The organism is Campylobacter sp. FOBRC14 (assembly GCF_000287855.1).
Taxonomy (GTDB): domain Bacteria; phylum Campylobacterota; class Campylobacteria; order Campylobacterales; family Campylobacteraceae; genus Campylobacter_A; species Campylobacter_A curvus.
In genome coordinates this window covers 1-46568 of the sequence record NZ_ALJJ01000013.1, presented here as the reverse complement: position 1 = coordinate 46568, position 46568 = coordinate 1, and the positions used below count along the sequence as shown (strand labels likewise).

Here is a 46568-nt window from a genome sequence, read left to right as displayed (position 1 = left end):
TGTCTTTTGCCTTATAAATCATAATCCCTCTTTAATTCCATCGTAAAAGTCTGAGTGAAAAATAGTCCATCTGCTGTGAATACTGCTTGTTTTTCGCTGATTTTTGTGATGACAAACCGTCCGAAATACTTGCCCGCACCGTTCGTGAGCGGATAGCTGCTGGCTAAATTTGCCAGCTCATAAAGCCTTTTTAGGGCAGTTTGTTTGTCGCCTCTATATGGCAGAGTTTGTCCTTCGATATTGATAGTTTGATTGCCTAAATTTGCCCTAAATATAGCCTCATAATTTGCTATGCGCTCATTTGAGCTGATGCCAAACTCGGTTTCTATCCCGACACTGCCCACTTGTTTCCAGTTAAATTTAAAGCCACCTAGATTTAAGACCATCTCTACTCCCTGATCTCGGTATTTGCTTGATTGAATTGATCTCTTTGTATAGCACGTTTGACGCTTTGAGTCAAAGCTCTTTCAAACTCGCTTAGATCAAATCTACCTTCGCTTGTAGCGATATTAAAGCCGCCGTTTAAATTTATGGTTATGTTGCCGCTCGTGGTAGCTAATGCTTTTGCGGTTTGTTTTATTTGTGGTGTGTCTTTTTCGCCAAACATCGAGCTAAAAAAGCCCTCATTGCTTTGTTTGCTCTCTTGTTTTGATTCTTCTTCATCACCAAAGCCAAAAAATTCTTTTGTGCCTTTCCATGCACTGCCCAAAGCATCGCCTACCGTTCCTATCGTATCGCTTATCCATGCGAATTTTTCACTTATCCAGTCAAAGAAACCGCCAAATATATTCTTGAACCACTCTACGACCGGATCGAATATCTTGCTAAGCCAACCACTAAAAGAACTAAACCACACTTTTACTTTGTCCCAGTTTTCAATGAGCCATGCAGCCGCCATACCAATGCCAACTACCAAAGCACCGATACCGGTCGATATGAGAGCAAGGCGTAGGATCTTCATCGCCGTCGCACCAGCTAAAATAGAAGTGCGCAAAAACGCCATAGTTGCTCCAAGAGCCTTACTGACAGTTGAATATGCAGCCGTAAAAATGATGGCTGCTTTTAGTCTTGTGCCAACTAGCCACATACTAGCCGCGTGAGCCTTAGCAGCTATATTTGCCGCCAAGAGACTAGCTACATGTCCTGCCCAGCGCACCTTTGCGATCAAATTTAGCGGGTTTAGCCAGCCTATAGCTTTTACAACACTCAAGAAGCCGTCCGCTAGGCTTAAAAGTGCGATTTTACCAATGAGTAAAAGCGGTTTAAATAACAAAAAGCCACCGATCGCATAGCTAATTGCTGTGCTAAGCCTTGGAAATTCACTGCTTAGCTTGCTGACCCAGCCAGCAAATTTACCTAACCCGTCAGCCAATAAATTTATAAACGGCAAAAACGCCTCGCCCATCACCGAGCCTAGATTTCTCCAGCTTTGTGTAAGTCGTTCGATGGCTGACTTTGTAGTATTTAGTTTTGTTTGTAGTTCTGCTTGCATACTGCCTTTGGCTTCACCCGAATTTGCCATCGCTATATTTTTCTTTAACTCATCGATATTAGTTACAAGTCCTGCTATCTCATCACTAAAATTTCCACCAACTAGATCATAAAGTAGCCCGGCTTGCTTTGATTTGTCCGCTTTTGAGATTTGTTCTAAAAATAGTGTGATCGCACCTGCTGCGTCCTTTTGCAGAGCAGTTTTTAAATATCCAGCATCCAGTCCGATACTCTGCAAAGCCTCCTGAAATGCCTTGCCTTTTTTATCTGCCATTGATAGCCCTGAGTAAAGCGCGTTTAAACTAGTGCCGACAACTGAGGCTTCTTTGCCTGTGCTTAGCATGGTCGCACTTATTGCACTTGCATCTTTTTCGTTTAGACCGATTAGATTAGCATTTGCGGCAGTGCGTGCTGTGGCTTCAAATATCTCATTTGCGTTTGCATTTGTTACTTTGTTGTCAAGCAAGTTCACCGCATCAAAAAACTCGGACATTTTATCCACGTCATTTATCTTAAAGCCTACTTTCATGTTGTTGCTTGCAGCACTTAGTGCCTCAGCACTCATCTCAAAGGCAACCGAGCCGGTAGCAAGAAGCTGGGTATATTTAACAAGCTCTTCACCTTTTAAATTTATCTTGCCACCGCCTGCTGCGATATTTGCTATATTTGTAAAGCTCTCACCAAGACGCGCGCTTACCTCTCTCATCTGTCCTTTTAGACGAGTTAAATTTTCTTCACTATCATCAACATATTTACGCACATTTGCAAAGGCCGCCTCATCGTCTATGGCAAGTTTGATTGATCCGCCTAGCAGAGCGGAGTTTGCAAGAGAGCTCCAGCTTCCGCTTAACTCGCTAATAAGCTTACTTTTGGTCTCTCTTATGCTTGCTTGTAGATTACTTAGCTTTGTTTTATCTAGCGTGGCTATTGCTTTTTTAGCCTCACTTGCGCCACTTTTTAGCCCAGCAAATCCGCGCTTTAAGCTGTCAATCTGTGATAATCCTTTAACCGCTAGACCGATACTGATACCTATTGCTTCATCTCTCATTTTTTACCTTTGCGCTTGATAAATTTTTATATCTTTGTGATATAATCACTCTCATGAAAATATTTTTAATACTCTTAAGCCTTGGCGTCATTTGCTACTTTTTGCCTAGCGGGTTTTGGGATGGCTTAGTAGCCACCATTTTAGGACTTGGCTTTTTGGGCTTGGCTATCGGCACGATAGGCTGGACGCTCAACACTCTTTCTCGTGCAACTAATGCACTAAAAAGAGAATTTTTAGGCGATACTAAAAAGTCTTAGCCTTTGCGATACGTTCGCTAATGTTTGCAAACTCACTAAAATCAACCATATCAAGCTCTAAGATTTCAATATATCCAAATCCTAAAATATGAGCGATTAGCGCGATACTTTCATTACTCGGCGCGCTCACTTTTCCTGCAAAAAATCCGCCACCGCCTTATCTATCACCTTAAAATCAAGCACATCGAGGTTTTCTATCTCATCATTACTCATATTTGTGCACGACATACACAGTTTGATATTTTTTTCATCATCGGTTTTTTCTTGTGAAGCTATCCTCATCACACGCACAGTCGGTGCGTAAATTTCTATCTCATCGCCTCTAATTGGTAGTTTTATCGTTACTTTTCTCATCTTTTATCCTTTCCTTATTCACTTAAATTTGACCTGACTTTGGCAAGATAATCTACTCCGCCGATAAGGCAGATCATGTTTTCCACATCAAAGACTATCATCGGGATCTTATCGATATTTAGATCTAAAAAATGCACCGCAAGCTTCACATTTACTTCCATCTCCTTGCCGCTTTCAAAGCTGCCCGGATCTATCTCTATGATGTCTCCTGTGACCGCCATTGAAAATGGCATCGGCTCACGACCGGCTTGGAATATGGACGCCTTGAATAAAAACGGAATTCTGTTTTTCCAAGTGTTGAGCCCATAGCCTAAGAACATATTTTTATCTAGGATGTTTAGCTTAAACTCCATCTCGACAGCCTTTATTGAGCCACTTGCGAAATTCCCGCTGAGCGCTCCTTTCATCTCGACCATCTCTTGCTCGATCTTTGGTATCGTTAAAGACTTGACGACGCCTAGATAGCCTTGCCCGTTGATATAGACGTTTGCTTCTTGCACCACTTGAGGTATTTGTCTTTTGACCATATTTCACTCCTTATTTATTTAGATCATTTAGTAAATTTTCGCCGTATTTATCGACGTAAATGAAATCAAGCGTAAGCTGTTTGACGATAGGATTGTTTTGCATACGGACGTCAAGATAAAATTTGCCGGCTGTGATGTTTGCCAATGTATTTTTCTCGCTCCAGCTGATCTCATATCCGATGAGTACCTTTGCTCCGACAAGTGAGCGAAGCAACTCATCTACGCTTCTTTTGGCATGATAAAGCTGATCGGCTCTGCGATCGATAGCAAATAAAACGCCTTTTTGGCAAGCTTCGCTGATACGATCAAATATCCTAACGCGGGCAAGATCTTGCCAGATGGTATCTTGATCGCTTGTCTCACCGCCCCATGCACGAAAGCCGCTTTCTCTGATGATCGTTGAGATGTGAGCTCCGCGTAGCTCATCAGCCGTGCATGTTTCACCCAACTCGAAATCTACGTCTATCTGCGTGCCTGATACTCCTATCATCACGCGATTTGAATAGCTGTCGGCGTATCCAAACTCACTGCTACCATCAGTGTGAGCTATCATGCCCGCTAGCCTTGCGCTTTGGCCCTCGAATACATAAGCATTCGTCTCGTCATCCCAAACTTTGACATTTGGATATGAGGCGATGAGCCTGCGCGATCCAAAGTCCGCCATTTTTGTGATAGCACCTGCCGCATCATCTGCTTTTAGATCGATTATACCGGTTGCTTTTAGTCTCTCGCTCATCTTTTCGATCGCTCCTTTTATGGCGTCCTCGTGAGAATACTCGGGAGCAATGATGATGTTTGGACGATAGCCAAATTTTGATTTTGCATTTTTGAGTGCTTCGATAGCCGCTTTGCATTCTGTGATCTCGTCGCTCGTATCCGCGTCATCGTCTTTTGTAAAGACCGAGAGAATGATTTGCGTTTGCACCGCTTGATCGCTGATGGCTTTCAGAGCTTTATAGACGCTGCCTTTTTTGAATGTTTGATTCGCCTTTTTCTTTGCCTCGTATTTTTGCTCTATCGCATCGATCGCTTTGTCCGTAGTCATGAAAAAGTGCATACCGTTTTCAAGTAGCTCTTCATACCCAGCTATCGCGATCGGAGTCGTAGTCTCGACCTGTATAGGTCTTGCTGCTTCTGCTGAAATCGTTATGTTTACGCCGTATTTTGCTGCCATGTTTTCTCCTTTTAAATTTTAATGTTTGACTCTTTTGAGCGGATTGATCGCCCACACTGATTTTAAGACAGGTTTATCGCCCACTTCGAGATACTTTCCTACGTTCATCTCGTTCATACCTGCCACATCCATCAGCTTCCAACCTAGATATATCCGACAATAGAAATTTTTGAGAATTCCGCCGTATCTGATAGTTCGGTAGTATCCGAAACGCTCTTTGCCGTTTTTGAGCTTGCAGATCACTAGACACCAGTCGGAGACTATGCCGCCGTTTGAAGTGACTTTCGGATTGCCTTGCGTTACGACACTTGACGCGTCTATGTCTCTCACTCTCACGCCTAGAAATTTGACAGAAAAGACACCGATACGATTTCTAAGTAGCCAGCGTAAGCGGGCGTAGTATGTCCTTTCTTTTTCCGGAAAGTGTTCGTTTTTCCAGCCCTTATCGCCGTTGATGCCGTAATCAGGATCATCAAACCAGCTCGCCCAACGTGGCAAGTGTTCGTCCTCCTTTTTGCAAGATAGCAAAGCGATCGGAACTACTAGAAATGCCAAAATTTCAAACGGAAGCTCGATAATTATGTTTTTTATGACTTGGCAAATTTGTTTAGCTGTTAATTTTCTCATTTTTTACCTTTCTTGTTCTCACTTTCAGCTTCTTTTGGCTGTTCTAGTTCTTTTGCCTCAGTTTCATACTTTGGACTTTTAGGGCAACCGCTCCACGGGCAAAGTCCGTCTTTGTCTAGTTTTGAGCTACAAATATTGCAGCGTTTGATTTGTTTTCTCATTGTTCGTCTCCTTTTGTCAGATTTTCTTTTTGCGCTAAAAGCCCTTTGTATTCCTCCCGAAGTTCAGGCAATACACTATCGTTTCCAATCAGTATAGCGTGTCTGATATAGCCCTCGGTCTCTTTAATTTGCTCCTCTAGTTCGGCTAGCTCTTTTTGCTTGAGTTGTTCCTCGCTTGGTGCAGGATTGAGAAGCCTATCTACTTCATCTTTTGAAATTTCGATCCACTCAGGCTTTTTGAAGTCTGCTACATCTTTGTCGTCTAGTGCATAGATTTGATTGTTTTTGTCTTTGAAGTATTTCATTTGTTGTTCCTTTATCTAAGTTCAAACCATTTAGTTGCCGACATTACTACATTTACTGCCTTATATGTGGAATTTGGAGGTATAATTGCAAAAAGATGTAGAATAGAATAGGCGTTTTGCCCGTGTCCAGGACAAATATTTTTTTCGTCAACATAAAAGTCATAATTTCTGCCATTTGCACTAGCGGAAGCATCCCGCACGAGGACAAAAATAGACCTACCTGTTGTATTTGTGTAGATTATATTTGGTTGTCTTTGGCTTGTCATATCTTGCCATGTTTGATTGATACCGATACTTGCTATACCTGCGACCGCTTTCTCACTCACTGCTACATCTTCTTGGATTCCAGTGATTTCATTTTTGACCTTGATGAGACCAGCTTTGCTTTCAGTGGCGTATGGTGTTTTGTCTATTTCTGATTGCTTTGCTTCTCTGACGTTTTTGGCTTTGATGATGAAAACTACCGCGCTGTTTTGAGGTCTTGTTTCTACTCCGCCTGTAGTGCCTATCAGTCCTGTGTTTGAGTATGGAGATGGCAAGGTATCAAATCCCGCAAACCCTGATATTGGCTGGATTTTATTTGCGCCGCGTCCTATGTCATTGTCTCCGCCTATATCGTGCGTGTGTGCTTTGATTTCATCGTTTTGTAGCACCCCTAAAGCTGCAGCGTTTCCGCCTATGCCGCGCATGAAACGACCATCGTTGAATTTCGGTATATTGAAATCATCACCACTTCCGCCGTATGTGTAGCCTATCACGGCAAAAAGCTCATTGTATTCGCTCTTTTTTAGGCTTCGTCCGTCACAGAGTAGATAGCCAGCTGGGATTTTCTCCTGTGAGCTCCAAGCTAGGTATGCACCTATTGGGGTGCCGTCGCTTGCTTCGTCTTTTTTGAGGTAGATTTCGTCGTGATTGTGGTTTGCCCTTGCATATTCGCTCGGAGTTTTGCCGCCTAGCTTTTTACTGTCTGCAGCCGCATCGCTTTTGTCCAATTTTGCATTTACTTCGCTTTTTGTAGCAAAGTCTGCCTTTTCGGCGTTGTAGGTACTGGTTAACACCCTATTGTTTGCGTTATCAGCGGCCGCCTCAACTTGCTCTTTTAAAAATTTCGTCCTGTTTGCCAGCTGTTTTGCTTGCTTGTTGCTGATGCCATCTATCCCGCCTACCACCGGATCGGTTACTTCAAGCTGATAGATGCCTTCTTCCCACTTGTTTTCTTCTTTTAGATTAGCCATTATACGCTCCATAGTTGAATTGATCGTTATATTTGATTTGCCCGTCGTAGATCACACTGCTTGCTCTATGATCTATACTAACAAGCACACACCTTGCAGGAGCTGCACTCTTGGCAGCCTCGCTTATTTGTTTTGCTTTCTGCTTTGAAAGGGGGATGCTAGCGATGATGCTATACTGCGCCCAGTGAGTATTGCTACCATAAAACCTGCTTTTGTTATACTCGATGGATCTATCATATTTTTGACTTAGATTGCCCTCGATGATCACAGCACCACTATCTACGCTTTGCACCGCCTTTTTTACCGCGTAAAACGAACCACTGTAAAAATGGATTTTAAATGCGTTTTTTATCAGCCACCTAGCGTTTGTTTCATTTAGCCCATCTATATCTACATCAAAGCTGGCTGCCAGGATCGGTAAAAGTGACACTGGACAAGAATCGGCGAGCGTATCTATAGCGCTGATGTCAAGACCATCTAATCTAAGCCCAAATAGCTCATCTAGCAGCTTGTCAAGTTTGCTTTTATGATTTGGTAGTAGGCTCATAGCTCGGCCTTTTTATAGCTAAGGTTAAAATTTAGCCTTATGAAACTATCCTCGCTCACTTTTGTATCAGCAGCGGGGGCTTTTAAATTTACCCGATATACTCCGTTTTTATGAAGCACAGAGTAGATATAGCTTAAATTTAGATCCTCGCCTAAGCTTAGGCTGCTCCTGCTTGATTTGATAGCCTTATCGATCTCATCAGCTAAAAACATATCGGTTAGCTCGAGCTGTGCACTGATTGTTATATCTTTGATAGTTGCATTTTTGACATTCACTGTATCAGTGAGTGGTCTGACCTTTTCGCCGCTTAGATGATCCTCTACGCTTTGACGCGTAGCTTCGCTCATATCGGAGGTTTTTAAATAGACATTCACGATGCCAGCTCCGCCGTTTAGCACGCTAACTTCTTCGACCTTTGCATTTGCAGATAGTGCTTGATAGATATAGGCTTTCGCACTTCCTGCGGTTGAAAATCTTTCCAGCGAAAGTACTGCTCGCTCGCGCAATCTCTCGTCACTTTCTTTATCCGCTCCACCGGTGAAATTTGATGTTTGCTTTGCTTTAAGGACAAAAGGTAGCGGAGTTTGAATGTGCTCGCATTTGACCGCACTTTCTTTGATAAACTCATCGAGTATGATTTTACCGGTAGCTTTTAGCTCGCCTTGTTTGATGATCACGCCATCTTTGAGAGTGGCTGTATCGCCTTTTTCACTCCTAAATACACTTTTTGCGGGCACGATGGTATCGCTATCTTTTAGGGTAGACAGGCAAAACTCGATGCCCGCTGTCGGTTTTTCTCCTTGAAGCCTTTCGATACCATAGATCGCTACCACGTTATCAAGATCAGTTCCGCTGGCATAAGGCAAAAGCATACTTTTCACGCTTTGATTTATCCTTGCTCGTAAAAGCAACTCACGATATGCAAGCGTTTCAAGAAGCGCGGAGAAACGATCGCTTTCAAGTAGCGTGATTTCTTCGTCATTCAAATAGCTTTTAAAAAGCTCTTTGATACCCTTTAAAAGCTCGTTAAAACTGAGCTCTTCGATAACGTTTGGATATGGTAGGTTTTGTAAATTCATAGCTCAACCCCTATCTCATTACCACTCGTTAAAACGATCTTAAAATTTAGCTTGTGATCTTTTAGGCTTATGAGCTTCACTTCATCTATCTTTACGCGAGTTTCCCATTTTTCGACTGCCTCTATTACGTAGCATGCAAGATCGGCGCGAAATTCATCATCAACCTTTCTATCTATTAGCTCAAAAATGCGGCTACCGTAATCAGGCAGCATGACGCGAGATCCTAGCGGAGTGAGGAGTATGTCTTTGATGCTTTCTTCGATGCTTGCTAGATATTTCATATTTAATCTCTCCCCAGTCCGTTATTTGTATGATTTGTGAGATCGCCTCTGCTATCGCTCACACTTCCGCCAAATTTAGCGTCGCCGCCTGCGCTGATCGAGCCCGTTATTTTCACATTCCCGTTTATCTCGAAGCTTCCGCTGCCCCCACCGGCACCTGCCGTGTTTATGCTACCTTGTATCAAAGTATTACCAAGAAGCTTTATGCTAGGACTTTTTATCTGTGTATCAGTTGCCTCTACCTTTACGTTTTTAGCTTTTACGTTCGCATTCTCGCAAGTTATATTTATTTGCTTCGGGCTTGAAATCTCAAGTGTAGAGTTACTTACATCGTAGCTTATCTTTACGCCATCCTCGAAGACGCAAATTTGCTTATTTTTATCGGTGCTTGGTGCCAAGTGAGCGTTTTGATAAATGCCTCGAAGCACTATGCCGGCATTTAGGCTGCCACGAATAGGAAGCACTAAGCATTGCTCGCCGACTCTGATCGGACTCCAGCTTCTAGCAAAAGAGTTAGCTAGCTGCATGACGGGCAAAAAATCAGTCACCATGGAGCCGATAGTTACGCGCGCTCTGTCGCCGGATATTTCGCTAATAATCCCGATCTCTATCATCGTATCCTCTACTTTTTCTCTTAAAGCTTGTCAAAATTTCGATCGCTACATCTTTTGCGAGCAGCAATCCCTCCGAGCCCATCCACGCCCCGATACCACAAATCCCCAGTGAATAACGCAGATCGTGAAAGTAAAAAAACGCTATCTCATAGACTACGTAAGCAGTGAATACTCCGTCAAGTACTCTTTTGCCAAGTGCTTTAAGCCCGACCGCCTCGCTTTTTGCAAAGCCAACGATACTGCCTACTATCCCTACCACCAAGACATAAAGTAAATAGCTCTCCACCATGGCTAAACCTTGAAAAAGGTCAAAAATTTAGCCGGACTAAGCAGAGCATTAAATACCCCAAGCGATACCGCCCAAGCGGTCATCACTATGTCTTTGTTATGAAATATGCACTCATAAACCGAGTATGAGAGTATGCTAAAAAGCGCCACTATCACGCCGCCAAAGAGCAGCACCAAAGCGCGCTTTAAATTTAGCTTCACTATTTTCATTTATTTTCCCCGATGCATTGCTTTATTAGATCCTCACACTGCAGGTAATAGATCATCAAAGCTTTATGGCTTTCGAAATTTCCTTTATTCAGCGGCTTATTTGGCATATTGGCGTCACATCTGACAGGCACGAGCACATCTTTATATATGATATGCGGCTCGACTACCTGACTCGCACAGCCGCTGAATAAAAGTAACGTTAGGTACATAAGTAGTAAAATTTTCATTTAAATAGCTCCTTGTAAGCCTTCAACTCCGCCTCACAGCTTTTGTTTTCGATATAAATTTTCTTTACCTTCGCAACTGCTGGCGGCTCTTTAGCTTTGGTCTTGATTTGCGCCGCTTGAATGGCTTCGTTTTGCAAAGCGATGTGAGCATTGCAAGCGTTTAGGTTGTTTGAGCTTGTCGCGTAGTCTTTTGTAAGTTGCTCTTGCCTCTCGTTGCAAGCTTTAAGCTCGCTACTTAAAAGAGAATTCACACTTTCAAGCTTTGAATTTTCCAAAAATAGATTTAGGCAGATAATGCCTATAAATGCAGCCAGCCCAAAGCCAAGAAAAGATGTGAATTTACTCGTTAAAAAGTCCATTTAAAACCCTTTTTGCACGATTAGGAGTTTGTTTAGCCCAAAGAGAATTTAGCCCGCTTTGATAAGCTTGGCGATATTCGCCGACTCTGATGTGATGAAGCGTAGTGACGAATTTTTTTACACCCGGCACTCCTATTTGATAACACATTTCTATTACCACGTCTTGTACGTTTTTTGGTTTGTCGGCAAGCCAAGAAAAGGTGTCAAATGCTTCACTTTTTAGCTTTTCAAGCTTCAAAATCAAAATTCTATCGGCTATCTCACGGCTCATCGGCTCGATCTTGCCGCCGTTTAGCGCCAGCTCATCACGTGTGAGCGAAGAGACCTTAAAGCCATATCCGACGGTCGGATAGCCTCTTGTGTCTTCATATACGTGGCTATCAAAGCCTTCGTTTTCTTTGATGCTTGAAAGTAGGCTCATTTTTCATTACTCCGTATCTTCATCTTTGTCTTGTGATGATTCGTTCTCATTTAAATTTTCAAACTCATCTTCTAACTCTTCTATCATTTTGCTTTGGATGTAGATCTGCGACTCATTCTCTTGTAGCTCTAAGACCGCCCCCTCTAAAAAGAGGTGGCCTTGTATGGATGAATTTTTCAAGGCCCTAAATTTCATTACGCTTTCTCCATCAAAGTTACCCATTTTTTGATGACAACTTGATAGTCGATAGAGACATCAAACACATACTTCAAAGCGCGCTCCTCTGCGTCATACCAGCGGTTGCGCCTGATGTCAAGCACCATACCAAGCACTAGGTTTTTTAGCGGGGTCGCCATATATACGCCCCTTGGCATCAGTGGCGTGACTTCTAGCGGGATACCTAAAATTTTCTTAGCTCCGCCCTCGATGAGATGTGAAACAGAGTTGAGTGCGGCTAGCTCTTTGTTGTATTCTTGTGCGTCAGCAGTGTTTATGAGGATCACGGCCTCGCTTGAAATGTCTGCATGGATAGCTTGCGCTAGCGTAGAAAGCCTGTCGCTGATTTTCTCAGTGCTAGCGTATGTCACCTTTGTTGTTTCGCTAGCATCTTTTGCTACTTGTATCCAGCCTTTGTGAAGTGTCTCGAAAGTATTGTTGTAGGTGTCGCTATTTCCCTTGAAGCCTAAAAGCGCCATATCGTTGCCAAATGCCGTAGCGAATTTTGAGAAAGTCTCGCTCTCGAAATTTGGGTTTGAGGCATTGTCGTCCAGTGCATCTTGGAGGATCCTCGCAAAGAGCTGAACGTCTTTTGCCTCAAGCTTTGCGCCCACTACGCCAAGTGCTGCACGTTGTGCCTCTGTAGGTTTTGAGCCGCTTGGTACGCGAACTAAAATGCCCTGAGCGATGTCCCATGCGTCAAGCTCTTTGCTTAGTTTGCCCATTTTTTCGACATGAATTTTGCTTAAAAAGCCGTTTTTCTCTTTGATGACATCAATGAAGTTATGCGCCTGCTCCGGCGTTAGCGATCCGCTTAGTGTTACGCCGGTAGCACTCATGCTAGCTTTTAAAATTTCATTTAGTCCGTTCATTATAGTATCCCTCCGCTTGCGCTGTTTTCAGATTTTTTTAACTCTTCGCTTTGTTTTGATTTGCTTAGCTCTTTATTTACGTCCTCTAACTTTGCGCTCAGTTCGTTTATTTGCTTGCTAAGCTCCTCGATTTTGGCGTTATTCGCCGCTTCGTTTTCGTTTAGCTGCGCTTTTACGAGCTCAGCGACTTCTTCTTTATTCATATTCTCTCCTTTGGATAAAATTTCGTCTTTATTCATATCTTTTGGCAAAAGCCCCTTTACTACCTCTTTGATAGTTTCAATAAGTCCTTTCGGCTCTATCTCTTCACTTTTGATAATGCCACTTCCATACATCGAAAGCCCCGAGAGCTGACCGCTTTTTATGAGGTTTCTTAAATTTTCATCTTCTATTTTTATGCCTACAGCCCAAGCTCCGACCTCGTCAAAAAATTCATCCTTGCTTTTGACGATCCAGCTTTCGCAGATATAAGCGTTTGCGATGTCGAAGTTATGATTTACATCTACGCAATAGCTAAGATCCGCGCGTTTCATGAAGTTATACGCAGCCTTTTTGATCTCTTCGCTGTTTGCGTAGTCTCCTTGGCTATCGACTTCGTCTGGTGCATAGACGATGCCATAAACCACACCTTGCTCTTCGTCGCTTTTTTCAAAATCTACGCGCAAGAGCTCGTCAAATTTCTCATCTTTGTAGATGATCTTTTTGTTATTTGCACCTGCTGCTACGAGTGAGATCAGCTTCACTTGCATATTGGTTATTTCTCTGGCCACTGGTTGCGACCTCCTTGCTTTTTGGTGGCATTTTGACAAAAAAACGAGTTTTAAAAAACCTAAATAGCACATATATGTCGTATTTAGCTGGAAATTGAAAAATTTTTTACGTAAAATTGAGCCAAACAAAAATAAAGGTAAAAAATGGACTTGATTTTTAAGGCGGCAAATGGCGGAAGCGATAGCTTTCAACTACGAGAAGAGAGCAAAGACGGTAATGGACTGATCGCGCCGTTTTTTGATTTTGACGCGCTACTTAATCTATTTTATGCAAACACCTTTCATCGACGCTGCATCCAGCTTAAAGCCTCGCTTCTTTCAAATATAGAAGACGGCTCTAGGCTTGAGGGGCAAAGCATGACGCCAAAAGAATTTTTATACGCCTTCATCTTAAATCTTGAAATTTTCGGCAACGCTTTTGTAGAAATCGCCGGCAAAAATCTTTATATATTGCCGTCTTTAGAGGGGCGGGTCGATGAAGTGCACGAAGTCTTTCAAGTCAAGAATGCTCGCAAGATCGCACTTACCGGAAAACATCTATATTATTACTCGCCAAGGAGTAGATTTTACGGCGAGCCTGATTATTTAGGCGCGCTCTTAAGCATTCTCACAAATCAAAAAGCCGATAGCTTCAATAACGCCTTTTTTGAAAACTCGGCACGTGCTGATACGGCTATCATATTTGAAAACTCTGAACCCGACGAGCAGCAGCTAAACACATTTAGAGAGTTTTTCGGCTCAAATTTCAAAGGCTATGATAAGGCGCATAAGACGATCGTAATGACGGCAGCTGGAGAAAACGCAAAGATCAGGATCGAAAATCTAAGCAAAACGGAAGACATCAGTTTCGAAAAGCTTAAAAATTTAAACCGCGACGAGATCATAGCCGCTCACGGTGTGCCACCAAGAATGCTAGGCATCATGAGTGCAGGGCAACTTGGAGGAAGTAGCGAAGTTGCTCAGCAGCTTCATAGCTTCAATGAACTCACCATCATACCAAAGCAAGAGCAGATTGAGTGGTTTTTCGACTCTATCGGCTATCCTATAAAGCTTAAATCCATCGATGTCAGTAGCTTCAAAGACGATAGCGAGCTGGTTACCGGGCTCGTTGCAAATGGAATTTTAAGCTTGAGTGAAGCAAGAGGAATTTTAGGATATGAAAAATAAAGCGATTTAAGACGTTTCAAGGCGTAAGGCGATAAAAGATACCAATAAAATCTTTTCGTTGAAATTGAAGCCGTTTTGAAGCTTTTTGAAGCGGGTTATAATAAAGGAGTAAAAGCGTTGCAAGAAATCATAAAAGAAATTCGCAGATATAACGCATTAAAAATGATAAGCGATGACGAGATTGTGCCGTATATTGAGATGGCTGAATTTGAGATGAGTAAATATAGCGTGGATAGCCTAAACGAGCTAAAGGCTGCGGCCTTTCTCACGCTCGCACTGCTAGGTCAAAAGCTGTGGCTAAAGGTTCAGCAGCGAGCTAACGAATATGACGAGAGCTTAGATACGTTTAAGGACGTGAGGCAGTGGGAGGAGTATTGGATGGATAAATTTTATAAGCTTACGACCAAGAAAAATACGAGCGGCTATCTTTATGCCGCTATTTAGGAGATATAATGAATAGGGATATAAACGAAAGGGAGCTTTTGGCGATATGCGAGGAGCTTATCAAAAAGCACGAGGATGATTATAAAATTTTCATATCCGAGCGAAGCTTTTTAAATCACGCTCAATATAAAGCGGTCTTAACCGTCATCGTCCCGATAAGCTCTGGCGAAACGACGCTAAAATCTCTAATGAGCCTAACGCCGCTTTTGGTATTTAAAAACTCGAGCGTAGATGCGACCGATGAGCGCGGTGTGGATATACTAAATTTTGATTTCACGCTCGATTACTTCGTATCGTCGAACATGGAGGAGTGATGGCGTATCAAAAACAGACCAAAGAGCTGATCGTAAATTTACTGGACTGCGGCTACTCTTTAAGCGAGTTAAGCAAGGAATACGGCATAAACATCACTACTCTTTCACGCTGGAAAAATCAAAACAAAAGCAAAGACGATGAGATCACGGCTGCAAATCTAAAAGCTCAAATAAAGCAGCTAAGTCATGGCAAAAGCACGGATAGCAAAGCCAAGCAAATCGCGATGCTAAGTGCCTCTCTTGCTCGTCTTGAAGGTGAAGCTCGTAAAAAAGAGAAGGTGAAAAATAAGAAAAAACCGCTTACGGTCATGAATGCCGACTATGAAAATTTAAAAGCAAAGGCGCTTGATGAGGGTGGGTTATTTAACTATCAAAAAGAGTTTTTAAACGACGCTTCACAGTTTCGCATCGTACTGAAATCTCGTCAGATAGGTTTTTCATATGTTAGTGGACTTGATGCCTTGCTTGGGGCTGTGGCTGGACGCAATCAGCTATTTATCAGTGCTAGCGAAGAGCAGGCTAAAATTTTACTTAGCTATCTTGATATGTGGAGCAATAAGCTTAATATTACATTTAATAAAGATAGCGAATACGAAAAAACGCTTGAAAATGGCGCTTATATCAAGGTTTTGGCGCATAACTTCCGCTCAGCTCAAGGCTTTACGGGCGATGTTTGGATGGATGAGTTTGCTTGGTATGCAAATCAAAAACGTATCTGGCATGCAATGGTGCCAAGTATCGGAGCGGTCGCGGGCAGGCTCACTATCCTCTCTACTCCGTTTGAAGAAAACAGCCTGTTTCACGAGCTTTTTAGCGATGAAGTAAAATATTATATGTTCTCACGCCACCGCGTGGATATTTACCGCGCGATAGACGACGGACTGAATTTCGATCTTGAAACTATGAGAGCACTCTTTGACGCCGATACGTGGGCGAGTGCTTATGAGTGCGTATTCATAGACGATGAAAATGCCCTGCTTAGTGTCGAGCTCATCAAAAGCTGCATCAAGGATTACCGCGTAACCTTGCCACCTAAAAACGTGCCACAATATGCAGGCTTTGACGTGGGACGCACAAAGGATCGTAGCGTGCATATCAGTGTTTTTGATGATAACGGCATCAAAAGTCTTTGTGTATATGATGTGCTTGCTAAGGCAAGCTTTGAGGCACAAGAGCAGCTACTCATAGATTTTTTGCGTCTTAACCCACTAGCTATGCAAAAGATAGACAAGACTGGTATCGGTATGCCGGTAGCCGAGCGGCTTAAAAGGCACTTCCCATCGCGCGTACAAGGTGTGTATTTTACAGCTAGTAGTAAAGAAGCGATGGCGTTAAATTTAAAAAAGCACTTTGAGGATAAAACGATCGTTATTCCAAATGATCCTGCCTTGATAGCCGATCTACACGCTATCAAGCGCAAAGCCGGAGCCAAAAGCTTTACTTATGACAGCGACCGCAACGAGCACGGACACGCCGATCGCTTTTGGGCTTTGGCGCTTGCACTTAGTTATTTTGAGAAAGTTAGGGACAGAAGGGGTAAGGCGTATATTATTTGATTCGATATTATTACAGATTTTGTTCTAAAACGCTAAACATATATGCTGCGCCTAAAGGCATTTTAAGCCACTCTAATTTATTTTTATAGACATCAAAAAATATTTTTTCAAACTCATTATCATTTAGCTCTAAAAATGATTTTGCTATCTTTATCCATCCTGTCATTGTGATAAAGCCACTTTGAGGCCTAAAATACTCAATATGTTCTTTGCCTTCATCGTCCCAATAATGCCAATTGTCGGCATCATTTAAGTTTAGCATGAAGATCTCAAAGGCTATTTCAAGCGCTTGTTCGTATCTTTTTTCACAGCAAAAGAAATCATGCAGAGCAGATTTTACATAAAAAATTTCACTAAAATCCATTTTATCATAAGCTCTTATAAGTGCTATATTTAACGCTCTAAAAATAATATCGTTCCTGGGAATATCGTTGCCAAATTCATCTTTTAATTGCTTCTTTGCAGCTACGATCTCTTTTTTAAACATTGACTCTATCTCGTCTATGTTTCTTTCTCCAAACGGAGTAATGCTTAAAATATAGTCAAACTGCTCTTTTTGCTCTTGTGTCATAGGTGTTTTTATGCCATCTTTAGTTCTTATAAAGACGAAATTTCCACACATTTTGCATTTAGTCTTTCTTAAAATATCTTTACCGAAGTCATTGTTGCAGTATGGACACAGCATAAACCTTCCTTTTTGATTGTAATTTTATCAAAAATCTATTTTTTATGCTTACTGTATTTATTTAAACTCTATTTTTACCTCTTGAATGATCTTTTGTCCAACATCTTGCGCAAAATCTTTTAACGCGCGATCTAGTCCGCCGGTTTGATAAATTTTTAAAGCATTGAGTAGATACGGATTTGCTTTTGTTCCCGGATGATTTACTTTTTTACCAAAAAATAGCCCGGCTTTCGTATTTGCCAGCGCCTTTTTATTCTTTGGTCTTATTATGTGTGCCTTGGTACCGCCATGGACATATTTAGCATACGGTACGGCCCTTGTTTGCGTTATCGTTACGCCACTGGCAGTAGCATTTCTTGCTTTTATGTCTCTCTTTAGTCGTCCGGTTACGATCGGTGCAGTTTTTTCTTTTGCTATATTTGCGATCTCGCTTCCAAGTCTGAAACTTAAATTTTTAAGTTCTTTGTCAAAATTTCTCATTTTTTACCTTTGAATATCTCTTTTATCTTGATGAGCGCATCATAAAAAGAGCCCTCAAATTTTGTCTCTTTCACCGGCTCAAAGGCATCGTTTTCAAAGACGAACTCACAGATCTCACTCATTATCACATCCTCTTTTGCCGTCTTTAGATCCTCATCTCTTACGTCTATATCAAATATATACGCTATTTTGCCCTCGGGCGTTATTTTATAGATACCAAATCCGTAATCAGGAGTACTTTTTGTATAGGCTGGTACTTGATCGTAGTCCTCGAGCCCTTTTAGCCTTATCTCCCAGTCAATGTCTTCGTAAATATATATGTGAAATTGTCTCTTTGCCATTTGATGATCTCTTTTTTGCCGACCTCGGCGTTATTGTTGAAATAGTTTTTTAAGTTGTCCTTGTTTTGTTTGTCTCGCGGCCTATACGCACTTACGATATTTTCGCCATCAAGCACCATGAAAAGCCCGTTTTGAGTCTTTGCAATAAGCTTGTTTTTCTCACCTCTTTTAGGTGAAATTTCAACGATAGAATTTAGCCCCTTTATTATATCGCTTTTGCTTACATCTTTGTGCTTTTTGAATATATGAGCGTTGCTAGCCTTTAGCACCCTCTCGACCCCGATCTTATCGATATGCCTTATCGTCTCGTCATTTGAAATAGGCGATGTGTTTCTCATCTTTACACCACCGACTTCTTCTTCATCTATCCACACAGGCACGACCTCGGTGCGACATCTGAAATGATACGGAGGCAAACCAAAATCAGATGACATTTTATCGCTTTTACCAAGATACGGTTGTGTTCTCCACACGGCTGCCGCCTTTTTATCGGCTAGATTAGCAGCGTTTAAGATATTGCTTGCTTGTGCTTCAAGATGAGCTGCTTCTATGATACGCCCGTGCATCGAGCGGCAAATCTGAGTAGTGCGCGCATCCATCACGGCGAGGACTTTATAATACTTCACGCCATGCTTTGCTCCCTGCGTTATGGTCGCGACATTGCCAGCTTGCAAGCTTATATGATCGCTCACCCCTTGAAAATACCGCTCATCAGCGTTTATTATAGAGCCAAATTCATCTTTCAAGCGAGGAGCTATCTCGTCAAAGGCTATTTCGCCTGTAAAGACCTTTTCGATGCTATCCTTTAGCCTATCTTGCAAGCTTTTATTATATTCTTTACCCATCCAGTAAAAGCCTTTTCGCATCGCGTCTATCGCCTGGGCATCCACTGCGTCAAATGCAAAATCTATCTTTTTGCCTAAATTTGCAGCTACTTTTTTGACCGCCTCTTTGGCGAGCAAAGTATAGATCGCTTCAAGATCTTTTGGTAAAACGTTTAAATTTGCGCTCTTACATTTGTCCATGAGTAGCTTTTTAAGCACTTCAATATCCACCATCTCCGAGCAAAGCGCTAAAATTTCATCCGTGATCTGCTCTAAGGCTTCTACTTGCTGCGTCGTATAGTTTGCTAAAAGCGTTTTTAGATCGCCACGTGATTTTAAAATTTTATATCTTGCGAGGGTTTTTATAAGATTTATTCTCATTTTTCACCCTCGATCTTATCGATATATTCTACGTATTCGACTAAGTCTTTGTCTTTTATCGGCTTTTCTTCGGTGAGCCAGCCATAGCCGCACCTACTACACTTTCTCATGCGTATATTTTTTAGCCCTTTTATCGTTTTTATTACGGTCGTTTTATCGCTTGCACATTTTGGACAAAGCATTATTTCTCCATCTTCTTTAAAGCTATTAATACCTTTGATGCCTCGGTTTTCTTCAAATATTCGATTTTTAGGTATAAATTTTTAGTTACTCTCTTTATAAAAAATAGCAAAGCCCGCATGCTTTCGTCTTTTGCTACCTTTTGCCACAAAACCTCGATAGCATAAATTTGGCTTGCGGTGGCAAATTCGCTAAGTTTAGCCTTTGGCTCCTCCTTGCCATTCATCACTGCAAGCACATTTACAAGCTCTTTTATGCTTAGCTTGGCCGAGCTTTTAACGCCCCAGTTTGCTAAAAAGTCCTGCCACGCATCGTTAGCTTTGGCGTGGCGATAAAATTCATGCGTGTGTATGATCGCCAATAATTGCTTTCTATAATTAATTTGTTTTTTAGTCATAGCCCCAGCCTCCACAATTCACGCTCCACGAATCCGCGGCTAAGCCCTGCACAACGTGCAAGTTTTGAAACATTGAGCTTGCCGTTTTTAAATTTATAAAAGCCCATATCGTAGCTAAGAGCATTTTGTAGTCTTGCCATCGCTTCGGCTTTTCTTTTGGTTGCTAGGTTATCAAGGTGGATGCGTTGCTTGGTTGTCATTTGAATGCCTTAGCCTATAAACTCGACATTCATAGTGATTTCTAGTCCGCAGATAAGTCCTGGTCTATCCAAATTCTCATAGCCATATGTTTTATTATCTATGCGATACCAGCAGCTTCTTTTGAGTTTATATTTCTTAGAAATATGGCTAAGCAGGATTTTTACATTATTGCTCGCATAATATTTTTCATTAAATTTATATGTAGCACCACCAGTTTTAAAGTAGTCCATATAAAAATTCCAAATTTTCATTTCTTATCCTTAAATTTTTAAACTCTTTAACAAGCTTTTAAATTTGCTTTAAAGGCTTGTTAAAGGGCTTTTGCCCTTTAATTTTGTACTTGCAAGCTCTCAAGCTTTGGCTGAATTCTAAAATTATCTTTCACCACGCGTTTTAGCCCAAGCCTTGCAAGATCAGCATCGTCAAGCTCGGCAAGCGCTTCTTTATTTGGTTTTTCTTCGTAGCTTATGCACTCTTTGCCTAGTCCAAAGGCTTTTATAGCGTTTAGCAGGCTTTCAAGCTTTGCAGCCACGCGCGGGATAGATACGCTTTTGCTTATGCGATAGCCTATCGTGCCAAATGTAAATTCTTTGCTGCGTTTCTCGGCGAATTCGGCTTTATTATCTTCACAAAAAAGCGTGATCTGCTGCTCGATGAAATTCTTCTCGTTTTCCAGCCTCTCGACCTCACTTTTGCGTGATTCTTTTATGCGGTTACACTCGAGTGTTACTTCGCCGTTGATTTTCTCTATGCCTACGCTTAGCTCGCAGACTCTTTTTAAGGCGTTATCAATATCACCAAAACTATTTATTTGCATGTTTTACTCCTCGTTTAAATTTTTATTGTTTGGAATCCTAAAACCCAGCATATAAAGCGGGACTATCCTTTTTATCATGGACTCCGGATGAGCCCTGCCTCTTAAAAAGTCTATGAAGTCTTGTTTGGTCTCTCTCATGGTCGTGTGGCACCAAACACCGCTTATGCCTATATACTCCCAGTACCAAAGTAGCTCGTCTTCCAGGAAATAATCTTCATTGAGATCATTACCCGGTTGATAAAAGCTTTTGCCTTTTTCGTAGTTATATATCATCTCTTCAGTTATCAGCGTGCCGCCTTTTTTGGCTATGCTTTTACCCTCGAAACTTCGTTTGAATACCATATCGCCTGTTTTGAATCTGCACGTTTTTGGCTTAAAATCCGGCTTTATTCGGTATTCGAAAAAATCAAAATTCCATCCGTCATCAGTATGATCACTCCAATCATCGCGAGTGTCGCCTTTTTCTCTAAACTGCACATCCTTACCGTCGATAAAAGCTTGCATGATCTTGATTTGTTGCTTTACGCTTTCTTCCAATGTCATCTCTTCTCCTCTCTAAAATTTTAAATTTCTGTGCGAATCTCGCTTTACAAACGTATCCATAAAGAGTAGCGACAGCTAAATTTTGCTTTGCTCTCTTTACGATCCGCACCCTCATTTTTCACTCAAACAGACTAAATTTAAGCTCCGTGATGCCAAGCTCACGGGCGTAGTCTCTCTCCTCTTGCATACCACGACTTTTGTCGCTAAATTTGCACGGATGAAAGTAATAATAGCTACACACCGAAAGTAGCTCTAAGCAAGCTTTCATCACATCTTCGCGTTCAAGCTCGCTGTACACATCCATGAAAGCAAGCACCGGGCTGATCGGCTCATAACCGTTTTGCCTGACGATGCTGCAAGCCTCGAGCGCAAACTGGCGCGCATAGTAATTCCTGTCTCTGTCCTTGCACTCAATGCTCGCGTAAGGCGTTGAGACGAACACAAGTCTCGCACTTCTCATTGATTTTTTCCTTTCTTAAAATTTGACTTTATAGGAAGCTTCGTAAAGCTCCCGAAAAATCAAATATTTATCTGGCCACCATATCAACGACAAGGCCATTATCAAGGCGGATTATGAACTCGCCCACCGCCTTGAAATAAGCGTTTGAATAATTAGCCCTGACGCCTCTTATCAGGCTCGCTCTTTTGACACCAAACGGCGCACCGCTTTGAGAAAAGGCTATCTCAAATCCTTTTCTTGTCATACTGCTTACGAAATCCACGATCTCGTTTAGTTTTTTTGCTTGTGTTTGTTCTATTGCTCTTATCATCTCTTACCCCTTGAAGTGATATAAACTAGATTTGCCGACACCTTTTCGTTATAGCCAAGCATTAAATTTAAGGCTGTTTTTTCATAAAGCCTTGCATTGTCGCACTCTGCAAGATATTCACTCACGTCTTCACTTATCCCGTTTAGTTTGCCGATGTTTAAAAGCTCGTCATGGCTTAATGTCATTTGCGGTGAGTAGGTGAAGCGGCTTTGCAAATACCCGCCAAGCCCATCGATGCGTGTTCTTAGCGTATCAAGTCCTGCGGCTATGACCGTGATACCCAAATCTTTACGTCTGCTAAACTCATATATTTCACGTAAAAGCTCAAATTTGCGCTCAAATGTGAGGTCATTGTCTCGCACAAATAGATCCGCCTCATCGATGATGATTAAACGCACCCCGCTTTTAGCGATCGTTTCGCAAAAAAGTTCAAATTTATCATCAGTATTGCCGCGCGGCCTTTCGCCTACTGCACGCAAAAGCTGGCTCATGAATGCACTCGCACTCAGGCTCTTTCTTGCCTTTACATATAGCCCACCAAGCTCTTTTACAACCATTTCGAGCAAAAATGTCTTACCCATCCCGCTTTCGCCGGTTATTAGCTCTAAAAAGCTGAATTTACTCTCCTTCATGCGTCTTATGCGCTCTTTTATCTTTTCCTGCGAAAGACTAAGCCAAATGTCGTTATCGCTGCTTTGTTTTGGCTGGTGCGCGGCTATTTGCTCGTCTAAAAAGGCATTAAGTTTGGCTTCATATAGCTCTTTTTTGCCGGAGTTATACTTGCCGTTAAGTAGCCCGCTAATAGTGCTCTCTCCTTTGTTTATCTGGCGTGCCAGCGTCTCTTGCGTTATGCCGTATTCACGGCAAACCTCAAATTTCTCTTTTAAAGTCATATATTCTCCTTTTACATAGCTTCAAGCAGGTCTTTATTACTCAAAGCTATTTTCTTGTTTAGTCTTTTATTTTTCTCATTTTTTACTTTGGTTTGATGAGCTACGCTACTGTGCGCGTTTATGGCATTTGGCTTAGCATAAAGCCCGTCGTAGTATTTGAAGGCCTCTCTTACAGCTTTTACTACCGCTTCGTTTCTGGCGATGCTTGCTCTTAGCGCCTCTTCGTCTCTTGGATCTATCCTGTTTATCAGTGTCGCCTCGCAAATGAGTAGATTTTTATCAATATCCACGATATTTACGCTATTTATCTCGTCTTGTTTGATCCTCACCTCGACCTTTTCGCCCGTAAATTTACTTAGCTTTGGATGTGAGTAGGTGCGTCTTTCGTCTTTTACCCTAAGTTTTACACACGAGTTTTTGACCTTTATTATGCGTCGCTCGCTGAAAATGTATTCAAGCGTCGTTTCGTCAAATATCGCTCTTGGCTTAGCGGCTAGTTTTTGCAAGAAACTATCCATCGGCACGATCTTTCTATCTTCATTGATATGCTCGTTCCACCATTTCACGGCTTTTTGGACGTAGGCTATGAACTTATCAAAATTTAAAGGATTAGCCTTTGCATATTCTTTGATGATCTCTTTTGTGCGGTTATCTTTGTGGTAGCTCGCCCCGCCGTTTTCAAACACGATCATCTCGCCCATACGTCTTTGTATGTGATTAAACATATTTTCGATCGGCTTTGCACGTGAGTTTCGCGGTTTTGCCTTTTTGTGCAGCATGGTTATTGGCAGATCATCAAAGTCTTTAAATTTTATGCCGCTAAGATCACTTCTTACCTGCGTTATGTATTTGCTAAGCTCTGGTTTGCCGTTATCTGTATATATGGCATCTGGCACGCCAAATTTCACTGCCATTTTTAGGCTATTACCTATGCAAAATTTATTATATTTGCCAAATGTGATGTCTATGCCTATTATCGCACCGCTTCCCATATCTATCCACACATATGCGTTTGGATTTACCACCTCGCCTGCCGGGCATATCGCATCAAAATCAAATACTATCTGATCGCCGCAAACTAGCTCTAAGCTCTCATAGCAGTTTAGATCTCTTAGCACAAATGGCGCGATCTCGTTTCTAACACCTCGGTCGCCATTTACTGCTTTTAGCACGAGAGCTTTTATCTCGGGCGTGTCCGTTAGCCTCGCAAAGCTCTTATACGAGCCGATTTTAAGGGCGTTTTTCTCTGCATGGTCGGTAAGTTTTTCATAAATGAAGGTCTTTGAGGCAAGAGGATTATTTATCATCGCGGCCACCGCCCATTCTAGGGCACTCATGTCAAAGCTAGAACTTTTAAATTTAGCCTTGAAATCAATGCCAAGCTCGTCATCTACGACTTGGGCTTCATCTGTTTTTAAGATTTTCGCCCATTCATAAAGTGTTTTTAGACTCACGGCGTATTTGCCGGCTATACTTTTGCCCCAGATCGTCTTACTCATACCCTTTGGGCAGCTTTTTAGCTCACTCACTGCTTTTACTTTGTTCATACTTTCAAGATCCTTGATTTTTATTTTTGGGGCTAAAATTTGGCTCGCGGAGGCGAGAGCTGTGTCGCTACACGCCATGTCGCTTGGCTTGGTATCGTTATTTTGACGAGTTGTGGCGCTCATACCCTCTTGTATAAATTTGCTATCACAGATACTAGGTAGATGATCGTCGTTGCAGCTAGCATAAATGCGCTCGCTACTATCCAAGCAAGATCCAGTATCGCATCCAAGATCGCTACTATCATCAGACAAGGCATCACAAGAGCTATCACCACAAGCCACGCTATGGCGTCTTCTATTATTTTCATCATTTGCCTTTAAATTTTGATTTGCCCTTTGGCTAGTCTGACACTCTTTTACTATTTCATCATCTAGCCAGATTTGAAGGGTTTTACCGCCCGCTCCACCACGGTTACCGTCAATATTCATAAACAGACAATTTTGTCTGTTTAAAGAGCAAAATTTTTTGCCTTGTTTGTTTGCACGCTGAACGGCTTTTTTAATGGCTTCATACTTTATGCCCAAAATTTCAGCCGCGTTTTTGCTATCTACCCACACTTAGGCTACCTTTATGCCGTCTTTCTTGAATATCTTTTGAGCTTTTTTACTGACAAAACCCTTATAAAGGCTCGTTAGGCTTAACCCATTTATTTCGCAATAGCTTTTTAGGTCATATTTTGTTGCTTTTTTGACCGCTTTGGCTATGGTTTGCTTTTCCATTTTTACTCTCCTGATCCTCATATTGAGGGGAAATTTCCATATTAAGGAAATTTCTAAGTTTTTTAGCTATTATTTCTAAAATTGTTTTGAAATTATACGACAATCTTGTCTGATTGTCAAGGGGTAAAACATGAATTTAGGACAGAAAATTCGTTTATTGCGAGAAGAACAAGGATTGACACAGCAAGAATTGGCAATTAAAGCAGGTATTTCAGATAAAACAATTCAAAGATACGAAAAAGCAGATGATGAAAACCTAACAACAAATATAATAAAAAAGATAGCGCTTGGGCTAGGTATTTCTACTGATTTTTTGACACAAGGAAATATATCAACTAAAAATGTCCCCCAATATGTCCCGCAATCTAAAATTTTGTCCCCCAATATGTCCCGCAATCAAGACGGCTTTAAAGGTCATGAGCTGGAACAGCTTCAGCGTGATCAGATATTCATAAGACAACTTAGCTCCAATGTAGGCGCAGGCGAAAGCGTCGATATAGACGGCGTAGAAGTATATGACACGGAGGTTTTGATACCGTTTTCAAAGATGCTTTTTAGACTAAAGCCTGATGTGGAAAAGTTGCGTTGCATGCGTGTGAGCGGCTATTCTATGATACCTATGCTTTACCCTGATAGCTGGGTCATCGCCGATATAAATAAAGAATTTAAAGGCGATGGGCTATATATTATAAACTACTCGGGCAATTTTATGGTAAAACTACTGCAAAAGGCGCCGGATGGCACACTTGAGATCATCAGTATCAATAAGGAATATAAAAGCTACGAGATAGGGCCTGATGACGATACACAAGCTTATATCATCGGTAAGGTTTTAAGGTGTGTGATATGATTGAAGCCGATTTTATCGAGTTTTGAAATAAAATTGAAGTTTTTTGAAGCTCCTTAAAGCAAAAAGTTCAAAATGTATAAAAAATGCAAAAAAATTGCAAAATTTGCATTTTCGTTTCTCATTTTTCACCTTGATAAAACATCATAATAAACTACGACCATATCGCCATTTGCTCTGTCTTTTTTCATATTCTCACTTTTTTACATTTTACATAAGATTTATCAATTTTCATAAATTTTAGAGATTATCTCATGGGTTTGATCGATGATAGATGTAAATGGAAGCACGTATATCAGGCGTTCTTTTTTAAATTTAAGTGCGAAATTTAAAGCAGTCAAGGTCTTACCGTAACCAGTCGGAGCAGTGAGCGTAAAAAGGCGATGATTTTTATCAAAATTACTCAGTACAAAATGCCTAAAATCGTCTCTTTTTTGATTAAAAGATAGCTTGCTAATGTAAGTATCAAGCTCATTTGTTTCAACGGGCTTTAAGTCCTCTTTTTTCTCGCTAAATATCGCTTCAAATTTATCTGCATATATGAGCGATGAATATAACTTTTTAAACTCTATAAAATCAGTGTAATCAAACTTGTTCTTTTTCATAAGTATAGCGATATAAAGGTCTTTTATGGTCCTTGAAAGCTCATTTTTATCAGTTTTCAAATTTGCATAAATCTCTAAATTTAAGGCGTTATTTACGACCTCATCCCAAAAGTCAAACTCATGCGAAAGCTCAAAATACTTACCAAAATTTTTATTATTAGCGATGAGCTCGCTAAAATTTTCAACATCGCCGTGATGTGAAACGATAGATAAAAAGCCAAATGCACTAGAAAGCTCGTCAAAAGTGGAATTTAATAAAAAAATATATGCCGAAAGCAAAGAGTGATTTTTATCTGTTATTTTATCGTTCAGATTGTTTATATATTTTTGAAAATTTTGTTTTAGTTTTGCAATATCGTGAAAAAGTTTTATCTGTCTTGTGATCTCGTCATCGCCATCATTTATCATATTTAAGATATGAAATTTAAGAGCTTTATTTGGATGCGATAAAAATTCACTACACAAAATACACCTTATCTTCATCTATTTGATAGATATTTTTGCGATTCTTTGATCTTATTTTATTTGGACCGCTGACTTTGATTATAAAGTCGTTAAAATCCTTAAATATCCTTGCTTCTTCGCACTCACAAGCCATCCTAGCGGTCGTTAGCTTTATATCGCAAGACGCAGTATCAAATATAAAATCATCAAGCAACGTAAAAGTATCTATCTCGCTTTCGTTTTCTTCTATCAAAAAGCAATTTTTTACATCTATCCATTCAAAGTCGGCTATGCAAAAATTTATCCCCAAATACGGTGTAAAGGCACTTTTATGCTCTTTTAAATTTTTGATTATCGTTTTTCGGTATCCATCTTTTAAATTCTCTAAATTTAAGAAAATTATATAAGAAGGATTTTTTATGAGCTCTCTATAAAACTGCTTTTTCTCGCTTGCATCCTGATAGCCTTCTTTTAAATGCATACTTGAAGAAAGGGCAAATTTGATACCGTTAAAAACGAAGCTTTTTTTAGAAATTTGCCCGTCTATTTTGATACTATATTTTATATCGCTTAGTTTATGATACTGCTCCTCGCCTATCACTGCCCCCAAAAAGCCCATGATAGCCGTTTTTGGGGGTACAGGATACGTAAGACTGGAATAAATTGTTGCAGGATGCGAAAAATGAGCGTAATCACCGGTGAGCCTAAAAGCTACGATATCCATCTAAAATCCTATTTTTCGCCAACTACCGTCAAACTGGGATTTATTATTTTGCTCGAAGTCAAAATCACTTACATATTCGATTTTTTCGATATGCTCGCTATATCTATTTAGCTTTGCTTTTAAATTTGAAAAATCGATAGTGTAGTCATTTACGCTTCTTATCGCTTCGTCTTCTTTGTCGCTGATTAGTTTTATTGTATTGTTTAAATCGCCCGCAAAAGTATCGTCTTTGTAAGTGATTATAAGCATAAATCTAGGCGTTTGTCCCATTTTCGAGCGAGTTATTAAATTTTTAGTACCATTCCATAGTGCGCTTAGTATCACGTTTGCATCATCTTCGCTAAAATTTGTTTTTTTGGCGTTATTGTTATCAAATACGCCATAAGTTGCAAATATCGCATAGCTCAAAAAGTCCTCTTCTCTAAAAGTTTTTGCACCCTTATCGCTCCCACTGGCAAACGCACCTGTGCCTTTTATGTGCTGGATCTGAACTCTATGTAAAGATTTGCTCATTCTAAATTGCACCGGACCAGTAAATTGCACTCCGGCAGTTTTTATCTCTTTATCCGCTTTCATCTCGTCTTTATCGGAGATCGGCAAAACCCCGCCAAACGCGCGAATATCGATAAATTTAGATAAAATTTCTCTTTCTATCGCGGCTTTTTCTTGTCTTATGTTTATGACTTCTCTTATCGCTGTTTTGCAGTCAAGGACGTTTTCGTCTTTGTTGTATTCTTTTACGAAGATCGCGCCCTCATCCTTTTTCATGATCTCATCGCGGATAGTCCTTTTTATGCGCACATCCGTAGCTTCGGCGATATTTGTTTCATCGTCGATTCTTGGTGCGTTTTCTCTTAGCATATCGCCGTTTGGGTTAAAATTTTCGCCATCCCAAAGAAATAAAATCTCTTTCTTTTTCATTTGTTATCCTTTTTATCTTCTTTTTCTTTTATGTGTTTATCAAAGTCGCTTCCGCCCATAGCAAAAGCAAGTGTGACATACGATGTTTTTACGATCTTTTCAGATAAAAATGAATGCTGCAAGGCCTCTTCCAAACATTCTTTTATCTGATTTATGCTCTTATGTTGATGCCTTGACATATTTTCAAATATACCCTTTACTTTGTAGCACTTTGTCCAAATTCTTTCTAGCGAATCTTTATCTATCGCACCGACACCATTTAGCCATTTTGCAAACGAATCACTCTCGCTTATCGCATATTGCCATTTTATAAGTGCAGATGACATCATTCCAAGCAGATACGCTCCTTGTAAAACGCTATTATCTTTTAAAAATTCGCTATTTTTTATCAGCTCTTTTATTATTTCTTTTTTATTTTCTTTATTTTCCAAAATGCACTCCTTTTGCAGTGTAAGCTTGTCATTTAAAACATCTATTTCATTAAATAAATTTTGATATGCCACTATTGCCGCTATGCTTCTTTGCGGATAGTAGTTATTAAAATATTTCGCCCAATCAAGCTGGAAACGATACTTCGTATTCACGCTTCCGTAGTATATAAGATCGCAATATTTTTCTATCATGATATCAATATCTATCTTATTTTGAGATAGTAAAAAATTCATAATTTCAAGGCTATTATCAAAAAGATTTTGAAGATATATAACATCTTCATTTTTACTATCTTTGCGTTTAAAGGCTTTTATTTTATTTTTCGCCATACTATTTGAAATTTTAGAGATAAAGGATGGTAAAACATCGTCTATTTGAAGTAAAACATCGACAGCAGAATTATTTTTAGCATAAAAAAGTATAGTGTTTAGAACCGGGATGTCTTTTTCTTTTTTAGCAACACACTCCAAATATAAATTTATTGTTTCTTCTGCTTGTGCAACTTGTTCTATATCTGTTTTAGCCTCTTTTAAAAATTCTAAAACCTTTTCAAAAATAGTTTCATCTTTTGATAAAATAGTCGGTAAAATCGCCATTTTAACGCCGTAAAAGTTATGCGATAAATCTTTATCAATAGCCAAAAATCCCGTCCTTATTTTATCCGCACTATCAGAATTTAATGGTAAAAGCTTTGACTTTATAAATTTTAAGCTATCTGGAAGCTCATTGACCGAGCAAAAAGCCAAATTTGCATCACCTCCGACGCCTTGCTCGTTTGTCAAAATATCATATCCATAAATTTTACTTTTTTCTTTTTGGCTTATATGTTTTCTAAAAATTTCATTGTAATGTGCAGAAATGGGCTTATCATCATAAGCCAAGCAAAAAAATGTAGCTACTTTTTTACCTTTTATCTTATGTTCTTCAAGCTTTTTTATATCATCTATTAGCCCTTCAAAAAAGCTGCTATCAATACTTAAAATTTGCTTTAATTTTTCATTATTTTCAATCTCTTCATCAGTAAAATAGGATAAAAAATTCTCGATAGATTTTAAAATACCTTTTATAAATTTAGCTTCATTTTTATTTATATCTTTTGATACGAGCTGAGAATTTGGAAAAAGATTACCGGAATTTGCTCCTATACCAAATCTTGTAATGATAAGCTCGTTCTTATTTTCTTGATAGAGATGCGGTAATATATTTTTAGTTTTTATATCGCAAAGATAGGCTTTTATCTCGTCATATTCGTAGGCTCGATTTTTTATTCGCTCTTCATCTTTTTGATATATCTCGCCGATTTCGGCGAAAATTTTTATTATATCACCCACCACTATTCCCTAATTTTAAGATAAAATATATAACAAGATATTTTGAGGAATTATACGCTTTTTTCAATCTTATGTCAAGTTATGTTACTTAAAATATTTAATTTGCACAAAACAATTTGGTCTATTTAAATAAATCCATTATAATTCAGAAAGAGCAAGGCTACCCCTTTGGGATTTGAAACTGTTACTTAAACTATTTAAAAACCTTGTTCTACCCCTCTATCACCACCTCCAAAAACCCAACCCCGTAGTTCATACATCCGCTTCCTACGCCTGCATCTAGGATTAAATTTATTAGCTCCGGTTCAGCCTGTACGCGCCATTTTGCTTGCCACGCAATTACGGGCGTTTGGTTATTGCCGTAGTAAAAATAAAAAGGTTTTTGTAAATTTTGCCACTTTAAATTTAGCTCGAATTTACCGCCATATTCGCGCTCCGTTAGCGTCTCGAAGCGTTGCAAGGCGTTGGCCTTCATCATTTCAAGATGCCTGCTATCCTGCGCCTGCAAATAAATTTTATGCCCCAAAAGCCCCTGCACCGCGCACGCCACGCAGCCTTGTAGCACCACATCGTCGCTACTTGTCCTATGTTCGCTCACCGCCACCGTCGTATCCACGAAGCACAGCTCGCCCAAATTTAGCCCGTCTTTTAGCACTCCAAGCGCGACTGCCTTTTCAAACTTAGGCTCGTAAGAGGTAAATCTAACGCGCAAATCCGCCCCGCTCAAATAAAAATCAAAATTCATCCGCTTAAAAATTTTACCCGTTTTTTCGTGTCTGTATCCCGCGTGCTCCTCGGCTGGCAAATAGCGGTAAATAAAGCCTTGTATGAGCTGGGGCAACGCCTTTGAGACGCGTAAATTTCGCGTTGGCAGCTTTGCGTTTATCGTTAGCATTTTTATCCTTTTTAAAAATATATTGTGGTTATTATAGCTATAAATTTAGGAGAATTTAATACCTATTTATAGCAATATAAAGCTAAAATAATTTTACTTTTCTCCGATATTGTAAAAAGCGGAATCATTTTTGCTTAGTTAAAAATAATCAAAATTTAGGAATTTAAAATGAGAATAACAAATCAGCTTCGATTTAGTCAGACTTTACACGACTATCAAAACAGTATGGCAGGCGTAAACAAAAGCTACCGTCAGATGTCAAGCGGCCTAAAAATACAAAATCCTTACGAAAATGCAAGTGTTTATAATGATGCGATGAGACTTGATTACGAGGCGGAGACGCTTTCTCAAGTTGTCGAGGCTACGAGCAAATCCGTAAATTTCTCAAAAAATACCGACAAATCTTTGCAAGAATTTGAAAAGCAGCTCGAAAATTTTAAAACCAAAGTAGTGCAAGCCGCTAGCGACGTGCATAGCAAGACCTCGCTTGAAGCCTTGGCAAATGAGCTACAAGGCATAAAAAACCACCTCGTAAATATCGCCAACACCTCTATAAACGGGCAGTTTTTGTTTTCCGGTAGCGCGGTAGACACAAAGCCGATAGATGGTAATGGTAAATATCAAGGCAACCGCGACTATATGAAGACATCCGCAGGCGCTCAAATAGAGCTACCTTATAATATCCCGGGACATGATCTATTTTTGGGCAAAGATAATGACTACAGTAAAATTTTGACCACAAACGTAAGCCTCACGGATAACACAAAAACCGATGTCAGCGAAAATCCAAAATATCTGACAGCTCAAAGCAAGATCAAAAACATGATAGGGTTAAACTATGCCAACGACTCAAAAAATGTCGATAATCAAGGCAAGTACGCCGGCAGTATAAATCCGGACTATGACTTTCTTGATAGCTCAAATATCAACTTTCCTGATACATACTTTTATATGCAGGGCAAAAAGCCAGACGGCACTAGCTTTACTAGTAAATTTAAGATGACGGCGGGTGCTAGTGTAGAAAGTCTGATGGAAAAGATCGGGCAAGAATTTGGCAATACCGCGACCACAAAGGTCGTAGATGTCAGCATAAACAACGACGGGCAATTTAACATAAAAGACCTCACAAAAGGTAATCAGGTCATCGACTTTCATATGGTAGCAGCTACTTCTACCGCGACTAATAAAAACGCTATCGCTCCAAACAACGCTTTAGACGGCGTAAATACACTAGCAGATCTCGAGACGATGGCCTCTACCAATCCAAAAACCGTACATATAACGGAATTTACAAAGAGTAAATTTAAGGATAAGGACGGTAATACTGTAAATTCCTTTGATTTTGACAGAGTGAGGTTTGACAAAAAAGACAATAAAATAATAGGTACTATCTCTCAAGTCGTAAGAAAAAGCGGCGAATACGCGACCGACTCGACTAGGCTAAGCGAAGTGGCAGGCATAGATAAGCTATATCCAAAAGAGCAAGATAAATACAATATTGACGATCGCAAGCTAACTATGGAGATCGTTTCAAGAAACGGGACGAAATACAAAGTAGATATCGATCTGGGTCACGAGGAAGCTCCAGCACAGACGGCTAAATTTACTATTAGCGGTACTACCAGCGCGGGAACGCCGATAGCTGCGCAGACATTTGATATCTGGCATGCGACCGAATACGGTCAGTTTAAAACACCGACTAAAGACGTGACCTTTAGACAGATAAACGACATCATCAGTATGGCTGCAAGCGACAACATCCCGACGGCAAACACTTATGACAACTACAACTCGGCTATCAGCCTTAGCAAGGGCGCTGTCGAAGTAAATATGAACGAAAAAGGTAAAATAGAGCTCACCGACAAGACAAACGCCGTCTCTACGATACAAGTGGCCGCTTACGACAGCACTACAAATTCCGATAAATTTTACGGAGATAGCACGGGAACTACCGCAGCTACGTCTCAAGGAAAGGGCTCCGTGTTTTCATTTTCGGAAAACAACGCGATAACTATCGACGAGCCAAGCGTGAATATATTTGACGATCTTGATAAGATGATAGAAGCGGTCAGACAGGGGTATTACAGGTCAAACGCAGAAAACGGCGATCCTAGAAATACCGGCATGCAAGGAGCGCTCGAGAGACTAGATCACTTGATAGATCATGCGAACAAAGAGCTCACCAAAGTCGGCTCTCAAACCAAGCTCATCACATCTACTAACGAGCGAGCCTCGCTGATGAAGGTAAATGTCCTGACCGTCAAAAACGAAGTGATAGATGCCGACTATGCGGAGGCCTATCTAAATTTCACTCAAAAAACGCTATCTTATCAAGCGATGCTTCAAGCAAGCGCAAAAATCAATCAACTAAGCTTATTAAACTATTTATAATCATCTTTAGTGAGCGATTTTGCTCGCTAATTTTTTAAATTTTAAACCGCTTGTGCTATAATGAGCCTTTTTAGAACAAAGGATTTAAAATTTTACGACAATCATTATTAACTATCGCTATTTGTTTTTTGGTCTATTTTGGCATCGCGACTGCTGCGCCGACTGCTGATTTCGTAGGCACTTTTGGACGCACTATCGGCCTCGCAAATCTGAAATTTTTTGGTTACGCAGCCTATGTTTATCCTTTTGCGCTCATCATTTTTACTTATTATGTTTATAGGGATTTTAAGGATTTTGACCTGGAATTTTCTCAGGTTTTGCTGGGAATTTTGCTATTTTTTCTAGCGTTTTTGATGTTTCAAGCCATGACTATGTCGCCCGCAAATAGCGGAATAGTCGGTAAATTCATAAACGACGCCCTAAAGGACGTCATCGGTATGATAGGCACTTGCGTCGTGATACTCATGATATTTACGATCTCTTTGGGACTTATTTTTAGAGAAAATTTGATAGTCGTGCTTAAAAGGGCGTTCGTGATACCCATATCGACTCAAAATTCTACAAAAATTCAGCCAATCCAGCCAAGACAAAGACAAATAGCCAAGATCGAACGCCAAAAAGATAAAAATAGTGCGGCTGATGAGGAGACGATCGACACTCAGATCCTTGCCTGCGATGATGAAAATTTAGAGCAAAATGGCGGGCAAGAGGCTAAAATTTCGATGGTAAACGGTGTAGAAATTTTAAACGAAGTAGCCGAAAACAAAAAACTGCTTGATGAGATCGAAAAGGGCAAGGTAGAAAAGCCAAAAGATTTCGTGCTACCACCACTTAAATTTCTAAACGATCCGCCAAAACGCTCGCACAGCGTCAATGAAGCTGAGATCGATCAAAAGATCTCCGATCTGCTCGATAAACTGCGTAAATTTAAGATAGACGGCGATGTGGTGCGCACTTACACGGGGCCGATCGTAACGACGTTCGAGTTTCGTCCGGCACCACACATCAAGGTGAGTAAAATTTTGACCTTACAAGATGACCTAGCCATGGCACTGCGCGCACAGACCATACGCATACAAGCCCCGATCCCAGGCAAAGACGTCGTTGGTATCGAAGTGCCAAATCAAAATTTAGAGACCATTTATCTAAAAGAAATTTTAGAGAGCGAAATTTATAAAAACGCTTCCAGTCCGCTTACCATGGCACTTGGCAAGGATATCGTGGGCGCACCATTTATCACGGATCTAAAAAAGCTGCCGCACCTGCTGATCGCGGGCACGACTGGTAGCGGCAAGAGCGTGGGTATCAACGCGATGCTACTTAGCCTGCTTTACCGCAACAGCCCGCAGACTCTGCGTCTCATGATGATTGATCCAAAGATGCTGGAATTTAGCATTTATAACGACATCCCGCACCTGCTCACACCCGTCATCACGCAGGCAAAGCAGGCGATCATCGCACTATCAAATATGGTCGCTGAGATGGAGCGACGCTACACGATAATGAGCCACACGCGTACGAAAAACATCGAAAGCTATAACGAAAAGATGAAGGCTGAGGGCGGCGAGCAGTTCCCTTATATCGTTGTTATTATCGACGAACTGGCTGATCTGATGATGACTAGCGGCAAGGACGTGGAGCTATACATCGGGCGACTGGCACAGATGGCGCGCGCCTCTGGCATACATCTCATCGTCGCTACCCAGCGCCCAAGCGTCGATGTCGTAACGGGACTTATAAAGGCAAACCTGCCAAGCCGTATCAGCTACCGCGTCGGTCAGCGTATCGACAGTAAGGTCATCCTCGATCAAATGGGCGCAGAAAGCCTACTAGGACGGGGCGATATGCTATTTACGCCTCCGGGAAGCCCCGGTATCATTCGCCTGCACGCGCCGTTTGCGAGCGAAAAAGAGATCGAAAACATCGTAAATTTCTTAAAAGAGCAACAAGAGGTCGTCTATGACGAGAGATTTTTAGCCGAGGATGGTAGTAATGCCGGCACTACAGGCGCTACCATAAATGCCGGTGAGCTTGACGAGCTATATGAAGAGGCTAAAGAGATAGTATTAAGTGAGCAAAAGACATCTATCAGCTATCTGCAAAGACGACTAAAAATCGGCTACAATAAGGCTGCAAACATCATCGAACAAATGGAAAAAATGGGCGTTTTAAGTCCGGTCAATGCAAAAGGACAAAGGGAAATTTTGTAAAAATAAAATGTGAAATTTCTCAAAAAACCTTGACAAAGCACATGAAAATCTATATAATTACAACTCTTTTGCATTGGGGTATCGCCAAGCGGTAAGGCAACTGGTTTTGGTCCAGTCATTCAGAGGTTCGAATCCTCTTACCCCATCCACGAAAATCCCTAAACTCTTATCGCGGAGTAGAGCAGTGGTAGCTCGTCGGGCTCATAACCCGAAGGTCGGCGGTTCAAATCCGTCCTCCGCAACCAAATCCCAATTTTATCGATGTTTTGAACTACTTTATAAAATGCTTAATTTATTCTGAAATTGAATTTATCAAATTTTCGATAGTTTCTTTTGATTTTTTAACGTTTGCTGTGATATATTTTTGCGTTGTAATAATATTTGTGTGTCCAAGCGTAAAAGATACCTGCTCGATAGGGATTTTAAGATAATTAATCGAATACGTGCCGATTAGATGCCTGATGTCGTGTAGCCTTATTTTTGGTAGATCATTGCGCTGCAGCAATGAATTCCAACTTTTCCTAAGATCTTGAAATTTAGTATTTGTCTTTGGATTGATGAATACATAGTCATTTAGTCTATTTTGCTTCTTTGCTTCGATGAAACGTCGATAAATACGGCTATAAAGCTCATCGCTCATTTTATAGATCATATCGCGCTTTGCTTTATTAATCTTAAACGGGATAGTATAAGTCCTGGTCTTAAAATTTATATCACTAAATTTCAAACTCAATACCTCATTTTTACGCCTACCGTGAAGCAAGAAAAAGAATATATCGCAGTTTGACTCTTTGTTTTCAACAATAACTTTTATAAATTTCTTTTGGATCGCAATGCTATAATCAAAATATCTTTTATTGTCAAATTTTGGAAGCTCCACAAAATCACACGGATTTTTAGATATGATCTCAAGCTTTATAGCAAGCTTAAAAATAACTTTAAGCTTAGCAACAATATTTTTAACTGTCTTAATATGATACTCCTTCTTAATCAGCTCGTTACAAAACCGCTGAATATCAATAAAATTTATCGTTTTTACTTCTCGCAAACCAAGACCGGCTTTAAAATGCTTATTATAAGTCGCAATATCACTCCTAAGTGTAGATTTGCTTAATGAAAGCTCATAAAAATCGATATAATCGTTAAATAAATCATTTAAAAGCAAAATTCACACTCCCTTAAGCCACGATTTGCAAAATCTTCCAATAATGGCTTATTTAAATCATGCTTCTTATAAAAATGTGTAAAATTATCAAGACCACGTTCAAGCATTAAATTTTCGACGTAAGCTAAATGCTGAATATTGCAATTTTCTTTATCAAGCTCCTGGTAATAATTATATAACTCCCAATTTTTCATCTTTGTAACAGGTTTTTTAAGCTCACCAAAGAATATCGCCATGTCTCGTCTGAATGCTGCAGCCTCTTTAGCAAGTTTATTGATCGTGACGTCAATAGACTCAGGACATTTACCATCTATCCGGTAAGAATTTTCTAAATTTTTGCTTGGCCGCATCCTATCGTAGCTATTTATGAGCTTGCCGGCGATATAGTGCTCGAGTTTTCCATCAAGATAAACCAGCTCTTCACGCCTGAAAGGTAAATTTAGATAGATATAATCTTCCGATTTATTCCACTCGATCACATTCTCACTATCGTTTAGAGCGTCATTTAAGTGATAAAAGTCTTGAAATGAACTGATAAAATTTATCTTTCTATATACCCAAAGAGGCACTTTAGTGCGCGAGCTTAAAAAACGTCTCACTTTATGCTTAATATACCAGGCTGCAAGCTCATCAAGTTCGTCAGTCTCTTTTAGATTGATAAAAGTCTTTTGAATATACTTCATCACGTAGCCGGTAGGATTATTTATAGATGTTTGAAAGCCGTTAAATTCGCCATTTCTAGCTTGTTCAGGAGTTATCGCGTCAGTTTTTAAATTTTGAGGAGCATAGAAAACATCTTTATAGATATTTTGCATAATCTTAACACAATTTGCCGGGACATAAAAAAGCGCGTGAATATGTGGCACTCCGTCTTTTTTATGCGGCTCAAAACATCGTATGTAAGAGCAATCTATTTTTCCAACGCGTGCGTTAAAGCGCCTGAAAAAGGTGCGCCACTGATGATTTAGCACGGCAACAAGATTAGAAATCGTAAGAGCAACGCAATTTTTGATTTTATACTTGATTTCAGCGGGTAAAAATTTCATATCGATAGCCTTAAATTTGGAATAATCACCCTGAAGCGCACCACGAAAGCAGCCGTTAAGCGTGATAGTAAGAAACACCGGGCACTGATCATAAAGGATAGAAAAAGACGCAAGCGTATTGACGCGGTTTGAAACTTCAGCGTAATACTTAGAGCTTAAATTTGCACTAAACGAGCAATCAAGCAAGCTTTTACACTCTCCAAGCTCATTTACGAAAGTGTGAGAGAGCATATAAGCCTTCTGTTGCTCTATCTTATCGCGACAAATTTGTAAATCTGTTTCAGTTATTCCAAACACTCTTATACCCTGACAACTGCCGAAAACTTAAAACTGGCATTTTTTTATTAAATTGACAAGGGCGGCCATTTCTTCGCGGTGCGCTCCGCGCCCCGCTCAGTCATGACCGCCTATTCAAGCTGTCTAAAACAGCAAACTTTATGTATCTGGCGCAGTCAAAAATCAGACTATGCCAAACGTTCAAACAAAGGGGCTTTTAGGCGAAAGCGTTTTAAAACGGGTGTTTGATCAGTGCGCGGCTCATTCGCACTTTATTTCCGCTTACAAACTAATTTATTCGCCTTGTCTACTATTAGGGGAATAAATTCCCCTAATGACCCCGACAATTAAAAATTAAAATTAAGCAAATTTTAACGTCAAAGATCTTATACGTTAAAGTTTTCTTAAATGACCTGAATCGTTAATGTAAGTATGGTGTTGATGTCTTGATCTTGCTCGATAGAGAACAGATACTTTAAGATGAAAATGTCTTTTAAAATAGGTATGCCGTTACGCTGCCGTTGAGTTGTAGTCTTGTTTATGCCAGAAAGCACTAATACGTCACCACGTTTTAAAGAATATGAGCTTTTAAGCTCCTTTTTTGATGTTGTAGGCGTTAATGTATTCGTGCTTGATAAAAGATCTTCTAATATGAGGTGTAAATCAAAGTCTATATGATCTTTAAGAATGACAGGTTTTAAATTTATCTTTAAACCGACGTCTTTATATTCGTAAGAGTCTGATTTTTGAGAATTTACGCTTGTGATTTCTGTTTTTGATACCAGGTAAGGAATATTCTGAACCGCGCTGAAATAAACTTCCGTATGGTTTTTAGCTGTTAAAAATGGTGATGAGATGATTTTAGTAATGCCGTTGGTTTCAAGAAAGTTTAAAACACCAAAAAAGCCGCTATCATCACCACGAATAACGTTTGAATTTGTCGTATATGGTGAAGTAATGAGATTTATATAATATGCTAAATCACCGTGATTTAATGGCTTCAATAGCGATGTAAGCTTTGTGCCTTTGTCTTTGATATCTTTTAAATTTGTCTCTGTGATAGTAAGTTTGAATTGAACTTGCTCAAATGGCTTATCGATTTGATTGATTGCTTTTTGGATCTGATCATAAGTAAGATCATCGGCACGGAAAAATATTAAATTTGACGTAGTTGAATATGTAGCATTCAGATCGAAATTTGACATGATATTTTGAACGTCAGAGAGGACATAATTATCAAGCTTGATAGAACGTAGATCAGAATCAGGCAATTTTTTATCTGTGATGTAATAAAAATTGTCTTTTTTATATAGATATAAATTCTTAGCCTCAAGCATTTTTCTAAACATAGGAATAGTGATAGGCGTTTCTTGCTCGTAGATAAAATAATAATAGCTTTCGTTTATACTATCATCAGTAACTATTGCGATGTTATTAAATTTGCTAGTAAGTTGAGCGAAATTCAAAAGATCAGTATAGATCGTTTCGGCTTTTAAAAAGCTACTTAAAAAGAGTAGGGCTAGTATCAGTTGTCTTAAAGCTTTCATTTGAGACATCCTTTTTATTAAATTTATTAGATGTTTGAACTAGATCATCAAGAGCCGGAGTATCAAACACCAAAAAATACTCCGTAAAATGAGAATTTTTAGTAACAGGATAGAAATAAAGAGGCTTGCTAGAGGAAATGATAAATGAAATATATGAAAATGGAAATGTATATCTTTGATTGATGAAATGACAAATTTCGTTGATACAAATAAGGTTATAAATATAGGATTGAGAAGTAGAGTCTGATTTAGGCTGTTTTTGTTGGGATGATGGTTGATAAGATCTAGGCTGCTGTAATGATTGATGAGGCTCGGGGGGTTGGACGGGATCAGGATCATTTTTAAAGCTAGAAATAAAAAAGTAAAAGTAAATAGATAATACAATAAATAAGAATAATGAAAAATAAAGAAATCTGCGAACGAACGAATTTTGAGAAGTGATCTGCCCGGAATGATACAGATTAAAAACCTCTTTCAAATAAGGAATATTAAATTTTTGCATAATATCTTTTTGATACATTTTATAAGAGCCGTAGAGCATATAACGAAATTTATTTTTAAACAGTCTTTTTGAGCTATCTACAGCTTTTATAAAATACTCGGCAATACGTTTATATTCATTATTAACAAGCGTCAAATCTTGCGTTATAAGCATGATGTCCTGGTATAAATGGCGATGATATGTAAGCCACCATACAAGCACAGGATTTTCTTTGTCTTTCAAAAAGTTATGGCACTCATCGAGAACAACAAAGACGTTATAAAGCTTAAGCTCTTTAGCTTTCTCGTTGATCTCCTCATCAGTTACATTATCTAAATAAAGAGCGTGCAGCATTTCCATATCAGAGTAAAATTTATCAAAGTCGAATTTAATAAATCTATCACTCTTCTCAAATTTAAATTCATTGATATTCGTATAGCAGTAATCATAAGTTTTTTGTTTTTCAGGTTTGATAAATTTAGATAAAAATATATTTTTCGGCTCATATAAGAATAATTGATAAATTTTAAATACGGCATAATAAGTTTTTCCGCTACCTGGATTACCAACAATGTAAGAAATCATTTAATAAAACCTACAAAATTTACGATACTACTTCTTAATTTTTCAAACAACTTAATACCAACCTTTAAACCAATCAATAAAAATAACGAAATAAATATAGGCATGCATAAATTTAAAACATCAACTAAAGCCTTTGAAACACCAAGAGCGGAAAAAAGAGAAACAGCTAAATAAGAAACCTCATTTGAGCCACCATTACTAATCAAATTTTTTAAATTACTCAAAAGATCAAACAAAAAACCAAAAAGAAAATTTGCAACATAAATAAGAGTTCCAAAATAAGTAATCATAAGAGCAAACATAGCAATTTCAATGGCAACAATCTTAGTAAAAGCTACTTTTCTAAGAATAAATCCAGCTAACTCACCAAGAGAAAGCTTTTTAAAAAGCCAAGCTAAAGCAGCATATATAGCAGGCAAAATTTATCCTTTCAAATCAAAATCACAAGAATTCTAAAAATCAAATAAAACATAGCGACAGCGAAAAAGAAATAAAAAATATAATATGAAATTTCAGAAACAGAGGAAAGATCTTTACAATAATCTATAACAACAGCTTTAGAAGTGCCATTAGGCAAAGGTATATCTTTTTTTATAGGACAAGTTTTTTTAACTTCAATCTGAATTTTATCAAAACCTTTACCCTGGACATTTTTAATAAACTGATCTATTCCGTCTCTTACCCCGTCAAATTTAGAGACACTTTCATTAATGTGGCTTTTAATACTATCATATAAACCATTGCGCTCTTTTTCCAAACCACCATCATCAAAATCCCTGGAACTAAAATTAATACCATCATTATCGCCTTTTCCTCCACCACCAGGAGCAGTGTTATTATTATCTTTAGGCTTATCAGAATTACCAGGATTTGTTTTATTGTTATCTTTATGATTTGGATTAGGTTTAGTTTCTTCTCCAGTAGAACCACCGCCATTACCACCACCTCCAGGATTACCTGGATCGGTTTTATTGTTATCCTTTGGATTATCAGGATTTTTTGGATCAGTTTTATTATTGTCTTTGATATCAGGAGTTTTAGGGTCTTTAAAATTAAAAGCTAAACCATTTTTACAAAGACCAGTCCAAATAGAATTATCCCTTGAAATAGCAGCACCTAAATCAGCAGTAGAGCCAATACCCTCACAATAACATCTTTGAACATCATCACTAGTAGCTTTCGAACTGCAATCTATACAAGAGCCATCAGTAAAGCCCCACTTATTCTTATTTACGTCTGTGCAATCAACGAAACATTTATTACCAGCCTGATCCCACTTCTGCCCAGTAGGACAAGGAGCAACACATTTACCGGTAGAAGTATTGAAATTTTCACCAGGTTGGCAAGTTATCCTTTCATCGATACTGAACCTTTTAACAGCACTGTAAGATATGGCATTGCAGCCACTCACACTAGAATCGCAGCCGCAAGCCCATCCATTTATACCTCCCAAACTTTTCATGATATGAGAACAATACTCAATAGATGCCTTTTTATCAAAATAATAATATTCTCCGTATCTTATTCCAAAACCTGAAACAGGAGCAGGCAAGATATAACCAACATCACTTTCTGCAATACGATACCTATAAACGATATCGCCTATCTTAAAATATGATTCGTTTAAAAATTCACCGTCAAGCTGTTTAAATTCATTGGCGGGATAATATGCAGGATCATAAAAATAATCAGTACCAAAAACATTAAGGGATATCAAGAAAAAGAGGGAGAATTTTAAAATTTGAGACATTTTAAAGCCTTTTTATAAATACTTCTTTGTTAAAAGTATCAAGCCCGCACACATAGGAAAACACAACAGAACAAACCAAATCATTATCGAAAAGAAATAATCAAACGATAAAACACCAGTTACAGTAAAAATTCCTATTGACATCTTATTTCCTTTCTTACTTTAAAACTTACTAAGAACCAAAAATAAAAACATACTAAGCAAAAAACCGCAAAGAATACCACATAAACTCATTAAAAGGTTATATTGCTCAAGCGTTAAATTCAGCTCATACATTAATTTACTCCGAACTTTTTAAAAGATCTAAAGCCAAAGTTATTTTTTTAATAGCGAAGAAAAACAAAATTATTGCACTTATAAAGCTATTCAAAAAGATACCAAGCTTTGTGAGGTCAATAAAGTCGTACATATTTAATCTTTAAATTTAGAACTTTTAAAAATTCGGCCTCTTAAACTTTTAAATTTAAGAAGCCGATAGATTTAACCTTTAATAAGGCGCAAACCTTGTTTAACAGCCCACATAGCACCAAGCGCAACAACTACAACCCCAGCCATACCCATAAAGGTTTTAAGTTCAAGGTCGCCAGTAACTGCACCATCTGCACCAATAGCCACACCAGCGGCCATAGCATTTATGGCATTTAGGCAAACAAAACCAACGGTAATCAACTTACCCTTAAAAGTAGAGAGAAATTTAGGCATAATAGCCTCCTTTGAAATGAATTTTTTTCAGTAGCTACCTGAATAAATGCTTGATCGAGCGCTTATTTAGGTAGCTACTTTATTTTTTAAACGTCTATCTTTATGCCTCTAGACTTTACAAGATCAGAGGCAGCCACAAGAAATTGCATTGCACTGTTTATAAACTCATGATCGTCAGCATAAGTTAGACTATCACGGCTTAATCTTTCGTGATTAGCAAGAATCTCATCGAGTCTTTTATAGCAGCGCTCTATCTCGAGAGCAGTTTCAGCAACATCGAAATTTAGCATTTTTCAACCTCTATAGTTAAAAAACTGATGGTCGTGAAAGCAGCCTTCAAACAACAATAAGCATATAAAACAGACTCATACTTATCTCTATGAATATGACCACTGTTCATAAGATCTTCATAATTCGAAAGAATTTCAAAGACTTCTTCAGAACAAGAATCAATCCTCAAAGCGATATCGATAACATCTAAATCTGTCATTTAATAGCCTTTACTTATTAGCAGCTGCTTTAGCTGGCTTAGAACCAAAAAGAAAGAATTCATAACTTTCAGTTACATTTATAACACGTTGATCATTTGGAAAACCACCATGAAAATTTAGAACTTCTTTGTTTCTGAATTTTTCTTTGACAGCCTTTGCGACAAGACCAGCAGTGTTATTATCAGGGCAAAGAATTTTAAATATAACTTTTTGCTCGACATCATCGATCACGCCAGTTTTTTCATTTGGCACTTCATAAACGTTTGTAGCTGTAATACGAACAGATGGTGAATAGTCGTTACCTTGAAAATTACCAGAAGCAGAACTACGGACAGAGCCGAAACTTAGAGAGTAAGAGACATCGTATTCTTGTTTTACGATTTCCATGTGACATCCTTTTAGGGTAAATTTTTGAGACATTTTTAAAAGCTCCCTTGCAAAGGATGTCTCAAACCCAAACAAGGGAGAAATAGTTTTTCGCCATATTCAGGGCGGAATTTACATAAATTTGATAAAATCAAAGATATGTAATATTTACAGGATTTCAGCAAGTAAATATTACATTAAATAAACTTATAGATAGTTTAAAAATGTAAATATTACAGGTAAAAAAATGACAAACTCAGAAATTGCAAAAAAACTTAAAATCGCAGAAAAAACTATATATAATTGGAAAAAAAATAGAAAAGAGTTATTTGAAATAATAGAAAATGGACTAAGTCTAAAAGAAATACAAAATAATTTACATGTAAATAATACACATAAAGAACTAATAGAACTACTAGAAAGACTATCAAAACAAGAAATAGAATATTATATATCAGACATAAAAACAAGAATTTTAAAAAAGGAGTTAGATAAATAATTAAAAAAACAAAAATATTATAAAGGAGTAATTAAAGATGGATTTCAGCAATGAATTTATCAGAGGTTTTGGAAATGCATTACCATTTTTAATATTTGCAATATTAATAGCAGTAGCAATAACATACCTCAAAAGCAAAATCTAAAAAATTATCCCTATTCTTTTATAGCAGAATAGGGATAACATAAAAACTATAAAAAATAAAATTTTAGCGGGGGGAGCGAACCCGACTTTTAAAAGTGAGGTTATATAATATTTAAATAAATCAATTTATTTATAACTCACTTTTAAAATCGGCTCCCCCTGCGACCCTATTATGTGCGATAGTGCAGGACCCTTCCCCGCACTACATATCGCACGCTACGCACAACTACAACGAATTAATCAAAATCACTAAATAAAATTTTAAGTTGATCAAACTTTTGAGCTTTAATATAATTTTCAAACCAACTTTCAAGCCAAGCGGGGAAAGGATTTCGAGATCCCCAACCATTTACAGTTGAATAAGGCAAATTTAATAAATTAGCCAACTCTACCTTATTAATATTACAAAGATTAAGATAATTATTAAATAACTTTCTATCCATAACAATACCTTTCAAAATTTAAATAATAGCAAATAAATACAAAAAAGTCAAAAAAAATATCTAATAAACATATATTTAAGCTTTTTATAAGTATCTATTAGATATAATATACTTATAAAAAGATAGATATTAGATATATCTTTAAAGAGCGCGACGAGACGACACCAGCCAAGATGAAAATCTCGCCGCTTTAAGTTGCTCTGTAAAAAGAGCCTTCATTATAGCACAAAATAAAGGATACACGATGCAAGCTACAAACACACAAACAGAAATCAAAAACATAGAAGCCGGCGTAAATATGCGCATAAAAAACAAGAAGCAAGTATCACAAGATGAAAACGGCCAATATCTCGTGCGCTTCTATAGCGACGTTCTAGGTCGATACTGCTACGTCAATGAGGGATCAGCAGTATCTTGGGAAATTTGGGACGAATATAATCAAAAAAGCAAAAAAATATTTGCCACTATAACATCAAAAAATAGCGAAAAATATTATGTTGATCATCGCTTCATCGGTGACAAAAAACCAACATCAAACCACGACATAGATCATTTCTTAGCTATGAAAAACGGTAGCATTCTTGCAACACAAATAAATAGCTGGAATTGCTATTTTAGATTAAACAATTACGAATATGAAAATGAGATATTAGAATTTTAATAATTAAAGAGGAGCTATACTCCTCTTTAATCCCCAAAGAGATTTTAGGCAAACTAAAAAATAAATTTCAAATCCTACAAGGATAAATTTAAAAGAACTTGCTAAATTTTCAAACTTTAAATAGATAAGTTCAAATCCTATAAGGAAACATCTATTTAAAACTAAAGAAATTATACATCCATATATTTAAAATAAGCTTATAATAACTAATTTTCTCAAAAAAAATAGCACATAATACTCATAACCCGAAGGTCGGCGGTTCAAATCCGTCCTCCGCAACCAGTTTATA

Annotated in this window: 60 protein-coding genes, 2 tRNA genes and 2 pseudogenes; 13 read left to right on the top strand and 51 right to left on the bottom strand. The window is 38.9% G+C overall.

Translation table 11 applies throughout. The features are described from left to right. Positions 1-11: 11 nt before the first annotated feature. Positions 12-386, bottom strand: a complete 375-nt coding sequence (locus tag HMPREF1139_RS06765; RefSeq protein ID WP_009649413.1) for a phage tail protein — start codon at positions 384-386, stop codon at positions 12-14. A gap of 2 nt (positions 387-388) precedes the next feature. Next, positions 389-2539 (bottom strand): phage tail tape measure protein, encoded by a 2151-nt coding sequence (locus HMPREF1139_RS06760; protein WP_009650609.1) that lies wholly within the window; start codon positions 2537-2539, stop codon positions 389-391. A 53-nt stretch (positions 2540-2592) separates the two neighbouring features. Between HMPREF1139_RS06760 and HMPREF1139_RS06755 the strand changes: the two genes are divergently transcribed. Then, positions 2593-2796, top strand: coding sequence for a hypothetical protein (locus HMPREF1139_RS06755; protein ID WP_034966273.1), 204 nt, complete (start codon positions 2593-2595; stop codon positions 2794-2796). Positions 2797-2922: 126 nt separating this feature from the next. Here the strand turns inward: HMPREF1139_RS06755 and HMPREF1139_RS06750 are convergent, their stop codons facing one another. Genes HMPREF1139_RS06750 through HMPREF1139_RS06665 form a run of 19 tightly spaced genes read right to left on the bottom strand, consistent with a single transcriptional unit; the run spans position 2923 to position 13063 of the window. Continuing rightward, entirely contained in the window at positions 2923-3150 is a 228-nt protein-coding gene (locus HMPREF1139_RS06750) for a phage tail assembly protein (protein WP_009650639.1), read from the bottom strand. 14 nt (positions 3151-3164) lie between these two features. Further along, positions 3165-3677, bottom strand: a complete 513-nt coding sequence (locus tag HMPREF1139_RS06745) for a phage major tail tube protein (protein WP_009650645.1) — start codon at positions 3675-3677, stop codon at positions 3165-3167. A gap of 10 nt (positions 3678-3687) precedes the next feature. After that, positions 3688-4851 (bottom strand): phage tail sheath family protein, encoded by a 1164-nt coding sequence (locus HMPREF1139_RS06740; RefSeq protein WP_009650637.1) that lies wholly within the window; start codon positions 4849-4851, stop codon positions 3688-3690. Positions 4852-4869: 18 nt separating this feature from the next. Further along, positions 4870-5478, bottom strand: a complete 609-nt coding sequence (locus HMPREF1139_RS06735) for a DUF7338 family protein (RefSeq protein ID WP_009650617.1) — start codon at positions 5476-5478, stop codon at positions 4870-4872. Then, positions 5475-5639 (bottom strand): hypothetical protein, encoded by a 165-nt coding sequence (locus HMPREF1139_RS11745; protein WP_009650630.1) that lies wholly within the window; start codon positions 5637-5639, stop codon positions 5475-5477. The genes HMPREF1139_RS06735 and HMPREF1139_RS11745 overlap by 4 nt, the downstream gene beginning before the upstream one ends. Further along, entirely contained in the window at positions 5636-5944 is a 309-nt protein-coding gene (locus HMPREF1139_RS06730) for a hypothetical protein (protein ID WP_009650651.1), read from the bottom strand. Before HMPREF1139_RS06730 ends, HMPREF1139_RS11745 begins: the two co-directional genes overlap by 4 nt. A gap of 11 nt (positions 5945-5955) precedes the next feature. Next, positions 5956-7179 (bottom strand): tail fiber protein, encoded by a 1224-nt coding sequence (locus HMPREF1139_RS11560; protein WP_009650640.1) that lies wholly within the window; start codon positions 7177-7179, stop codon positions 5956-5958. Then, entirely contained in the window at positions 7172-7726 is a 555-nt protein-coding gene (locus HMPREF1139_RS06720; protein WP_009650641.1) for a phage tail protein, read from the bottom strand. Before HMPREF1139_RS06720 ends, HMPREF1139_RS11560 begins: the two co-directional genes overlap by 8 nt. Beyond that, positions 7723-8805 carry a baseplate assembly protein gene (locus tag HMPREF1139_RS06715; RefSeq protein WP_009650649.1) on the bottom strand — a complete coding sequence of 361 codons (1083 nt, stop codon included), beginning with the start codon at positions 8803-8805 and terminating at the stop codon, positions 7723-7725. The genes HMPREF1139_RS06720 and HMPREF1139_RS06715 overlap by 4 nt, the downstream gene beginning before the upstream one ends. Further along, positions 8802-9086 carry a GPW/gp25 family protein gene (locus HMPREF1139_RS06710; protein ID WP_009650603.1) on the bottom strand — a complete coding sequence of 95 codons (285 nt, stop codon included), beginning with the start codon at positions 9084-9086 and terminating at the stop codon, positions 8802-8804. The genes HMPREF1139_RS06715 and HMPREF1139_RS06710 overlap by 4 nt, the downstream gene beginning before the upstream one ends. A gap of 2 nt (positions 9087-9088) precedes the next feature. Next, on the bottom strand, positions 9089-9700 hold the full coding sequence (locus HMPREF1139_RS06705) for a phage baseplate assembly protein V (RefSeq protein ID WP_009650631.1): 612 nt from the start codon (positions 9698-9700) through the stop codon (positions 9089-9091). Then, the gene (locus HMPREF1139_RS06700) at positions 9678-9989 is read right to left on the bottom strand and encodes a hypothetical protein (protein WP_009650595.1); all 312 of its coding nucleotides are present in this window, start codon (positions 9987-9989) and stop codon (positions 9678-9680) included. The genes HMPREF1139_RS06705 and HMPREF1139_RS06700 overlap by 23 nt, the downstream gene beginning before the upstream one ends. Positions 9990-9991: 2 nt before the next feature. Next, the gene (locus tag HMPREF1139_RS06695) at positions 9992-10198 is read right to left on the bottom strand and encodes a hypothetical protein (protein ID WP_009650638.1); all 207 of its coding nucleotides are present in this window, start codon (positions 10196-10198) and stop codon (positions 9992-9994) included. After that, positions 10195-10425, bottom strand: a complete 231-nt coding sequence (locus HMPREF1139_RS06690; protein WP_009650650.1) for a hypothetical protein — start codon at positions 10423-10425, stop codon at positions 10195-10197. The genes HMPREF1139_RS06695 and HMPREF1139_RS06690 overlap by 4 nt, the downstream gene beginning before the upstream one ends. Then, complete coding sequence (locus tag HMPREF1139_RS06685; protein WP_009650599.1) at positions 10422-10784, bottom strand: hypothetical protein; 363 nt, start codon at positions 10782-10784, stop codon at positions 10422-10424. Before HMPREF1139_RS06685 ends, HMPREF1139_RS06690 begins: the two co-directional genes overlap by 4 nt. After that, complete coding sequence (locus HMPREF1139_RS06680; RefSeq protein ID WP_009650621.1) at positions 10765-11205, bottom strand: glycoside hydrolase family protein; 441 nt, start codon at positions 11203-11205, stop codon at positions 10765-10767. The genes HMPREF1139_RS06685 and HMPREF1139_RS06680 overlap by 20 nt, the downstream gene beginning before the upstream one ends. A gap of 6 nt (positions 11206-11211) precedes the next feature. Beyond that, complete coding sequence (locus HMPREF1139_RS06675) at positions 11212-11400, bottom strand: hypothetical protein (protein WP_009650596.1); 189 nt, start codon at positions 11398-11400, stop codon at positions 11212-11214. Further along, positions 11400-12293 (bottom strand): P2 family phage major capsid protein, encoded by an 894-nt coding sequence (locus HMPREF1139_RS06670; RefSeq protein WP_009650608.1) that lies wholly within the window; start codon positions 12291-12293, stop codon positions 11400-11402. The genes HMPREF1139_RS06675 and HMPREF1139_RS06670 overlap by 1 nt, the downstream gene beginning before the upstream one ends. Then, entirely contained in the window at positions 12293-13063 is a 771-nt protein-coding gene (locus HMPREF1139_RS06665) for an XkdF-like putative serine protease domain-containing protein (protein WP_009650634.1), read from the bottom strand. The genes HMPREF1139_RS06670 and HMPREF1139_RS06665 overlap by 1 nt, the downstream gene beginning before the upstream one ends. A 144-nt stretch (positions 13064-13207) precedes the next feature. Between HMPREF1139_RS06665 and HMPREF1139_RS06660 the strand changes: the two genes are divergently transcribed. From HMPREF1139_RS06660 to HMPREF1139_RS06645, 4 genes are all read left to right on the top strand, one after another. Further along, positions 13208-14230: a phage portal protein gene (locus HMPREF1139_RS06660; RefSeq protein WP_009650646.1), complete on the top strand. Its 1023-nt coding sequence runs from the start codon at positions 13208-13210 to the stop codon at positions 14228-14230. Between the two features lie 117 nt (positions 14231-14347). Beyond that, positions 14348-14674 (top strand): hypothetical protein, encoded by a 327-nt coding sequence (locus tag HMPREF1139_RS06655; RefSeq protein ID WP_009650614.1) that lies wholly within the window; start codon positions 14348-14350, stop codon positions 14672-14674. An 8-nt stretch (positions 14675-14682) separates the two neighbouring features. Beyond that, positions 14683-14988 carry a hypothetical protein gene (locus tag HMPREF1139_RS06650; protein WP_009650632.1) on the top strand — a complete coding sequence of 102 codons (306 nt, stop codon included), beginning with the start codon at positions 14683-14685 and terminating at the stop codon, positions 14986-14988. Further along, the gene (locus HMPREF1139_RS06645) at positions 14988-16544 is read left to right on the top strand and encodes a terminase large subunit domain-containing protein (protein WP_009650622.1); all 1557 of its coding nucleotides are present in this window, start codon (positions 14988-14990) and stop codon (positions 16542-16544) included. Before HMPREF1139_RS06650 ends, HMPREF1139_RS06645 begins: the two co-directional genes overlap by 1 nt. Positions 16545-16554: 10 nt before the next feature. Here the strand turns inward: HMPREF1139_RS06645 and HMPREF1139_RS06640 are convergent, their stop codons facing one another. The 15 genes from HMPREF1139_RS06640 to HMPREF1139_RS11740 all read right to left on the bottom strand — a co-directional run bounded on the left by HMPREF1139_RS06640 (position 16555) and on the right by HMPREF1139_RS11740 (position 25323). Beyond that, positions 16555-17115: a hypothetical protein gene (locus HMPREF1139_RS06640; protein WP_232209609.1), complete on the bottom strand. Its 561-nt coding sequence runs from the start codon at positions 17113-17115 to the stop codon at positions 16555-16557. 171 nt (positions 17116-17286) lie between these two features. Further along, complete coding sequence (locus HMPREF1139_RS06635) at positions 17287-17709, bottom strand: hypothetical protein (RefSeq protein ID WP_009650620.1); 423 nt, start codon at positions 17707-17709, stop codon at positions 17287-17289. Beyond that, positions 17706-18050 (bottom strand): hypothetical protein, encoded by a 345-nt coding sequence (locus tag HMPREF1139_RS06630; RefSeq protein WP_034966268.1) that lies wholly within the window; start codon positions 18048-18050, stop codon positions 17706-17708. The genes HMPREF1139_RS06635 and HMPREF1139_RS06630 overlap by 4 nt, the downstream gene beginning before the upstream one ends. Then, positions 17996-19255 (bottom strand): hypothetical protein, encoded by a 1260-nt coding sequence (locus HMPREF1139_RS06625; protein ID WP_009650611.1) that lies wholly within the window; start codon positions 19253-19255, stop codon positions 17996-17998. Before HMPREF1139_RS06625 ends, HMPREF1139_RS06630 begins: the two co-directional genes overlap by 55 nt. Next, the gene (locus HMPREF1139_RS06620; RefSeq protein WP_009650598.1) at positions 19252-19437 is read right to left on the bottom strand and encodes a hypothetical protein; all 186 of its coding nucleotides are present in this window, start codon (positions 19435-19437) and stop codon (positions 19252-19254) included. The genes HMPREF1139_RS06625 and HMPREF1139_RS06620 overlap by 4 nt, the downstream gene beginning before the upstream one ends. After that, on the bottom strand, positions 19437-19796 hold the full coding sequence (locus tag HMPREF1139_RS11120) for a phage protein GemA/Gp16 family protein (RefSeq protein ID WP_009650648.1): 360 nt from the start codon (positions 19794-19796) through the stop codon (positions 19437-19439). Before HMPREF1139_RS11120 ends, HMPREF1139_RS06620 begins: the two co-directional genes overlap by 1 nt. Positions 19797-19828: 32 nt before the next feature. Next, the gene (locus HMPREF1139_RS06610) at positions 19829-20032 is read right to left on the bottom strand and encodes a hypothetical protein (RefSeq protein ID WP_009650615.1); all 204 of its coding nucleotides are present in this window, start codon (positions 20030-20032) and stop codon (positions 19829-19831) included. A gap of 9 nt (positions 20033-20041) precedes the next feature. Continuing rightward, entirely contained in the window at positions 20042-20284 is a 243-nt protein-coding gene (locus tag HMPREF1139_RS06605) for a hypothetical protein (RefSeq protein ID WP_009650624.1), read from the bottom strand. A gap of 77 nt (positions 20285-20361) precedes the next feature. After that, on the bottom strand, positions 20362-20850 hold the full coding sequence (locus HMPREF1139_RS06600) for a host-nuclease inhibitor Gam family protein (RefSeq protein ID WP_009650644.1): 489 nt from the start codon (positions 20848-20850) through the stop codon (positions 20362-20364). A gap of 3 nt (positions 20851-20853) precedes the next feature. Further along, complete coding sequence (locus HMPREF1139_RS06595) at positions 20854-21393, bottom strand: hypothetical protein (protein ID WP_009650654.1); 540 nt, start codon at positions 21391-21393, stop codon at positions 20854-20856. A gap of 118 nt (positions 21394-21511) precedes the next feature. Continuing rightward, positions 21512-21853, bottom strand: a complete 342-nt coding sequence (locus HMPREF1139_RS06590; protein WP_009650619.1) for a DUF7768 domain-containing protein — start codon at positions 21851-21853, stop codon at positions 21512-21514. A gap of 67 nt (positions 21854-21920) precedes the next feature. After that, positions 21921-22163, bottom strand: coding sequence for a hypothetical protein (locus tag HMPREF1139_RS06585; RefSeq protein WP_009650612.1), 243 nt, complete (start codon positions 22161-22163; stop codon positions 21921-21923). Beyond that, positions 22160-23056 (bottom strand): AAA family ATPase, encoded by an 897-nt coding sequence (locus tag HMPREF1139_RS06580; protein WP_009650628.1) that lies wholly within the window; start codon positions 23054-23056, stop codon positions 22160-22162. Before HMPREF1139_RS06580 ends, HMPREF1139_RS06585 begins: the two co-directional genes overlap by 4 nt. A gap of 11 nt (positions 23057-23067) precedes the next feature. Then, positions 23068-25161 carry a Mu transposase C-terminal domain-containing protein gene (locus HMPREF1139_RS06575; protein WP_009650635.1) on the bottom strand — a complete coding sequence of 698 codons (2094 nt, stop codon included), beginning with the start codon at positions 25159-25161 and terminating at the stop codon, positions 23068-23070. Continuing rightward, a complete protein-coding gene (locus HMPREF1139_RS11740) occupies positions 25162-25323 on the bottom strand; it encodes a hypothetical protein (RefSeq protein WP_009650616.1) in 162 nt (53 codons plus the stop codon). Between the two features lie 130 nt (positions 25324-25453). Here HMPREF1139_RS11740 and HMPREF1139_RS06570 point away from each other — a divergent pair, with 130 nt between their 5' ends. Beyond that, positions 25454-26173, top strand: a complete 720-nt coding sequence (locus HMPREF1139_RS06570; RefSeq protein ID WP_034966264.1) for an XRE family transcriptional regulator — start codon at positions 25454-25456, stop codon at positions 26171-26173. Between the two features lie 221 nt (positions 26174-26394). Here the strand turns inward: HMPREF1139_RS06570 and HMPREF1139_RS06565 are convergent, their stop codons facing one another. From HMPREF1139_RS06565 to HMPREF1139_RS06545, 5 genes are all read right to left on the bottom strand, one after another. After that, positions 26395-27240: a CRISPR-associated endonuclease Cas3'' gene (locus HMPREF1139_RS06565; protein WP_009650610.1), complete on the bottom strand. Its 846-nt coding sequence runs from the start codon at positions 27238-27240 to the stop codon at positions 26395-26397. Further along, positions 27233-27943: a CRISPR-associated protein Cas5 gene (gene cas5 / locus HMPREF1139_RS06560; protein ID WP_009650627.1), complete on the bottom strand. Its 711-nt coding sequence runs from the start codon at positions 27941-27943 to the stop codon at positions 27233-27235. Before cas5 ends, HMPREF1139_RS06565 begins: the two co-directional genes overlap by 8 nt. Continuing rightward, positions 27944-28864: a type I-B CRISPR-associated protein Cas7/Csh2 gene (gene cas7b / locus HMPREF1139_RS06555; protein WP_009650607.1), complete on the bottom strand. Its 921-nt coding sequence runs from the start codon at positions 28862-28864 to the stop codon at positions 27944-27946. It lies immediately after the preceding gene. Continuing rightward, positions 28861-30627, bottom strand: coding sequence for a TM1802 family CRISPR-associated protein (locus HMPREF1139_RS06550; RefSeq protein ID WP_009650601.1), 1767 nt, complete (start codon positions 30625-30627; stop codon positions 28861-28863). Before HMPREF1139_RS06550 ends, cas7b begins: the two co-directional genes overlap by 4 nt. 211 nt (positions 30628-30838) lie before the next feature. Beyond that, entirely contained in the window at positions 30839-31522 is a 684-nt protein-coding gene (locus tag HMPREF1139_RS06545; RefSeq protein ID WP_009650629.1) for a CRISPR-associated endoribonuclease Cas6, read from the bottom strand. Positions 31523-31690: 168 nt separating this feature from the next. Between HMPREF1139_RS06545 and HMPREF1139_RS06540 the strand changes: the two genes are divergently transcribed. The 5 genes and pseudogenes from HMPREF1139_RS06540 to HMPREF1139_RS06525 all read left to right on the top strand — a co-directional run bounded on the left by HMPREF1139_RS06540 (position 31691) and on the right by HMPREF1139_RS06525 (position 36368). Beyond that, positions 31691-33913, top strand: coding sequence for a flagellin N-terminal helical domain-containing protein (locus HMPREF1139_RS06540; protein WP_034966261.1), 2223 nt, complete (start codon positions 31691-31693; stop codon positions 33911-33913). Positions 33914-34041: 128 nt separating this feature from the next. Beyond that, positions 34042-34425, top strand: a pseudogene (locus HMPREF1139_RS12140) (DNA translocase FtsK 4TM domain-containing protein); the annotation flags it as partial. Between the two features lie 237 nt (positions 34426-34662). Further along, positions 34663-36123: pseudogene (locus HMPREF1139_RS06535) on the top strand (DNA translocase FtsK); the annotation flags it as partial. 74 nt (positions 36124-36197) lie between these two features. Continuing rightward, a tRNA-Gln gene (locus HMPREF1139_RS06530) sits at positions 36198-36272 on the top strand. Positions 36273-36293: 21 nt separating this feature from the next. Beyond that, positions 36294-36368: transfer RNA gene (locus HMPREF1139_RS06525), tRNA-Met, on the top strand. Between the two features lie 47 nt (positions 36369-36415). On the opposite strand, the gene HMPREF1139_RS06520 is transcribed toward HMPREF1139_RS06525, so the two are convergent. The 9 genes from HMPREF1139_RS06520 to HMPREF1139_RS06475 form a co-directional block, all read right to left on the bottom strand. Continuing rightward, complete coding sequence (locus HMPREF1139_RS06520) at positions 36416-37288, bottom strand: tyrosine-type recombinase/integrase (protein WP_009650642.1); 873 nt, start codon at positions 37286-37288, stop codon at positions 36416-36418. Next, a complete protein-coding gene (locus HMPREF1139_RS06515) occupies positions 37279-38334 on the bottom strand; it encodes a rolling circle replication-associated protein (protein ID WP_198003119.1) in 1056 nt (351 codons plus the stop codon). The genes HMPREF1139_RS06520 and HMPREF1139_RS06515 overlap by 10 nt, the downstream gene beginning before the upstream one ends. A 680-nt stretch (positions 38335-39014) precedes the next feature. After that, a complete protein-coding gene (locus tag HMPREF1139_RS06510; RefSeq protein WP_009650600.1) occupies positions 39015-40157 on the bottom strand; it encodes a type II secretion system protein GspD in 1143 nt (380 codons plus the stop codon). After that, entirely contained in the window at positions 40111-41223 is a 1113-nt protein-coding gene (locus tag HMPREF1139_RS06505) for a zonular occludens toxin domain-containing protein (protein WP_009650613.1), read from the bottom strand. Before HMPREF1139_RS06505 ends, HMPREF1139_RS06510 begins: the two co-directional genes overlap by 47 nt. Then, a complete protein-coding gene (locus HMPREF1139_RS06500; protein ID WP_009650597.1) occupies positions 41220-41642 on the bottom strand; it encodes a hypothetical protein in 423 nt (140 codons plus the stop codon). Before HMPREF1139_RS06500 ends, HMPREF1139_RS06505 begins: the two co-directional genes overlap by 4 nt. Before the next feature lie 11 nt (positions 41643-41653). Beyond that, the gene (locus tag HMPREF1139_RS06495) at positions 41654-42973 is read right to left on the bottom strand and encodes a hypothetical protein (RefSeq protein ID WP_009650653.1); all 1320 of its coding nucleotides are present in this window, start codon (positions 42971-42973) and stop codon (positions 41654-41656) included. A 480-nt stretch (positions 42974-43453) separates the two neighbouring features. After that, positions 43454-43675, bottom strand: coding sequence for a hypothetical protein (locus tag HMPREF1139_RS06490; RefSeq protein ID WP_034966255.1), 222 nt, complete (start codon positions 43673-43675; stop codon positions 43454-43456). Between the two features lie 283 nt (positions 43676-43958). Further along, positions 43959-44165, bottom strand: a complete 207-nt coding sequence (locus HMPREF1139_RS06480; RefSeq protein ID WP_034966251.1) for a hypothetical protein — start codon at positions 44163-44165, stop codon at positions 43959-43961. A gap of 10 nt (positions 44166-44175) precedes the next feature. Beyond that, entirely contained in the window at positions 44176-44553 is a 378-nt protein-coding gene (locus HMPREF1139_RS06475) for a hypothetical protein (RefSeq protein WP_034966248.1), read from the bottom strand. A 226-nt stretch (positions 44554-44779) separates the two neighbouring features. Between HMPREF1139_RS06475 and HMPREF1139_RS06470 the strand changes: the two genes are divergently transcribed. Then, a complete protein-coding gene (locus HMPREF1139_RS06470) occupies positions 44780-45031 on the top strand; it encodes a hypothetical protein (protein WP_009650623.1) in 252 nt (83 codons plus the stop codon). Positions 45032-45411: 380 nt separating this feature from the next. Here the strand turns inward: HMPREF1139_RS06470 and HMPREF1139_RS06465 are convergent, their stop codons facing one another. After that, the gene (locus tag HMPREF1139_RS06465; protein WP_034966246.1) at positions 45412-45618 is read right to left on the bottom strand and encodes a hypothetical protein; all 207 of its coding nucleotides are present in this window, start codon (positions 45616-45618) and stop codon (positions 45412-45414) included. 244 nt (positions 45619-45862) lie between these two features. Here HMPREF1139_RS06465 and HMPREF1139_RS06460 point away from each other — a divergent pair, with 244 nt between their 5' ends. Continuing rightward, entirely contained in the window at positions 45863-46279 is a 417-nt protein-coding gene (locus HMPREF1139_RS06460; protein ID WP_009650643.1) for a hypothetical protein, read from the top strand. The last annotated feature ends 289 nt before the right edge of the window (positions 46280-46568 follow it).

What these genes read in the sequence shown, in the direction of transcription:
- HMPREF1139_RS06765 (WP_009649413.1), bottom strand. Translation starts at nt 386, where the DNA reads ATGGTCTTAAATCTAGGTGGCTTTAAATTTAACTGGAAACAAGTGGGC.
- HMPREF1139_RS06760 (WP_009650609.1), bottom strand. Translation starts at nt 2,539, where the DNA reads ATGAGAGATGAAGCAATAGGTATCAGTATCGGTCTAGCGGTTAAAGGA.
- HMPREF1139_RS06755 (WP_034966273.1), top strand. Translation starts at nt 2,593, where the DNA reads ATGAAAATATTTTTAATACTCTTAAGCCTTGGCGTCATTTGCTACTTT.
- HMPREF1139_RS06750 (WP_009650639.1), bottom strand. Translation starts at nt 3,150, where the DNA reads ATGAGAAAAGTAACGATAAAACTACCAATTAGAGGCGATGAGATAGAA.
- HMPREF1139_RS06745 (WP_009650645.1), bottom strand. Translation starts at nt 3,677, where the DNA reads ATGGTCAAAAGACAAATACCTCAAGTGGTGCAAGAAGCAAACGTCTAT.
- HMPREF1139_RS06740 (WP_009650637.1), bottom strand. Translation starts at nt 4,851, where the DNA reads ATGGCAGCAAAATACGGCGTAAACATAACGATTTCAGCAGAAGCAGCA.
- HMPREF1139_RS06735 (WP_009650617.1), bottom strand. Translation starts at nt 5,478, where the DNA reads ATGAGAAAATTAACAGCTAAACAAATTTGCCAAGTCATAAAAAACATA.
- HMPREF1139_RS11745 (WP_009650630.1), bottom strand. Translation starts at nt 5,639, where the DNA reads ATGAGAAAACAAATCAAACGCTGCAATATTTGTAGCTCAAAACTAGAC.
- HMPREF1139_RS06730 (WP_009650651.1), bottom strand. Translation starts at nt 5,944, where the DNA reads ATGAAATACTTCAAAGACAAAAACAATCAAATCTATGCACTAGACGAC.
- HMPREF1139_RS11560 (WP_009650640.1), bottom strand. Translation starts at nt 7,179, where the DNA reads ATGGCTAATCTAAAAGAAGAAAACAAGTGGGAAGAAGGCATCTATCAG.
- HMPREF1139_RS06720 (WP_009650641.1), bottom strand. Translation starts at nt 7,726, where the DNA reads ATGAGCCTACTACCAAATCATAAAAGCAAACTTGACAAGCTGCTAGAT.
- HMPREF1139_RS06715 (WP_009650649.1), bottom strand. Translation starts at nt 8,805, where the DNA reads ATGAATTTACAAAACCTACCATATCCAAACGTTATCGAAGAGCTCAGT.
- HMPREF1139_RS06710 (WP_009650603.1), bottom strand. Translation starts at nt 9,086, where the DNA reads ATGAAATATCTAGCAAGCATCGAAGAAAGCATCAAAGACATACTCCTC.
- HMPREF1139_RS06705 (WP_009650631.1), bottom strand. Translation starts at nt 9,700, where the DNA reads ATGATAGAGATCGGGATTATTAGCGAAATATCCGGCGACAGAGCGCGC.
- HMPREF1139_RS06700 (WP_009650595.1), bottom strand. Translation starts at nt 9,989, where the DNA reads ATGGTGGAGAGCTATTTACTTTATGTCTTGGTGGTAGGGATAGTAGGC.
- HMPREF1139_RS06695 (WP_009650638.1), bottom strand. Translation starts at nt 10,198, where the DNA reads ATGAAAATAGTGAAGCTAAATTTAAAGCGCGCTTTGGTGCTGCTCTTT.
- HMPREF1139_RS06690 (WP_009650650.1), bottom strand. Translation starts at nt 10,425, where the DNA reads ATGAAAATTTTACTACTTATGTACCTAACGTTACTTTTATTCAGCGGC.
- HMPREF1139_RS06685 (WP_009650599.1), bottom strand. Translation starts at nt 10,784, where the DNA reads ATGGACTTTTTAACGAGTAAATTCACATCTTTTCTTGGCTTTGGGCTG.
- HMPREF1139_RS06680 (WP_009650621.1), bottom strand. Translation starts at nt 11,205, where the DNA reads ATGAGCCTACTTTCAAGCATCAAAGAAAACGAAGGCTTTGATAGCCAC.
- HMPREF1139_RS06675 (WP_009650596.1), bottom strand. Translation starts at nt 11,400, where the DNA reads ATGAAATTTAGGGCCTTGAAAAATTCATCCATACAAGGCCACCTCTTT.
- HMPREF1139_RS06670 (WP_009650608.1), bottom strand. Translation starts at nt 12,293, where the DNA reads ATGAACGGACTAAATGAAATTTTAAAAGCTAGCATGAGTGCTACCGGC.
- HMPREF1139_RS06660 (WP_009650646.1), top strand. Translation starts at nt 13,208, where the DNA reads ATGGACTTGATTTTTAAGGCGGCAAATGGCGGAAGCGATAGCTTTCAA.
- HMPREF1139_RS06650 (WP_009650632.1), top strand. Translation starts at nt 14,683, where the DNA reads ATGAATAGGGATATAAACGAAAGGGAGCTTTTGGCGATATGCGAGGAG.
- HMPREF1139_RS06645 (WP_009650622.1), top strand. Translation starts at nt 14,988, where the DNA reads ATGGCGTATCAAAAACAGACCAAAGAGCTGATCGTAAATTTACTGGAC.
- HMPREF1139_RS06640 (WP_232209609.1), bottom strand. Translation starts at nt 17,115, where the DNA reads ATGACACAAGAGCAAAAAGAGCAGTTTGACTATATTTTAAGCATTACT.
- HMPREF1139_RS06635 (WP_009650620.1), bottom strand. Translation starts at nt 17,709, where the DNA reads ATGAGAAATTTTGACAAAGAACTTAAAAATTTAAGTTTCAGACTTGGA.
- HMPREF1139_RS06630 (WP_034966268.1), bottom strand. Translation starts at nt 18,050, where the DNA reads ATGGCAAAGAGACAATTTCACATATATATTTACGAAGACATTGACTGG.
- HMPREF1139_RS06625 (WP_009650611.1), bottom strand. Translation starts at nt 19,255, where the DNA reads ATGAGAATAAATCTTATAAAAACCCTCGCAAGATATAAAATTTTAAAA.
- HMPREF1139_RS06620 (WP_009650598.1), bottom strand. Translation starts at nt 19,437, where the DNA reads ATGCTTTGTCCAAAATGTGCAAGCGATAAAACGACCGTAATAAAAACG.
- HMPREF1139_RS06610 (WP_009650615.1), bottom strand. Translation starts at nt 20,032, where the DNA reads ATGACAACCAAGCAACGCATCCACCTTGATAACCTAGCAACCAAAAGA.
- HMPREF1139_RS06605 (WP_009650624.1), bottom strand. Translation starts at nt 20,284, where the DNA reads ATGAAAATTTGGAATTTTTATATGGACTACTTTAAAACTGGTGGTGCT.
- HMPREF1139_RS06600 (WP_009650644.1), bottom strand. Translation starts at nt 20,850, where the DNA reads ATGCAAATAAATAGTTTTGGTGATATTGATAACGCCTTAAAAAGAGTC.
- HMPREF1139_RS06595 (WP_009650654.1), bottom strand. Translation starts at nt 21,393, where the DNA reads ATGACATTGGAAGAAAGCGTAAAGCAACAAATCAAGATCATGCAAGCT.
- HMPREF1139_RS06590 (WP_009650619.1), bottom strand. Translation starts at nt 21,853, where the DNA reads ATGAGAAGTGCGAGACTTGTGTTCGTCTCAACGCCTTACGCGAGCATT.
- HMPREF1139_RS06585 (WP_009650612.1), bottom strand. Translation starts at nt 22,163, where the DNA reads ATGATAAGAGCAATAGAACAAACACAAGCAAAAAAACTAAACGAGATC.
- HMPREF1139_RS06580 (WP_009650628.1), bottom strand. Translation starts at nt 23,056, where the DNA reads ATGACTTTAAAAGAGAAATTTGAGGTTTGCCGTGAATACGGCATAACG.
- HMPREF1139_RS11740 (WP_009650616.1), bottom strand. Translation starts at nt 25,323, where the DNA reads ATGGAAAAGCAAACCATAGCCAAAGCGGTCAAAAAAGCAACAAAATAT.
- HMPREF1139_RS06570 (WP_034966264.1), top strand. Translation starts at nt 25,454, where the DNA reads ATGAATTTAGGACAGAAAATTCGTTTATTGCGAGAAGAACAAGGATTG.
- cas5 (WP_009650627.1), bottom strand. Translation starts at nt 27,943, where the DNA reads ATGGATATCGTAGCTTTTAGGCTCACCGGTGATTACGCTCATTTTTCG.
- cas7b (WP_009650607.1), bottom strand. Translation starts at nt 28,864, where the DNA reads ATGAAAAAGAAAGAGATTTTATTTCTTTGGGATGGCGAAAATTTTAAC.
- HMPREF1139_RS06545 (WP_009650629.1), bottom strand. Translation starts at nt 31,522, where the DNA reads ATGCTAACGATAAACGCAAAGCTGCCAACGCGAAATTTACGCGTCTCA.
- HMPREF1139_RS06540 (WP_034966261.1), top strand. Translation starts at nt 31,691, where the DNA reads ATGAGAATAACAAATCAGCTTCGATTTAGTCAGACTTTACACGACTAT.
- HMPREF1139_RS06515 (WP_198003119.1), bottom strand. Translation starts at nt 38,334, where the DNA reads ATGAAATTTTTACCCGCTGAAATCAAGTATAAAATCAAAAATTGCGTT.
- HMPREF1139_RS06510 (WP_009650600.1), bottom strand. Translation starts at nt 40,157, where the DNA reads ATGAAAGCTTTAAGACAACTGATACTAGCCCTACTCTTTTTAAGTAGC.
- HMPREF1139_RS06505 (WP_009650613.1), bottom strand. Translation starts at nt 41,223, where the DNA reads ATGATTTCTTACATTGTTGGTAATCCAGGTAGCGGAAAAACTTATTAT.
- HMPREF1139_RS06495 (WP_009650653.1), bottom strand. Translation starts at nt 42,973, where the DNA reads ATGTCTCAAATTTTAAAATTCTCCCTCTTTTTCTTGATATCCCTTAAT.
- HMPREF1139_RS06490 (WP_034966255.1), bottom strand. Translation starts at nt 43,675, where the DNA reads ATGCCTAAATTTCTCTCTACTTTTAAGGGTAAGTTGATTACCGTTGGT.
- HMPREF1139_RS06480 (WP_034966251.1), bottom strand. Translation starts at nt 44,165, where the DNA reads ATGACAGATTTAGATGTTATCGATATCGCTTTGAGGATTGATTCTTGT.
- HMPREF1139_RS06475 (WP_034966248.1), bottom strand. Translation starts at nt 44,553, where the DNA reads ATGGAAATCGTAAAACAAGAATACGATGTCTCTTACTCTCTAAGTTTC.
- HMPREF1139_RS06470 (WP_009650623.1), top strand. Translation starts at nt 44,780, where the DNA reads ATGACAAACTCAGAAATTGCAAAAAAACTTAAAATCGCAGAAAAAACT.
- HMPREF1139_RS06465 (WP_034966246.1), bottom strand. Translation starts at nt 45,618, where the DNA reads ATGGATAGAAAGTTATTTAATAATTATCTTAATCTTTGTAATATTAAT.
- HMPREF1139_RS06460 (WP_009650643.1), top strand. Translation starts at nt 45,863, where the DNA reads ATGCAAGCTACAAACACACAAACAGAAATCAAAAACATAGAAGCCGGC.